Here is a 57671-nt window from a genome sequence, read left to right as displayed (position 1 = left end):
CTGCGGCAGCACCGGGGTCTCACCGGCACGGACGCGCACGGCCGCGTCGCGCACTTCGAGCACGTCCGTGCCGGCCGGCACGGCGTCGGTCACGAACACGTTCACAGTGTCGGAGCGCAGGCCCTTGGCGGTGGCGGTCACGCGGATCGGCTTGCCGGAGCCGTCCGAGGCCACGATGGCGAGCACCTTGCCGGAGTAGGCGGAGTGCACGGGGGACTGCAGCGGTTCGGTGTTGGCCTGGTAGCCGTTGTCGGTGCCGAGCAGGTGGCCATGTTCCACGTGGAACGTCAGCTCGTCGTTGGCGCGCGGCACGATCACGCCGGCGTCGTCGATCACGTCCGCCTCGATGAAGCTCAGGTCATGGCCGTCGCCATCGATGACGTGACGGTCCGGGATAAGCCTGATGCCGGCCGGGGCGCCCGCGGTGGTGATGGAGTCGCGGGCCACTTCCTTGCCGGCCTTGTCGTAGGCGACGACCTCGACCGTGCCCGGCTCGAACGGCACTTCCCACTGCAGGGTCAGCTGCTTGGGCTCGTTGCCGTCCTTCTGGTAGCGGTACTCGAACGGCTTGTCCGCGTACTTGTTGTTGAGGTGGAAGGTGGCCTGGTGCGATTCGAATTCGCGCTTGCCCAGCGAGCGGCCGTTGAGGAAGAGCTCGGCGGAGGCGGCGTTGGTGTACGCCCACACGGCCACGGATTCGCCCTCGTCCCAGTTCCAGTGCTGCAGCAGATGCACCATCGGGGCGTCGTCCGGGTCGGTCCACAGCGCCTTGTAGAGCCACCACGGGTTCTTCGGGAAGCCGGCGGTGTCGACCATGCCGTAGTAGGAGCGCAACGGGGCCAGCACGGTGCCGTCGGACTCGGGCATGTCCGGCTTGTTCCAGTAGAAGTTGGAGATGTACGGTGCCGGCTCGCCGATGTAGTCGAAGCCGGTCCATGCGAACTCGCCGACGTTGAACGGCAGGTTCACGAGACGGTCGAACGCGATGTCGAGCGGGTAGCCACGGTTCGTGGTGACGTTGTAGTCGGAGATCTCGTAGGTGTCCTCCTTCCACGGCTGGCGGCCCTTGGCGAACGGGTAGTCGCGGCCGCGCAGCTGCCACTCGTCCGTCAGGATCGTCGGATGCACGTAGAAGCCGCGGCACGGCGTGCAGTTGCCGGACTCGGAATTGAGAATCACGTCGTTCGGGTGCTTCTCGTGCACCTTCTCCATCTGATCGCGGTTGATGTAGGAGTAGCCGCGCACGTCCATCTTCTCGTGGATCTTGTTGCCGATGCCGTCGATGCCCTTGGACAGGTAGGAGGCATCGTTCACGGAGTTCGGTCGGGTCGGGTCGAGCAGGTGGCAGCGGCGGGTCAGATCCTCGGCGATCGGGATCTCCTTCTCCTGCCAGGCCACCTCGTTGCCCATGCCCCACATGAACACGGCCGGCTCGTTGCGGTCGCGCAGGATCATGGCGGCCAGGTCCTCGGGGTAGTCCTGGGCGAAGTAGTTGGAGTAGTCGTTGCGGTTCTTCGGGGCGGTCCACATGTCCGTGAGCTCCTCGAGCAGCAGGAAGCCCATGCGGCTGCACTCCTCGGCCCACACCTTGGAGCAGGGGTTGTGCGAGGTGCGGATGGCGTTCACGCCGGCGTCGCGCAGGATCTCCAGCTGACGGACCACGGCGCGGCGGTAGGTGGCGGCGCCCAGCGAACCTAGGTCATGGTGCATGCACATGCCCAGGGCGCGCATGTTCACACCGTTAAGAAACAGGCCGAGCTTCGGGTCGAGGGTGATCCAGCGCAGGCCAAATCGGGTCTCGGTGACGTCCACGGCCTCGCCGTCCACGAGCACGGTGGTGCGCAGCGTGTACTGGTACGGGTCGGCGGTGCTCCACAGGTGCGGGTCGGTCACGGACAGCGTGGTCTCGAAGCGGTTCGGGGCCTCGGCGGCGTCGTATGCGGCGGCGGCCTCGGTGGTGTCCGGGGTGCCGCCCGGCACGGTCACGCCGTCCTCGCCGGAGGCCACGACCGCGCCGTTGGCGTCGAGGATCTCTTGGCGCAGCTCGATGGCCTGGTCGGTGGCGATGCCGTTGGCCACGATGGTGGAGACGAGCACGTTGGCGTGGCCGTCCTTGACGTCCTGCTCCAGGCTCGGGGTGGTGATCTGCGTGCCGAAGCGGGCCACATGCACCGGCTCGGCCACGGTAAGGGTCACGTCGCGGTAGAGGCCGGCACCGGCGTACCAGCGTGAGCTCGGCTCCTCGTTGACGGTGCGCACGGTGAGCACGTTGGTCTCGCCGGGCTTGATCTTGCCGGTCAGATCGATGGCGAAGTTCGTGTAGCCGTAGTGATGCTCGGCCACCTTCTCGCCGTTGAGCCAGACCTCGGCGCGATCCATGGCGCCGTCGAAGTCGAGGGTCACGTACTTGCCGGCGAGCGATTCGGGGGCGGTGAAGGTCTTGCGGTACCAGCCCTCGCCCACCTTGAGGTAGCCCACGGTGGCACGGGCGTTGCGGGAGAAGCGGCCCTCGACGCCGTAGTCGTGGGGGAGGGTCACCTCACGCCAGTCGGAGTCGTCGTATTCGGGTCGTTCGGCGCCGTTCGGGGTGCCGCGGAAGAACCGCCAGCCTTGGTCGAAGTTGTTGTTGCGTGCGGTCAGGCCGGCGTTGCTGCCGGCTTCCGGGCGGTTGGATGTTGTCATCGTAAAGACCTCCGTGGCTTTTGATGATGTGGGGTTGTGTGGTGGGGTGCGACTGTTGGGCATTCCCGACGTCGGGAATGCGGTTGCCCCGCCTCTCTCGTTGTTCGGGAGGCCGGGGCGGTTCGTCCTTGACGATGACCAGCATAGCATCTCAACGATGAGATTGCGAATAATGCTTGTTTTTACGGGGATTCAAAACGCCGTATATGGCGCGTAAATCTTAACGATGATAGAGTTCTGAATCAGAACGAACGAACGGCGTGTCGCGACGACGCTGACAGGCCGTGAACCATCATCATGAGATATGCCGTCGGACGGGCGTGCTGCCGCGCGTCTCCGGCATCGGCCGGCGCAGGCCGAGGAAAGGACGAAGATGTCACAAGGGAACGGCAACCGAATCAAGCGCGCCAACGTGGCGTCCGAGGCGGTGGATGCCGCCCTGTCGTGGAAGGCCAAGCTCGGGTACGCCACCTTCTCCCTGTCCTACGTCATGCAGACCATGATCGTGACATGGCAGATGTTCTACTTCACCACGTTCCTGAACGTGTCGATGGCCGTCACCGCGGTGCTCATCGCCACCGGCAAGATCGTGGCCTCGGTCATCGGCCCGGTCTGGGGCTACATCTCCGACCGCATGTACCGCAACGCGCTCGGCCGCCGCTTCGGCCGCCGCCGCTCCATCCTGATCTTCGCGATTCCCGCGAACTTCGTCTTCTACCTGCTGCTGTGGATCCCGAACCTGCCGATCGCCGTCTACTTCTTTGCGAACCTGCTGTACTGGGCGTTCTTCGCAGGCATCACCACCGTGCAGTACGGCCTGCCCAGCGAGATGACCGAGAACCCCACGCAGCGCGCGCAGCTGGTCGGCGTCAACCAGATCGCCGGCGCCATCGGTGGCACTTTCCTCTCGGTGCTCAACGTCTACCTGTTCACCATCTGGGGCAAGGACAACTGGGAGTCGTACTTCAACATGGCGCTGCTGTACGGCATCATGGGCACCGCAGTGCTCATGCTCGGCTTCCTGTCGATCCAGGAGCGCCCGTTCAGCGCATCCACCGACGTCTCGGATGCGGACGCGGAGGAGTCCGGCGGCACCGGTGCGCGCGTCGGTGCGGGCAGGCGGCTCGTCTCGGTGGTGTGGAACTTCCTCTCGGTGTTGAAGGTCAGGGAATTCCGCAACTATCTCGGCCTGTACCTTTCGGAGGAGATGTTCCGCACGGTGCGCGGCACGCTCAACACGTATTTCGTGATCTTCGTGCTGCTGCTCGACCCGCAGACCGTCTCGCTGGCCACCGGCGTCAACCTGCTGTTCGGCATCGCGTGCGTCGGCTTCTTCATGTGGATCACCGCGAAGATCGGAGGCCCGCGCGCCTATCGCCTGGGCGGCATCGAGGTGATCTTCGTGTTCCTGGCGATGTTCATGCTGGCGATGGCCGCGAGTCACATACCGACCGGCACCCGCGCCGTGCTGTACATCGGCCTCGGCCTGTTCATGAACTTCGGCATCACCGGCGTGGTGAACGCCACGCAGTACACGTACACGTTCATTCCGGACGTGGATGAGATCATCACCTCGAAACGCCGCGAGGGCCAGTACGCTGCCATCAATTCGACCATCGACGACATCTTCTCCTCCGCCGAGACCATCGTGATCGGCCTGGTGCTGGAGGCGACCGGGTTCGTGGAGGGTGCGCAGTCGCAGCCGCCGCAGACCGTGCTCGCGTTGGCGTGCCTGTTCTCGTTCGTGCCGATCGTGATATGCATCGTGGGCATCGTCTTCACGTTCCGTCTGAGGCTCAACCGCGAGAACCACGAGCTGCTGCTCGCCGAGATAGACCGTCTGCGTTCCGGCGGTTCCATGGACGACGTGACGCCCGAGACGCGCACGCTGGTCGAAAGCCTCACCGGCATGCCCTATGAGCGCTGCTGGGGCCACAACAACGTCATCAACGTGAGTCATAAGGGCTGATTGCGCCATGGCTCCCCTCAAGGAGGGGAGCCTATTTTTATGCCGCTTCGAGCCTGATTTATCAGGCAAAACCGCCCTCCTTGTCCCTCTACGACACGCCCGAATCGCAAAATAATCTCATCGATGAGATTTGTGATATGGTTAGTTTCGCAAACATCAAGAAATGAAATCGAGCCCAGAAATCTCAACGATAAGGTTTCTGGGTAGGCGAATCGGACACCGGACGCAGCAGTCCGGCAATCCCAAGCAGCTCCAAGGTCTATGGCCCTGCGCCGTAGTTCGTCGCGTCGGTTTCAAAGGAGAACAGGAGAAATCCAATGTCCAACTCGGCATCGTCCGCAGCGGGCCGCAAGCTCTCTTGGGTGACGAAGCTCACCTACGCGCTGCTGCCGCTGTCCTTCACCATGACCACCATGGTGATGACCTGGCAGATAATCTACTACACCCAGCCGCTCGCCATCTCCATCGGCATCGTCACCACGATGCTCGCCGTCGGCAAGGCCATCGGCGGCTTCATCACTCCGGTCTGGGGCTACATTTCCGATCGTATGTACTCCACCTCGTTCGGCCGCAAGGTCGGACGTCGTAAGGGCACGCTGCTCATCGCCGCACCGCTGAACCTCATCTTCTACGTGCTGCTGTGGGTCCCGAACATGCCGGTGTGGTTCTACCTGCTCATCAACGTCATCTACTACGGCGTGTACCCGGGCATCAACACCGTGGTCTACTCGCTGCCCTCCGAGATGACCGATGATTCCAAGGATCGCGCCCAGCTCGTGGCCGTCCAGCAGATCGGTGGCGGCGTCGGCGGCTTCGCGTTGTCCATGTTCAACGCCTACCTGTTCAAGATCTGGGGTGCCGACAGCTGGCAGCCGTACTTCAAGATCGCCATGATCTACGCCGTGCTCGGCACCGTCCTGCTCGTGATCGGCGCCCTGTGCATCAAGGAACGTCCGTACGACGAGACCACCGATATCTCCTCCGCCGACAAGGGCGACGCCGAGAAGGTCGGCTTCTTCGGCCGCCTGGTCTCCGTGTTCTGGAACTTCCTGTCCGTGCTGCGCATCAAGACCTTCCGCAACTACCTCGGCATCTTCCTGTCCCAGATGACCTTCCGTACCGTCCGTGGCCAGATCAACGCCTACTTCATCATGTTCGTGCTGCTCCTGACCCCGGCCGAGGTCTCCCTCTCCACCGGCTTCAGCTTCCTGTTCGGCATGGTCTGCGTGGTCATCTGGGCCACGATCATCACCAAGATCGGCGGCATGCGCGCCTACCGTCTGGGCTCCTGGTTCACCATCATCCTGTTCATCGGCATCTTCATCCTGGGTCTGACCCACGGCTCCATGCCGAAGGCCACCGTCACCCTGGTGTTCACCGTTCTGATCACCCTGTTCACGCTCGGCAACTCCGGCATCGTGAACGCCCAGACCTACGTGCAGTCCTTCGTCCCGGACGTCGACGAGCTCGTCACCGGCAAGCGTCGTGAGGGCCAGTACGCCGGCATCCAGTCCACCCTTGAGGTCATCGTCAACACCGTGGTGACCATCCTCGTGGGCGTCATCCTGCAGGCCGTCGGCTTCCAGTCCGGTGCCGACGTCAAGACCCAGTCCCCGCTCGTGGTCAACGTGCTGCTCTACATGTACTGCGGCACCGTGGTCGTGCTCGCTCTCGTCGGCATCCTGCTGACCTACCGCATGCACCTCAACGAGAAGACCCACGACATCCTCGTCGGCGAGTCCGCCCGCCTGCGCAACGGCGGCTCCATGGCCGACGTCACCGACGAGACCCGCAAGGTCGTCGAGGACCTGGCCGGCATGCCGTACGAGCAGTGCTGGGGCCACAACAACGTGATCAACGCTTCCCACAAGGGCTGAGAGGTGATCGACTGACACAAACCAACATCGATTAACTGAACAGCTGACACCAACGTGCCGCAGGTCGGGCCAACAATCGACCAACCTCCCCGATCTGCGGCGCAACTCCTTTCCTTTTTTCTTTCTCTCTTTCGCTGCTTGGGGCGGGAATCCGATTCATGGATTCCCGCCCTTCGCAATAGTTGCGGGACCGCGACCGTTCGCCTCCATGGGCGGCGCGTCGGCGGAACCGGCGGACTGTATAATTCTCATCGTTAAGTATGGCGGATTCCCAAGTATGGGCCGCCCCTCGACATCGCATGAATCGCATATCACCAGCAGGGAGCGTGATATTCCATGGTGACGCTGAAGGACGTGGGCGAGCTCGCCGGCGTGACCGCCACCACCGCCTCGGCCGCGCTGCGCGGCAAGGACTACGTCAAGCCGGAGACCATGCAGCGCGTGCGCGACGCTGCCAAGAAGCTCGGATACAAGACCAATCTGTCCGGCAGATCGCTGAGGTCCGGCCGCAGCGACACCATCACCTTCCTCACCTCCGGCATCGAGGGCGACTACTTCTCGCACCTGGCCATGGCGGTCGCCGAGGAGGTGCACAAGCGCGGCTCGCACATGCTCATCGAGCTCTCGCGCTACCTGACCGACGACAACGACCTGTCCTATACGTTCTCCGACGGCATCATCGCCATCAACGCGCCGCGTGCGGTGGACATCCTGCGCCAGCACCCCTCGGTCATGCTGGAGAACTACGATGCCAGCCTGCCCATCGACACGGTGAACGCGCCCAGTGCCGAAGGCTCGCGCGCGGCGATTCGGCACCTGCTGGAGCGCGGCTGCACTCGCATCGGCATCGTGGGTGACAACCGCGATCCAAACAACCCGAACATCATCCCCGGTTCGCGCGATATCCGCATGCAGGCGGCCGCCACCGAAATCCGCACGGCCGGACTCGACTTCGACGACAAGCGAGACTTCATCCGCTGCGCATGGTCCATCGACGGCGGTATCGAGGCCGGCCGCGCGCTGGCCAAGAAATGGCGTAGAGCCAAGAAATACGACGGTTTCTACTGCCTCAACGACGGCATCGCCATCGGCCTGCTGCGAGGCCTTGCGGACGGTGGCGTACATGTGCCCGAGGATGTGCTGGTCATCGGTTTCGACGGCCTGAGCCAGGGCGCTTACACCGTGCCGACACTGACCACCGTGGCCACCGACTTCAAGGGCATGGCGAACACCGCCCTGACGCTGCTCATGCGGCGCATCGAGCACCCGGACGAGCAGTATTACCCCCAAACCGTGAGTGTGGGGTACAAGCTCATCGAGCGCGAATCGACCGCGCGGTAGTTTTCGACGGCTCAGCGGCGGTTTTGTGCTAGAAGAGCGTCGCTCCTAGCACAAAACCGCCTCAAAATGCCTGTTTAGTGATCGTTTCATGCTAGGAAGACGATGGTTCTAGCGGCAAACGATCTCAAATTGGCCTTATAGCGGTCGTTTCATGTCAGAAGGACAATACTTCTAGCACGAAACGACCGCTGAATGGGCATTTAGAGGTCTTTTGATGCTAGAAGCATTGTCCTTCTAGTACGAAAGGGACGCTAATTACCTTCTTGGCGGTCGTTTCGTGCCAGAAGATAGGCTTTTCTAGCGCGAAAAGACCGCTGATCAGTTTTCGGGTGCTTTTGAAGGCAATGCCGGTTGAACCGAATGAGCCCTGTTGCGCGGATGCCGAACATCATCGCGCAACAGGGCTCATTTGTCTTGAGAAAAAGGAACCCCGCTAGGCCGCGGGGTACTGTGCTGCGATGGTTTTTGCGTGCGCAAAGCTACTACGCAAAAACCATCGCTACGTTTTGGTCCGGTGAAGTCCACTGGACTTCACCGGCGGCGTTACGCGGCGCGAGCCGCGAACGCCGACCAAAACGTCAGCCCGTGTTCTGCAGGCCGGCGGCGACGCCCGAAACGGTGCAGAGGATGAGGTAGATGAACCCGGCCTGCTGGCTCTGGCTGAGTTCTTCCTTGTCCACCTTCTTGCGCAGCGACTTGAGGGCGAGCACCTGGGTGAGCGACAGCGCGTCCACGTATGGCGAGCGGATGCGGATGGCCTGGCCGAGCACGTGACGGTGCTGCAGCGGCCACTTGTCGCCGACGATGTCGAGCACCCACTTGCGGGTGAGCTCCATCTCGCTCAGCACCTTCTCGTTGAGATCCTCACGGTCGCCCAGGGCGAGGTACATCTTGGCGATGCGCTCGTCCGTCTTGGCGATGGACATCTCAATGTTGTCGATGAAGGTGGAGAACAGCGGCCATTCCTCATACGCCTCGCGCAGGGTCTTGAGGTCGCCGAACTTCTCGCACGCCGTGCCCAGGCCGTACCAGGCGGCCAGGTTGATGCGTGCCTGAGCCCAGGAGAAGATCCACGGGATCGTGCGCAGGTCGTCCAGGGACTTGGCGCCCAGACCGCGCTTGGCCGGGCGGGAGCCGATCGGCAGCAGACCGATCTCGGTCAGCGGCGTCACGGTGGAGAACCACTGGGCGAAGTCCGGCGTGTGCAGCAGGTCGAGGAAGCGCTCGTGAGCGGCCTCGTCCAGCGCGTGCGCCATGCCGGCGTACTTCTCGGTCATCTCGGTGTTGGTCTTCTCCACGCTCGGAGCGGACTGCAGCAGGGTCGCCGCGGCCACGGATTCCACGTGGCGGATGGCGAGCACCGGGTTGCCGTAGCGGGCGAAGATGACCTCGCCCTGCTCGGTGAGCTTGAAGCGGCACTTGACGGAACCGACCGGCTGGGCGAGCACCGCACGGTTGGCCGGGCCGCCGCCACGACCGACGGCGCCGCCGCGGCCATGGAACAGGGTCAGGTCGATGTTGTGCGATTCGGCCCACTTGGCGATGCGCTCCTGGGCGGAGTGCAGGGCCAGCGTGGCGGAGGTCGGACCGGCGTCCTTCGAGGAGTCGGAGTAGCCGAGCATGACCTCGAGCTTGTTGCCGGTGGCCTTCAGTCGAGCCTGGACCTCGGGGATCTTGATCATTTCCTCGAGCACGTCCACCGAGTTCTGCAGATCCTCAAGCTGCTCGAACAGCGGGATCACGTCGATGACCGGCACGTCCTCCGGATGGGCGAAGGCCAGACGGTTGAGCTCGTAGACGTCCTTGATGTTCTGGGCGCTCTTGGTGAAGGAGATGATGTAGCGGCGGGCGGCCTTCTGGCCGTTGCGCTTCTGGATGGAACCGAGGGCGCGGAAGGTGTCGAGCACCTCGTGGGTCATCGGCTGCAGTTCGCCGCGCTCGCCGTGCAGGCCGTGCTCGCGGATGTCCGCGAGGGCGCGGGAATGCACCACGGAGTGCTGGCGGAACTCCATCTCCACCATGTGGAAGCCGAAGGTCTCGGCCTGCCAGATGAGGTCCTGCAGCGGGCCGTAGGCGGAACGCTTGGCGCCCGCGTCGGCCAGGGACTTCTGCACGGTCTTCAGATCGGCGATGAAGTCGTCGCAGGTGTGGTACATCAGGTCGGCGTCACGCTCGATGGTGTAGTGCAGGCGATCGGCGATCACCAGCATCACGGCACGGTGCAGCTCCTTGGTGGAGATCAGGGCGGCCTTGTCGGTCAGTCGCTCGCTCATCTCCTTCTGGTGGCTCCACAGCACCTTGAGATCGGCGCTCGGCGGCGTGGTCTCGGCCTCCATCGTGAGGTTGCGGCCCACGGTGCGCGTGGCCTCCTCAAGGGCGGCCAGCACGTGGTCGGAGAACTTGCGCGCCACCTGACGGCTCACCTTGGCGGTGACGTTCGGGTTGCCGTCGCGGTCGGAGCCGATCCAGCTGCCCGGATGGAAGAACGCGGGGCAGACGGGCTCGACCAGACCGGCCTTGTCGCCCAGGACCCAGTCGTCGAAGCGACGGTAGACCTGGGGGATGGTGTGAAAGAGCGTGTTGTCGAAGATATCGAGAATCGTGTCCGCTTCCTCGACCGGGGTCGGCTTCTTCAGCGCGATCGGGGAGGTGCGGAACAGGGCGTCGATCTCGTTGTAGAGACGACGGCAGTTCTCCTTGCGATCCGAGCCGCCCAGGCTGTTGTGCACGGTGAGCAGTTCGGAGATGCGACGGATCTTGCCCTCCACGGCCTTACGACGGGCCTCGGTGGGGTGGGCGGTGAAGACGGGGTGGAACTCCAGGCGATCGAGCAGTTCCTTAGCCTTGGCCGGACCCATCTCGTTGATGAGCTGGTGGTAGGCCACGGTGAGCTCGTTGATCGGATCAACGGCGCTGTCCTCGGTCACCTCGTTCTCGCGCTGGTGAAGGACGGAAACGCGGTAGTTCTCCTCGGACAGGTTCGCCAGATGGAAGTAGGTGGCGAACGCGCGGGCGAGCAGCTGGGCGTCGTGCAGGGTCATGTTGTCGATGACCTCGACGGCGGCCTTCAGCCCGTCATGTCCGGGGTTCGGGTCCGTCATGCCGCCGAAGTGCTCGGCGCTGGCCTCCACCGCGTAGTTGCGCACGGTGTCGAACGTGGAGAGCAGTTCGGGGTTGTATTCGCCCAGCACGTCGCGCAGGATCCGCAGGCACAGATCCATGTCGTACTTGAGCTTTGCGGGAAGATCATGCTCCTCCGGGCCCTTTCGTCCGGTCCCGGTGGTGACGATGGCAGCGTCAGCCGGAGTGATCTGTTCTTCGGATGTTGCCATATAACCTCCTTTGCTGAATATCAGGTTGCTCGGTCTGCCGGTCGCCCGCGGCTCCTCCGCGGTTGTTGAGGCCGGTCGTTGCGAGCCCACAGCCTGTATTCAACGTGGTTGTTTACGCGCTACAGTGTATCGCCGCCCAATCACCACTTACGTTACGAAGTCCATTTTTCGCCGTTTTCCGGTCGATTGCGCGCGGTAGTAATGGAGAACGTGAGTGAGAGCCAACATCAAGAGGACCATAAGGAGCACGGCGCCATCGCCGTCTCGCACTTCCATACCCACTCCATTCCGCTGGACATGGAGGATATCGAGCGCGACTGGGACAAGCCCATCGCCGAGGCCGGCATCGCGGCCAAAGCCAGCGTGATCGTGCGCGTCGGCCTGCTGGACCTGTCCGCCGGCACCGGATCGTTCCGCGTGCGCGAGATGATGCACCGCATCGCCTACCCGCTCGGCGTGCACGTGCGCGCCGACGTGAACCTCACGGACATCGAGGCGGCCTGCACGGACGGCAAGGACCGTATCACCGAGGTCATCGATCTGCCGAGCACCGGCGTCAACACCGAACGCATCTGGCTGCTGGAGCACTTCGCCGACTGGTTCTCCGTGAACCTGGGCGAGGAGTCGATGTACCACGTGCAGCCCGAGGTCTCCCAGGGCCTGATGCAGCACCTCGACGCGAAGGACGCCTCGCAGGTCTCCGCCGACCTCTCCAAGCAGCTGCGCAAGGAGGAAAAGGAGGAGAAAGCCTCCTCCCGCCCTGGGCAGGACGCCGTGCTCGACGCCCTTGAGGACGCGAGCCGCCACGTCGATCCCGGCGACCCGCGCGCCCACCAGCTGCATGTGCACGAGACCGATTGGTCGCAGTCCGCGATGGCCCAGTCGCTCGCAGCCCGCGCCGCCGACGAGCAGGTCCGCGAGGCCGAACAGGCGGCGGAACAGTCGGCCGAGACGCGGCGCACACCGGCTTCGAACGCGATGGAATCGGACTTCCCCGACCACACCGCCGAATCCTCCGACAAGCCGTCGCGCCTTCGCGGCGCCAAGGCGACGAAGGCCACCAAGGCCGCAAACCGCAAGCCGCCGAAGGAGTACGCCGAGCACTTCGACCATCTCGACAACGCCTCCGGCGCGAATGGCAACGGAGGCCGCGGCATCACCGTGCGACAGGCCCATCAGCGCCTCGACATGATCGAGCACCGCAAGCCCCTGTACTCGCCGGCCTTCGCGGGCCTGGCCTCCGCCATCGCCTGCGCATCCTTCGTGTTCCTGCTCGGCGGCGGTCCGTACGACATGGTCGGTGCGTTCGTGGGCGCCGGCCTCGGCCACTGGCTGCGCCGTCTTCTGTTCAAGCGGCATCTCAACCAGTTCTTCGTCACCTTCGTGTGCGTCGCCCTGGCGGCGCTCGCCTGCACCGGCACGCTGCGACTCATCGGCCTGTTCGATCCGATAGCCCTGCAACACGACACCGCCTACATCGGCGCCATGCTGTTCGTCATCCCCGGCTTCCCGCTCATCACCAGCGGCCTGGACATGGCCAAGATCGACTTCCCGTCCGGCATCCAGCGATTGGCGTACTTCCTGTGCATCGTGCTCATGGCCACGCTCGCCGGCTGGATGGTGGCCTCGATCGTGCACCTCAACCCCACCGGATTCGAGCCGCTCGGCCTCAACGTGTGGGTGAACGGCGCGCTGCGCTTCGTGTTCGCATTCCTCGGGGTCTGGGGCTTCTCCATCATGTTCAACTCGCCGCAGCGCATGTGCCTCGTCGCCGCGACCATCGGCGCCATCACCGATACGCTGCGACTCGAGATCGTCGACCACGGCGTGCCCGCCGAGGCCGGCGCGTTCATCGGCGCGCTGCTCGCGGGCCTGCTTGCCACCGCATGGCGTTCGTCCGTGCGCAAGGGCTGGCTCGCGCCGCACTTCGGCTACCCGCGCATCTGCCTGACCGTGCCGTCCATCGTGATCATGGTGCCCGGCCTGTATATGTACCAGGCCATGTTCCACCTGGGGTCGTTCGATACGCTGACCGCGCTCGACTGGGCGTTCAAGGCGTTCATGGTCATCATCTGCCTGCCGATCGGCCTGGCCATGGCCCGCGTGATCACGGACAAGTCCTGGCGCTACGACATCTGACGTTGCGTGTGGCGTCGCTTCCGGCGCCACACCGCGCCTCCGTGTCGCACAGCCACACTCTGAGACATAATCGTTCCATTTGCGCCGCTTTGTCCTTGCGTTCCGGAAAGGTCGGCCACAAAGGAAGATTTCTGAAGGCTCTTCGATCGGGTCATGACGGCGGTTATCCCCGTGACCTGTCCCCCTGACTACCTGCAGTCAGCCGACACTGCACTGACGGTTCCCGTACAAAGGAATCCAAAGCGCGACGGGCGGAGCCATCCCATTGACGTAAGGCGGTTAGCGTGGCGAACGATTTCTGGATTCTGCTGGCCATGGTCATCTACTTCGCGGCCATGCTGTCCATCGGATTCGTGTATTCCAAGCGGTCCAACTCCTCCTCCAAGGAGTACTTCGCGGGTGGCCGCGGCGTGGGACCGTGGCTCACCGCCCTGTCCGCCGAGGCCTCGGACATGTCCGGCTGGCTGCTCATGGGCCTGCCCGGCCTGGCATACTTCACCGGTGCCGCCGACCCGATGTGGACCGCGCTGGGCCTGGCCATCGGCACCTACCTCAACTGGAAGATCGTGGCCCGGCGCCTGCGCCGCTACTCGGTGGTGGCCGGCGACTCCATCACCATCCCGGACTTCTTCGCCAAGCGCTTCCATGACACCAAGGGCGTGATCTCCACCATCGCCGCCATCATCATCCTCGTGTTCTTCAGCGTGTACGTGGGCAGCTGCTTCGTGACCGTGGGCAAGCTGTTCGCCGCGCTCTTCGGCTTCGACTACCACCTCATGATGATCCTCGGCGCGTTGGTGGTGTTCGTCTACACCGTGGTGGGCGGCTACCTGTCCGTGGTCATGACCGACTTCATCCAGGGCCTGCTCATGTTCTTCGCGCTCGCCGTGGTGTTCATCGGCACCGTGGCCAATGCGGGCGGCGTCGGCAACACCGTGGCCTTCCTCCAGTCCATCCCCGGATACCTGTCCGGCACGCAGGTGGCCTCCCCGCAGCTCGACCCGGAAACCGGACGACAGCTGGTCGAGGCCGGCCGTGCGGTGTTCGGCGAGCCGTCCGAGTACGGCATCATCACCATCGTCTCCATGCTCGCGTGGGGTCTGGGCTACTTCGGCATGCCGCAGGTGCTCGTGCGCTTCCTCTCCATCCGCAGCGTGGAGGAGGTGCGCAAGTCCCGCATCATCGCCACCCTGTGGTGCGTGCTCTCGCTGGCCAGCGCCGTGTGCATCGGTCTGGTGGGCCGCGCCATGATGCCCACCGAGCTGCTGACCGCCACGGACGCCGAAACCATCTTCATCGTGCTGGCCCAGACCCTGCTGCCGAGCTTCATGTGCGGCGTGGTGGTCTCCGGCATCTTCGCCGCCTCGATGAGCTCCAGCTCCTCGTACATGATCATCGGCGCCTCCGCCATGGGCGAGAACATCTTCCGCGGCCTGTTCCACCGGAAGGCCACGGACCGCCAGGTCATGATCGTGGCCCGTGTGACCCTCGTGGTGATGTTCATCTTCGGCTGCCTCGTGGCCTACGACCAGAACTCCTCCATCTTCCAGGTGGTCTCCTACGCATGGGCCGGCCTGGGCGCCTCGTTCGGCCCGCTCATGCTGTGCGCGCTCTACTGGCGCCGCGCCAACAAGGCCGGCGCGGTGGCCGGCATGATCTCCGGCACGGCCACGGTGCTCATCTGGCACAACGTCATGAAGCCGCTGGGCGGCATCTTCGCCATCTACGAGCTGCTGCCGGCGTTCCTCATCTCGCTGCTGTTCATCGTGGTGGTCTCGCTGGTCACCGAGGCGCCGAACGAACGCATGCTCTACGAGTTCGACCACTACATGGACGATCCGCTGCCCGGCTCCCTGCCCTCCGGCTCCGTGCTGGTGGACGGGCCGATGGAGGCCATGGAGGCCGAGGTCCGCGGCGAGAAGTGAGCGCGGCGGGCCTTCCGTCGACTTGGCGGTGGCATGATGGCAGGTATGAATAGCTTGGTGCGCATTGCCAATGCCGGTGTCCCCGGCTCCGAAGCCCGTGTCGATATCGTCCTGAAGGACGGAAAGGTCGCGTCCGTCAGTCCGGCCGGTTCGGCTGATGAGAGGCCGTCTGTGCCGGTCGATGCATCGGCCGCCGAAACCACCATCGACGCCGACGGTCTCTGGGCCATTCCCGGCCTGTGGGATTGCCACACGCATTTCACGCAATGGTCCAAGACGCTGGGGCGATTGGACCTGATCAACGCCCGCTCGGCGTCCGAGGCGATGGACATGTTGCGTGCCCATCTCGATGAGCGCCGCGCCGCCGGCACGCTCGATCCCGACGCCTTCGTGGTGGGCATGCGATTCCGCCACTCCCTCTGGTCCGACGACGAACAGCCCACGCTCGCCGCCATCGACGCGGTGACCGGTGATCAGCCGGTGGCGCTCTCCAGCGCGGACATGCACTGCGGCTGGGTGAATTCCGCGGCGGCACGGCGATTGGGCGTGCATGTGGACGAACGCACCGGGCTTGTGGGCGAACTCGAATGGTTTGACGCCTACACCCAGTTCGACAAGGCGCCCGGCGCCGCCGAGGAGACCGACCGACTGCTGCGCGAGGCCGAGCGGGATGCGGTCGCCAAAGGCATCGTCGGCATCCGCGATTACGAGATGGCCGAGAACATCGACACCTGGATCGGCCGTTTCACGGCCGGCATCAACAAGCTGCGGGTGGACGCCGGCGTATATCCCGAACGCATGCAGGCCGCCATCGACGCCGGATGGCATACCGGCAAGACCCTCCCAGGCAGCAACGGATTGGGCCGCGTCGGCGCCATGAAACTTATTTCGGACGGCTCGCTCAACACGCGCTCCGCCTACTGCTCCACCCCGTACTCGGGCATCGAACCCGCCACCTACGGCACCCTGAGCTACACGCCGCAGCAGATCGAGCAGTACATGCGGCTCGCCACCGAGCACGGCTTTGACATCGCCTGCCACGCCATCGGTGACGAGGCGAACACCATCGTGCTGAATGCCGCGGAGGCCACCCATGCGCACGGCTCCATCGAGCACGCGCAGATGCTCAAGCCCGTGGACATCCCACGATTCGCCCAGCTGGGGCTTACGGCAAGCATCCAGCCGCAGCACGCGATGGACGACCGTGACGTCATCACCCGCTTCTGGGCCAATCCGGCCGGCATCCCCTACCCGTTCCGCGCGCTCCATGACGCGGGGGCGAAACTGCGCATGGGCTCGGACGCGCCCGTCGCCCCGCTCGATCCGTGGCTGGCCATCTCCGCCGCGGTCTTCGGCACGGAAAGCTCGGATCGCGAGCCGTTCCAGCCCGAGCAGTGCCTGCCGGTCGAGGTCGCGTTGGCCGCATCCACGGCAGTGGGCCGCGATCGCCTCGAAGCCGGCGATCCCGCGGACGTCGTGCTCCTGGACGCCGACCCATACGCCCAGGCCACGCCGGAGGCCATGCGCGCCATGCCCGCCCACGTCACGATGACGTTCGTGGCCGGCACCCGCGTCTACTGAGCCATACCAAAGGCCATACAAAAAGGCTGTGCGCCGCACCTCCAAAAGGGATGCGGCGCACAGCCTTGCACGTACTTACACGCCCGCCCGAACGACCGGGCGAAAACTCAGTACTCTCAGTACTTCATGCCCATGGCCTCGCGCACCTGGTCGAGGGTCTCCTCGGCGATGGCGTTGGCACGCTTGTTGCCGTCCTCCAGCACGTCGCGGATGTAATCCATATCCTTGGCCAGCTCGGCGCGGCGCTCGCGGTGCGGGGCCAGGAAGCTGTTCACGGACTCGATCACGTACGCCTTCAGGGCGCCGGCGCCGGCATCGCCGATCTCCTCGGCGATCTCCTTCGGATCGCGGCCGGTCACGAGGCCCGCGGTGGTCAGCAGCGCGGAGACCTGCGGGCGGGCGATCGGGTCGAACGTGATCTTGCGCTCGGAATCGGTCGGGCTCTTCTTGATGAGCTTGGCGGTCTCCTCGGCGGTGGCGCCCAGCATGATGGAGTTGCCGTAGGACTTGCTCATCTTGCGGCCGTCGAGGCCCGGGATCTCCGGGGCGTCGGACAGGATGGCGGCCGGCTCCGGGAACACCGGGTGCTTCTTGGCGTAACGCTCGTTGAAGCGGCGGGCGATGGTGCGCGTGATCTCGATGTGCGGCAGGTTGTCCTTGCCGATCGGCACCACGTTGGCCTTGCAGAAGAGGATGTCGCACGCCTGGTGCACCGGGTAGGTGAGCAGCAGGCCAGTCAGCGCGTGGCCGGAGGCCTCCATCTCGGACTTCACGGTCGGGTTGCGGTGCAGCTCGGCCTCGGTCACGAGGGAGAGGAACGGCAGCAGCAGCTGGTTTTCGGCCGGTACGGCGGAGTGCGCGTAGATCATGGTCTTCTTCGGATCGATGCCGGCGGCCATGTAATCCAGCACGAGGTTCAGCACGTTCTCCTGGATGTGCTCGGTGGTGTCGCGGTCGGTGATCACCTGATAGTCCGCGATGATGATATTGGAGTGCACGCCCTTGTTCTGCATGGCCACACGCTCCTTGATGGAGCCGAAATAGTGGCCCAGGTGCAGGCGGCCGGTCGGGCGATCGCCGGTGAGCATCGTGAACTTGCCCGGCTCGGCTTCGAGCTTGGCGAGCGTCTCATCCGAACGCTTCTTCGCGGCGAGGAAGCTCGCGCTCATCTCATTGCCAGCCGCTGTCAATTGCTGCTCATCGGTCATGCGAAATCCTTTGAAATAGCCTCAAATAAACGCTTTTTATGGTAAAAGTGTGAGCCGACAACGAACAAGCCGCAAACAAGTGGTACTCTCATAAGTTGATGAATCGAACAGCACAGTAATCGCAGGGGGTCGCATGGGCCGCGGACGTCAGAAAGCCAAGCAGCAGAAAATAGCCCGTAAGCTCAAGTATCTGACTACCGATACCGATTATGACGAGCTGGCCAAGGAACTGAGCGAGCAGGAGCCGGGAGTGGGGTCTCCCGATCCGTTCGCCGACATCGAAGCCAAGTATGCTCACGATGTGGACGCTGATCATGAGACGTCCGCTGCGGATGCCGTTTCCGAACCGGCCGCTTCGGTCGCGGACGATGATCTTGATGAATACGCCAAGTGGGCCGCCGAGGCCGCCGCGAAGGCGACCAGCGGCGAGTTCCCGAAGACCACGGCCAAGCCGGCCGCGCCGCACAAGCCCATCCCGATGCCGAAGCCGCGCCCGATTCCGAGCGCCCTCAAGCCGAAGCAGTGATCGGGCTTATCGATCGGCGTTTGACGGCGGTCATAGAGCCGTCGTTCTTCATGCTTTTCAGGCGTCCGCTTAATGCGGGCGCCTTTTTCATTGCGTGCGACTCCGTCAGACCAGCGGCAGCAGGTCGCTCAGGTCGTCGCGTTCGCCGACGGCGCTGATATGCCCGGCGTCCTTCTCTTCCGTCCAATCCGTGATGCCGCAGGCCAGCCTCAGCCAGACCTCCGGGTCCAGTTCGATGACGTCCGGCGGGGTGAGATTGTGCGGATCCGATTCCGGGCCGTCCAGAATCTTGACCGCGCCCCATGGCGCCACGCGCACCTCCACGCCCGGTCCGGGCGCGCGGCGCTCCAGCAGGAACAGCGAGTAGCGCACGGCCATCGCCCATACGTTGCGCGGCAGTTCGGGCCGGACGGCGAGGCGGGCGGCGCTACTGCTGCCGGAATCGCCGGAATCGGCGGAATCACTGATGGCGGCGCCGGTGCCGCCGACGGCGTTCGCCGCCTCCCGTGCGGCCTCGGCCCAACGCTTGAATGCCTCGCGGCCGCGAGGCAGGTCCCTTTCCAAAATCACAGCCATGCCCCCATCTTCGCACGATGGCGTGCACGGCGGCTCTTCGATGACGCCAACGTGGAGGATGTCTCGGATACCGGAATGTCGCGCGCCCGGGCGAGGGGCATTCCGCAGGCCGCGGGGCGCGCACTGCAAACGATGACATCGATGACATACGCGGAGATGCGCAAACTACGTAGGCGTGCTATGCTCTCAATGAGAACGTATGCATAACGCTCTTTTCCAATGCTGTTACGGAGAGTTCATGCCTGCGTTTATGTGGCGATACCTATCTCGCGGCATAATGAAGTCGGGCAACTATCCCGGAAGGAAAGTCAGAATGACCGAAATCACCGCACCCAAGTCTCCTGTCACGGCGGCTCAGTTCGCCGACGAGATTCGCGAGCAACTCAAGTACACCCAGAACGTCACCCCTGAGCAGGCCGCCGCCGCCGACGTGTACGTCGCCGCCGCCAAGGCCGTGCGCAACCACCTCGCGGACGCCTGGTTCACCACCCAGGCCGACACCGTCAACGGCAACACCAAGGCCGTGGGCTACCTCTCCGCCGAGTTCCTCATGGGCAAGCAGCTGGAGAACGCACTGCTCAACGCCGGTCTGACCGAGCAGTTCGACGAGGCCGTCGAGGCCCTCGGCTTCCAGCCGAAGGACATCGTCGACGCCGAGTACGAGCCGGGCCTGGGCAACGGCGGCCTCGGCCGTCTCGCCGCCTGCTTCATCGACTCCCTCGCCTCCCTGGGCGTGCCGGCCTTCGGCTACGGTATCCAGTACAAGTACGGCATCTTCAAGCAGACGTTCGACGAGAACGGCAAGCAGGTGGAGACCCCGGACTACTGGCTGAGCAACGAGGAGCCGTGGGGCCACATCGACTACAACCGTGACCAGAAGGTCTCCTTCGGCGGCGAGGTCGTCGAGGAGAACGGCAAGAAGGTGTGGAAGCCGGCCTGGTCCGTGCGCGCCGTGCCGGTCGACTACCTGGTGCCCGGCTACAAGTCCCAGCGCGTGAACACCCTGCGCCTGTGGACCGCCAAGAGCTACGACGAGTTCGATCTGCTCGCCTTCAACCGCTCCGAGTACATGGAGGCCGTCAAGCCGCAGGTCAAGGCCGAGAACATCTCCAAGATCCTCTACCCGGAGGATTCCACCAAGGTCGGCAAGGAGCTGCGTCTCGAGCAGCAGTACTTCTTCGTGTCCGCCTCCCTGCATGACGCCATCCGCGTCTTCTACCCGGGCCAGGACAAGCCGGATCTGACCACCTTCCCGGACAAGATCACCTTCCAGCTCAACGACACCCACCCGGTGATCGGCATCCCGGAGCTCATGCGCATCCTCATCGATGAGTACGGCTACGACTGGGATACCGCCTGGACCGTGACCCAGAAGACCTTCAACTACACCTGCCACACCCTGCTGCCGGAGGCCCTCGAGGTCTGGCCGGCCAGCCTGATCGGCGAGCTGCTGCCGCGTCACCTCGAGATCATCGAGAAGATCAACGAGCAGTTCGAGGACGAGCTCAAGGGCAAGGGCGTCGCCGACGAGACCATCGAGGACATGCGCATCTACACCGGCGACTCGGTCCGCATGGCCTACCTGGCCACCTACGGCGGCTCCCACGTCAACGGCGTGGCCGAGCTGCACTCCCAGCTGCTCAAGGACGTCACCCTGAAGAACTTCTCCGACGCCTACCCGGACAAGTTCACCAACGTGACCAACGGCGTGACCCCGCGTCGCTTCGTCAAGCTGGCCAACCCCGGCCTGTCCGACCTCATCACCGAGGGCCTGGGCACCGACAAGTGGCTCTCCGACCTCGAGCTGCTGCAGGGCCTGGTCCCGCTGGCCCAGGACGACGAGTTCGTCAAGAAGTTCGCCGCCGTCAAGGCCGCCAACAAGCACTCCTTCGTGGGCTTCGCCAAGGATCGCTACGGCATCGACATCGACGAGAACACCATGTTCAACACGATGGTCAAGCGTCTGCACGAGTACAAGCGCCAGAGCCTGAAGATCCTGGCCGTCATCTCCAAGTACGCCGCCATCAAGAACGGCACCGTCTCCGCCGACGAGATCCTGCCGCGCACCGTGTTCTTCGGTGCCAAGGCCGCCCCGGGCTACTACCTGGCCAAGATGACCATCCAGCTCATCAACAACGTCTCCAAGGTCGTCAACAACGATCCGGACGTCAAGGGCAAGCTGGCCGTCCACATGCTGCCGAACTACAACATCGAGATGGCCCAGAACCTGATCCCCGCCACCGAGCTGGACGAGCAGATCTCCCAGGCCGGCAAGGAAGCCTCCGGCACCGGCAACATGAAGTTCGCCCTCAACGGCGCCCTGACCGTGGGTACCCTGGACGGCGCGAACGTCGAGATCCGCGAGAAGGTCGGCGCCGAGAACTTCTTCCTCTTCGGCATGACCGTCGATGAGGTCGAGAAGCTGTACGCCGACGGTTACGATCCGGCCAAGTACTACGAGGCCGATCCTCGCCTGAAGCAGGCCATCGATCTGGTCGCCAACGGCACCTTCTCCAACGGCGACCGCAACGCCTACGCCCCGCTCGTGGCCGATTGGCTGACCAAGGATTGGTTCATGACCTTGGCCGACTTCTCCGCCTACGCCGACATCCAGGCCGAGATCGAGAAGCTCTACCGCGACCCGCTCGAGTGGAACCGCAAGGCCCTGCTCAACGTGGCCAACTCCGGCTACTTCAGCTCCGACCGCTCGATGGAGGATTACCTCGAGCGCATTTGGCACACCGGTCCTCTCGCCTGATAATGGAGCGTCCTCGTCGTTGCAGAAGGTTCGACGTACCTTCGTACGCCTTCGCCTTCTGCGCCTAGAGGCCGCACGCATTATCAGTCCAGCAAGCTCGCCAACTGACGGCTCGGAACCGGCGCGCCAAATGCGCGCTGGTCCCTGCCTCGCGACTGTCGTCGCTCGGCGTCGCCTACAAACAGTCCACCGGACTGTTTGCTTAACGGCGCCGCACGTCAGTCGACTCGCTCCGCTCGCCTGAGTTTTTCCGGCTCCCCTTGTCAGGGGAGCTGGCGCCGGAGGCGACTGAGGGATAGTCAGTGTTAGAACTCCCCTCGGTCAGTCGGCTGATGCACGGACATAAAGGAAGCCCCCGCAACCAATCGGTTGCGGGGGCTTTCCGTTATAACGGCTGGGAATCAGGCTTCGGCCGGGGCGGCTTCGGGCTCCTCCTCATCGCCCTTGTCCGCGGCCTTGTTCAGGCCCAGATCCACCGGCGAGGAGCTGTTCTCCCACGGCTCCTCCCACGGATCGTAATCCGGGTTCTGCTGCTTGTAGATGTACAGACCCACCACCGCTGCGAGCAGCGCGCCGAACAGCAGTGCGAAGAACTTCCAACCGTTAGAAGACTTGTTCTCCATGACGGCTCCTTTCCCTAGGGATCGTCTGGTCGGTATGCCCATTCAGACCGACTCTGCTCCCTATTCTAAGTCGGTGTTTGTGTCGATTGGGTGGAATGACATGCGCTCCGATACAGTGGAGCCCATGCGTATGCCTACCAAACAGCAGATTCGATACCAATGGGAACGCGGCGGTCCGGTGGTCACCTGGGCGTTGATCATCGTCTGCGTGGCGGTGTGGCTGGTGGAGGTGCTCGCCGGATTCCTTTCGCCGGTGCTGCAGAACTGGCTGATCGTGCAGGGCATGGCGGCCCCGGCCACGATGGTGCGCGAGCCGTGGACCATCGTCACCTCGATGTTCCTGCATGCGCCGAACTCGATTCTGCACATCCTGTTCAACATGATCGCCCTGTATTCTGTGGGCCCCGAACTCGAACGGCTCATGGGCCACTGGCGGTTCCTGGGTCTGTACATGATCTCCGGTCTCGGCGGCGCGCTGGGCCTCATGGCATGGGGCGTGCTGGCCCCCGGCGGTCAGGGATGGCGGTACGCCGCATACGGTGCCTCGGGCGCGCTGTTCGGCCTGTTCGCCGCCCTGCTGGTGGTGTATCGGCGCATTGGTGCCGATATCCGCTCGATGCTGGTGTGGATGGCGGTGAACTTCGCCCTGCCGTTCGTGGTGGGCGGCGTGGCCTGGCAGGCGCATGTGGGCGGCTTCGTGGTCGGCGGGCTGCTCACCTGGCTGCTGGTGGCCGGCGTGAAGCCGTGGCGCGGCAAGAGCCTGAAATGGCGCATGCAGGTGTATGGCTGGGGTGTCACCGTGCTGGTGATCGCGCTGATTCTCGCCCTCAACACCGCCAACCCGTACGCCGGGCTGCTGTAAGGTCCTGCCCTCCCCGATCCACACCCGAGTTATGCACATCGACGATGCAAGGGATACCGCGGGGTGTGGAATCGAGTTGTGCACAGGTGTGGGGAAAAGTGTATAAGTCTGTGGATAACCCGGTGAATCGGTGGATATCAGGGCAGCCCGGTGTATAAGTCCTCTTCGCGCAACTGTGGATAACTTGCGTATCATGCCGATTTCCTGGCTTTTCATGCACCGGCCAACCGGCGGAAAATCGGCGTAAATCAGGGTTATACACGGGATATGCACCATGAAACGCACCTTATCCACCACTTATCCACTAGTTATCCACACCCTTTTCCACATTCGGTGGATAACTGGCCCGAAAAACTACAATCATGTAATTCATCCACATTGGGTGGATAACCGTGTGGATAACTCGTGGATAAGTGGTGGATAGCTGTGGGTAACTGGTGGACAAGACGTGCACAGCCGATACCGGCCCGCCAGAACGGAACGGATACGCAAAGGTTCTTAAACCAAGATTGGCATGAATTCCATTGGGCTACCCCTCAGTCGGCTTCGCCGACAGCTCTACCGTAATCAAGGACGAACTTCGTTCGCGTCCCGTTGGCTCGACCGTCGTCTCACACATTGCCTACAAACAGCTCCGCTGTTTGCCTTACGGCAATGTCCTTCAAGGGGAGCCAAGAATGGGGCCATGTCAATCTTGGTTGAACAGAGCCTACGCAAAAGGCCGGCTCCCGATCCGGAAGAATCGGAAAGCCGGCCTTGAAATACGTCAATCAGACGACGAAGGTAGCGGACTCAGCGCCAACCCATCGTCATCAGGAAGCCCACCATGATCAGCGCGAAGCCGATCGCCAGGTTCCAGGCGCCGATGTTCGGAATCGGCCAGGCGCCGGAGGGGGACAGGTAGTACACCACGCACCAGATCAAACCGATGATCATGAACGCGCAGAACACCGGCACGAACCAACGCGGGTTGGACTTGGTGCCCTTGATGGTCTCCTCCACGCGCTTGGTGTTCTCCTCCTGGCGGCTCATCATGCGCTGCATCTGCGGGGTCATCGTGGACTTGTCGGCGGTGGCGTTCAGGACGGCCTGAACCTGATCCATATCAACACCGTAGTTCTCGTCCTCGGCGGCAGCAGCGTCGTCAGCGGCCTTGGCGGAAGTCTCGTCCTGCCAGTCCTTCTGGTCGTTCGAGTCGGTTTCGTGCAGCTCTTCGTTAGCCATCAGCATAGTCTCCATTCAATAGGCTAAAAGTCATAATAGTGGTTACACTCGAAACCAGCGAACACGCCGAGGAAAAGACGGGTATTTATGGTCAAACACGTGGGTAAGCATGGCGTGAAGCGCTCTCTTGCGGCCGGTATCGCGGCGTTCGTGGTCATCGCGCTCACCGGATTCCTGCTCAGCACCAACGTGCGCGTGAACCGTACCACCACCGTGAACAATGATACCGCCGACCTCATCGAACACAGCGTGGACGAGGTGGCGGGCCTGCAAAAGGAGGTCACGGATCTAACCTCGCAGATCGACAGTCTCACCGACATCCTCAGCGCAGACGGCTCGCAAAGCTCATCCCAGTCCGGCGGCAACGATTCCAGCCTGATGTTGCCCGAACTGGAGGGTGCGGGCGTGACCGTGATCCTCGACGATTCGCCGCTGTGGGAGAACGCGGTGAACAACAACGGCTCGATCTCGAACATTGACGACTACGTGATCCACCAGCAGGACGTGGAGTCCGTGGTCAACGCGCTGTGGGCCGGCGGCGCCCAGGCCATGATGATCATGGACCAGCGCGTGCTGTTCAATTCCGCCGTGATCTGCTCGGGCAACGTGCTCTCGCTGCACGGCAAGAAATACGCGCCGCCGTTCACCATCTCCGCCATCGGCGATGCCTCGGCCATGCGCAAGGCACTCAACGACTCCAAGGCCATCACCATTCTGAAACAGTACGTCACCGCGTTCGGCATCGGGTACAAGGTGGAGAACAAGGACGACCTCCAGTTCCCGTCCACCGCGGCCCTGCTCCAGCAGCTCAAGTACGCCACGGTCGATTCGTCCAAGGTCAAGGACGAGGAGGCGGCGCAGTGAGCCGCGGCAGGCACACCGGCGGGGCCGGCGGCTCGCGCGGCCGATTCGGTAGCCGGGCCGAGGCGCGTGGGGCGCGTAGGGGAGCGGCGGGTGCGCAGGGCGACGGCGTCGTTGCGATGATTCCCGGCGGTTCCGGCCAGATTCCCGGTGGCTCGCGCAACGTAGGCATGCCCGGCACCCGCCGAGGCCCGCTGTGGCAGGCGCTCGGCGTCGTTGCGGAACTGCTCATCACCGTGGCCGCGATCTGCGCGCTGTACATCGTATGGCAGATGTGGTGGACCGGCGTGGAATCCGAGCAGACGCAGAACGAGACCCTGCAATCCGTCTCCTGGTCCGATCCGGCGGCAGGAAGCAACGACAGCGGCACCACGACCATCGCCAAGGCGCAGGAGGGCGACCCGCCCGCCGAACCCGAGAACCCGCAGTACGGCGACCTCATCGCCCAGGTGTACATCCCCCGCTTCGGCTCGGGCTGGCACCGCAACTTGGTGGAGGGTACCACGCTCGAACAGCTCAACCGCCACGGTCTCGGCCGGTACCAGACCAGCCAACTGCCCGGTCAGGTGGGCAACTTCGCGTTCGCCGGCCACCGCAACGGCTACGGACAGCCGCTCGGCGACGTGGACAAGCTCCAGACCGGCGACCCCATCATCATCCGCACCGAGCACTACTGGTACGTCTACCACTACACGCGCTACGAGATCGTGCTGCCCACCGACACGTATGTGATCTCGGCCAACCCCGAGAACCCGGGTGCCGAACCCACCAAACGCATGATCACGATGACCACCTGCGAGCCGAAATACTCCACACCCACGCATCGCTGGATCAGCTACGGCGAACTGGCCTACTGGGCCAAGGTGTCCGACGGGGTGCCGGCCGAGCTGGCCACCACCGATTCGTCCGGGGCGGTGAAGTTTGCGGTGACCGAGACGCCGTCCGTGGCCTCGCGCATCGGCTCGCTGGACCGTGTGATGGCATGGGCCCTGGTGGCGTGGGTGATTCTGTTCATCGCCGCCGCCGTGGCTTGGCGATGGCCGGTGATGCGTGCGATTCGTCTGGGGGAGCGTCGCCGTCCGGACGCGAGCCTGTATGGCGCTTTGGTGCGATTACAGCCCGGCGTGCTGCCGATCCGACTGCTGCTGGCCGCGCTGCTCCTGTTCGCGGCCTCCTGCGCGCTGTTCCAGTGGGGATTCCCCTGGGCCGCCGCGCACATCCCCTTCCTCCAGCAGATGTCCAATTACGTGGCCGTTCCGCAGTAGTGGGAATCGGCCTGCGGCCGATGCTGGGTTTTTCCGCAGACTTTCGTCTGCGTTGCTGCTCTCCCTCCGTCTCGGCTTACGCCGAGCCACCTCCCTCGCCAGAGGGAGGCAAGTCTATATCGTATAGTTCCTTGGCCCCCTCTGACGAGGGGGCTGTCAGCGAAGCTGACTGGGGGAGAGAAGAGGCAGGCGGAAGTCTGCGGGAAACACAGCATCGGCCGCACGCCGATTCCTCACGCCAATTCCTCCTTACTGGAATCAACCCGCATCGCCGCACCCGTACTGAGTAGTATGGCTTGCAGAACACGTCTTCCAAGGAGAGCAAGCATGACTGATTCCGCGCACATTCTGGTGGTGGATAACTACGATTCGTTCGTCTACACGATCGTCGGCTACCTGAAAACCCTCGGCGCCACCGTTGACGTGGTGCGCAACGACGCCATCGACCCGGCCGCGCCCGGCGTGCTGGACGGCTACGACGGCGTGCTGATCTCCCCCGGTCCCGGCGCCCCGGCCGAATCCGGTGCCAGCGAGGGCATGATCCGTCTGGCCGCCGAGACCGATACGCCCATGTTCGGCGTATGCCTTGGCCTGCAGGCGCTCGCCGAGGTCTACGGCTGCACGGTGGACCACGCGCCCACCATCATGCACGGCAAGACCAGCCAGGTGGAACATATCGACGATGAGATCTTCGAAGGCGTGGCCAACCCGATGACCGCCACCCGCTACCATTCGCTGGCCGTGGAACCCGATTCCGTGCCGGACACGCTCGTGGTGACCGCATGGACCGAGGGCGACCACATCATCCAGGGCCTGAAGGTCAAGGGCAAGCATATGTACGCGGTGCAGTTCCACCCCGAATCGGTGATGACGCAGGACGGCTACCGTCTGCTCGCCAACTGGCTCAAGGTCTGCGGCCAGGAGAACGCCGTGGCCAAGTCCGCCGGTCTGCAGCCGAAGGTGACGAAGTAAGGGCTTATATAGATAGTTGGGCTCGTCCTGCAATTAAGGACGAACTTCGTTCGCGTTTTGCCGGCTCGACTGTCGTCTCGCACATTGCCTACAAACAGCTCTGCTGTTTGCTTCACGGCAATGTCCCTGTTGAGGGGAGCTGTCAGCGGAGCTGGCTGGGGAATGTCCCGATGGACTCCCCTCAGTCTCACTCCGTTCGACAGCTCCCCTCAGAGAGGGGAGCCAGTTTGTTTCTATCGATGGTTACTCCGTGGGCGTGGTGGGCTTGGTCTCGCCGCCGTCGGTGGAGCCGCCGCCGTTGTCGGTGCTGCCTCCGTTGTTGCCGTTGCCGCCGCTACCGCTGCTGGTGGTGGTGAGCGTCACCGTGGAGCCCTTGTCCACCTGCGTGCCGGCACCCGGATTGATGCTCACCACGATGGCCGTGGAGTCGGTGGGGCCGCTGACCGAGACGTTCAGGCCCTCGGCCTGCAGCATGAGCTTGGCGGTCGTATAGGACGTGCCCGCGGCGATGGAAGGCACCGTGACCTGCTGCTTGCCGGTGGACACCCACAGCGTGATCGTGCCGTGCTGCTCGATGGCCACGCCCGAGCCGGGGCTCACGCGCGTGATCGAGCCGGCCGGCACCGTATCCGACTCCTCCTCCTGGAAGTTGAGGGTGAAGTCGTCGCCGTACTCGGCCACCACGGCTTCCTTGGTCTGGCCCACGAGGTTGCTCGGCACCACCGTCATGCCGGTGGACACGTAGATCGTGATGGTCGTGCCCTTGGGCTGCGAGGAACCGGCGGCCGGATCGGTGCGGGTCACCTTGTCCTTCTCGATGGAATCGCTGGGCTCGCTCTTGACCGAGCTGTTCACCTTGAATCCGGCCTTCTCCAGCTTGGTGCGGGCCTCGCTCTGGCTCAGATCCTTGACGTCGGGCACGGACGTGGACTGCGGGCCGTCGGAGAACCAGACCTCCACCTCGGAGCCCTTGGACACCTTGGAACCCGCCTCCGGGCTCATCTTGGTGCATGTGCCGGCCGGTTCGGTCGAGTCGGTGTCGTGTTTCTCCACCATGGTCAGGCCCAGCGCCTTGAGCTTGGCGTTGATGCCGTCCTTGGAGGTGTTGGCCGTGCATTCCGGCACGGTGACCGTGTCGGCCGTGGCGGAACCGGTGTCACGCAGGGCGTACACCACGCCGCAAACGATGGCGATTACCGCCACGATGCCGATGATCGTGCTGATGATGATGGTCCGGCGCTTCTTGGCCTTGGCCGCCGCCGCACGCTGCTTGGCGCGCGACTGCACCGAGGCGAAACTGCCGCTGGCCGGGACGATCTGCTCGAACTGGCCGGTGGCCGGGTTGTACGCGGTGGTGGGCTGGCGGTCCATCTGCACGGTGGGGCTGGCGGTCTCCGCGTTCTTGCGGGCCTGCACGTTGGTCATGTCCGTGAGCGGGTTGAACGCGGCCGCCACGGGCACGCCGCCGTTCATGAAGGTCAGGATGTCGTTGCGGAATTCCGCGGCCGTGGCATAGCGGTTCTGACGGTCCTTGGCCATGGCCTTGGCGCAGATGGAATCCCACATCTTCGGCAGGCCGGGCACCACGGCGGAAGGCGGCGTGGCCACCTCGGACACGTGCTGGTAGGCGATGGCCACGGCCGAATCACCGGTGAACGGCGGACGCCCGGTGAGCATCTCGTAGAGCACGCAGCCGGCCGAATACAGGTCAGAGCGCATGTCCACGGTCTCGCCGCGGGCCTGCTCCGGGGAGAGGTACTGCGCGGTGCCCACCACGCCCTGCGACTGGGTCATCGTGGCCGCGGAATCGTCCAGTGCGCGCGCGATGCCGAAGTCCATGACCTTGACCACGCCCTGCTCGGAGATCATGATGTTGCCGGGCTTGATGTCGCGGTGGATCACACCCATGCGGTGCGAGTAGTCGAGGGCGCTGAGCACGCCGAGCATCACCTGTTCGGCGTCGCGCTGGCTCAGGGAGCCGTTCACCTTGAGGATGTCGCGCAGGGTCTGGCCCTTGACGTACTCCATGACCAGGTACGGCAGCAGTTCGGTCTGGCCGTTCTCGCTGGAGACGGTCTCCTCGCCGGAATCGTAGATGTTGACGATGTTCGGGTTGTTCATCTGCGCCACGGCGTGCGCTTCACGGCGGAAGCGGGCCAGGAAGATGTCGTCGTTGGCCAGGTCGGCGCGCATGATCTTGATGGCCACGGTGCGGCCCAGACGGGTGTCGAGGGCCACGTGGACCTCGGCCATGCCGCCGCGGCCGATGAGCTGGCCAAGCTGGTATCGGCCGCCGGCCAACGCAGTAGGCATGCTGCTCATTGCTTCTTCCTTCCAATCCTTGAGACCGGGGTCTCCAATACGATGCGCGGCGTGCTCGTGACCCTGCGCGGCAGGCGTCCGCCGGACGCGATCGTGGCGGTCCGGTCGGTCATTTCGGTCTGCTGGTCAAGCAGGCGGCGTTCGATGCGGGCCAGCGTGCGGGAGACCACAAGCGCGTCCTTCGGGCGGTCCAGCGGGTCCTTGGCCAGCATGGACATGACGAACTCGCGCAACTGCACGTCCACCGAATCGGGCAGCGGCGGCACCGGGTCGTTCACGTGCGCGGCCGCGATGTCCACCGGCGTGGTGCCGGTGAACGGGCGATGGCCGGCCAGACCCTCGTAGGCCACCACGCCCAGCGAGTAGATGTCCGACTGGGGCGTGGCCTGCTGGCCCTGCGCCTGCTCGGGGGAGATGTACTGGGCGGTGCCCACCACCATGCCGTCCTGGGTGATCTGGCCCTGGCCGGTGGAGTAGCTCACGCCGAAGTCCGTGATCTTGACCTGGCCGGAGTCGGAGACCATGATGTTGGCCGGCTTGACGTCGCGGTGGATCACGCCGTGGCTGTGCGCCACGAACAGGCCGCGCGCGGTCTGGATGAGGATCGGCAGCAGCTCGGTGGCGTCCATCGCGCCCTTCTCGTGGAACAGGTCCGCCAGCGACTTGCTCGGCACGTACTCCATGATGAGGAAGCCGATGCCGTCGTGCTCGTAGTATTCGAACAGCGCGGCGATGTTCGGGTGCGCGAGGTTCGCGGAATTGTGGGCCTCGGCGCGCAGTCGGCGCAGCTTGGCCTCGGCGTTGGTCACGTCCGAACGCAGGGCCTTGATGGCCACCTCGCGGCCGAGCTGGATGTCGTAGCCCTTCCAGACCTCACCCATGCCGCCCTGCGCGAGGCGGGAATCCAAGCGATAACGTCGGTGAATCAGCTGACCTTCGATCAGTCTCATTGCTGCAGAGCCTCCTGAATCATCGCACGCATGATCGGGCCAGCGGCGAGCGAACCGTATACGTCAGTGTTGTGCACCAGCACGGCCACGGCGATCTGCGGATCGTCCGCCGGGGCGAAGCCGATCACCCAGCCGTCGATGCTGGTGTTGCCCACGCCGATCTGCGCGGTGCCGGTCTTGGCGGCCACCTGGATGCCGTCGATGGCCAGTTGCGGGTTGGCCTGGGTGACCACCTGCTCCATCATCTGGGTGAGCTTGTCTGCCGAATCCTTGCTGAAGACGTTCGCCATGACCTGCGCCTTGGTCTGCGAGAGCACGGTCAGGTCGGAGGCGCGCACGCGGTCCACGAGGGTGGGGCGCATAAGCTTGCCGTCGTTGGCGATGGCCTGGGCCACCATCGCCATCTGCAGCGGCGTGGCCGTGGTGTCGCCCTGGCCGATGGAGGCCAGCGCGAGCTTGTCGTCGGTCGGATCGGTGGGGAAGGTGGACGCGGTGGCCGTCATGGGGGTGCCGGTCGCATCCGAGCCGTCGATGGTGATGGTGCTGCCGAAGCCGAGCTTGGTGGCCATGTCGGAGACCTTCTCGGAGCCGAGCTTGACGCCCAACTGGGCGAATGCGGTGTTCGACGACCATGCGATGGCGTTCTGCAGGGTGATCTGACCGTTGGTGCCGTCCGCCTGCGATTCGGCGTTCGGCAGCTGGGTCACCGTGCCGGGCAGCGTGTAGGAGGAGCCGGCCGGAATCTGCGTGTCCGGCTCGTAGTCGCCGGTCTCCAGCGCGGTGGCGGCCACGATGGTCTTGAACGTGGATCCGGGCGGGTAGAGCTGCGAGGTGACGCGGTTGATGAGCGGGCTATCCTGGCCTGCGGACAGTTCCTGATACGCCTTGGCGGCGGCCTTGGTGTCGTGCGTGGCCAGTTGGTTCGGGTCGTAGCTCGGGGTGCTCACCATAGCCAGGATGCGGCCGGACTTGACCTCGATGGCCACGGCAGCGCCGTCGCGCGAGCCGAGCTGGTCGTAGGCCACCTGCTGCAGCTTCGGGTCGATGGACGTCTCGATGGAGGCGCCCTGGTTGGAGCCGCCGGTGAGCAGCGCCTTGGTGCGCTGCCACATCAGTGCGTCGGCCTCGCCGTTGAGCAGCATGCTGCGGGAGGCCTCGAGGCCGCGGTCGGCCGTCTGGGTGATGGAGAAGAAGCCGGTCACGGGCGCATACAGCGGGCCGTTGGAGTAGACGCGCTGGTACTTGAAGGCATCGTTGATCGGCTCGGATTTGGCCATTACCGTGCCGTCGGAGGCCAGGATGGCGCCGCGGTCGGCACCAAGCTGGTGGTAGAGCGAACGGGCGTTGCGCGAATCGTTGTTGAGCTCGTTCGCACGCACGGCCATGAGGATCGTGGAGGACAGGCCGAGCACCACGAACAGCGCCACCACGGCGGTGAAGAGCTGGCGCAGATACTTGTTCATACGCGGTCACCTCCGTTGACGGGTGGAATGGGCGGTAGGGAAGCGGTCCGGGTGGACGGCTCGGGGATGTCGAAGCGCGAAGGGTCCTGACGGGTGATGTCGATGATCGGATCGTCGTCATCGAGGTCGTCGGCGCCGTCCGAGCTGCCGAAGCCGGGGAAGCCGGAGAACGGGTTGTCCTCGGCGGCGTGCGCGGCGTGGGCTCCGTGGGCGGCATGCGAGGCATGGCCTGCGTGCGGAGCCGGGGGAGCGGGGATATCGGCGAACGATGCGGTCGGCGCGGGGGTCTGAGTGGACGTTGCCGTGTCCGGGGCGGCCGGCTGTGCGAATGATGCCGATGGTGCCGGCTGTGTCGGTTGCGCTGATTGCCCCGATCGCGTAGCCGCGGCGGCCTGACCGGCCTGCGCCGCATAGGCCACCTGCTGCGCCACGGCTTCGGTCCCGGTCGCGTCCGCGGATGCCGAAGCGGACGCGCTGCGCGGCTTGACGATCTCCTCGGTGGCGCGTGCGCGGGCCTTGAGCTCCTTGTCTCGCAGTACCGCCAGCGCCTCGTACTGGAACGTGTCCGAGGTCAGCTCCGGTTCCGGTGCGTTGGCCGCGTTGGAGATCACGATGAGCAGCGCCGCCAGGATGTAGTTGGCGATGAGGCTCGAGCCGCCCGCCGCCATATACGGCAGGGTCAGGCCGGTCAGCGGGATGACGAGCGTGATGCCGCCCACCACGGTGAACACCTGGAACGCCATGGTGAACACCAGGCCGGAGGCCAGCAGCTTGCCGAAGCCGTCCTTGACCTTCATGGACGTGATGAACCCGGAGGCCACGATGATCAGGTACATCATCAGGATGGCCAGCAGGCCCACCAGGCCGAGCTCCTCGCCGAGGGCCGCGTAGATGAAGTCCGAGTTGGCGAACGTGGTCAGGGCCGGGTGCCCCTGGCCCAGGCCGGTGCCGAGCAGGCCGCCGGAGGCCAAGCCGAAGATGCCGGTGACCAGCTGCCACGAGCCGCCGTATTCCTTGTTGTATTCCTCGGCGCTGAACGGGTGCAGCCAGGCGTCCACGCGCTGGCCCACATGGCTGAACATGCCCGCGGCGAGCACGGCACCTGCCGCGAAGGCGATCAGGCCGATGATGATCCAGCTCTTGCGGCCGGTGGCCACGTACAGCATGGCCACGAACATGGCGAAGAACATGAGCGAGGTACCCAGATCGTGCTGCATGATGAGCACGCCCATCGAGGCGAACCACACGATGATGATCGGGCCCAGGTCCTTGATGCGCGGCAGCTGCAGGCCAAGCACCTTCTTGCCGCCCACGGCCAGCTGGTCGCGGTGATCGAACAGGTAGGCGGCGAAGAAGAACGCCAGGAACAGCTTGGCGAACTCGCCGGGCTGGAACTGGCCGAGACCGGGGATCTTGACCCAGATGCGCGCGCCGTTGACCTCCTCGCCGATCACGGGCAGCATCGGGGAGAGCAGCAGTACCAGGCCCACCACCATGGACACGTACGAGAACCGCCGCAGCACGCGGTAGTCCCTGAGGAAGATGATGATCGGCGCCACGAGCACCAGCGCCAGGCACAGCCAGAGCAGCTGGCGCGTGCCCACGGACTTGCCCATGCTCTGGTCGATGCGGGCGATCATCGTCACGCCGGTGCTGGTCAGCAGCAGCACGCAGGGGATGATCGACTGGCTCGCGTACGGCTGGAATCGGATGGTCAGGCCCCATAGCACCAGGAAGAGCGCCACCACGACCGCCAGCATGATGAGGTACTGCTGCGGGAACTCGCCGGTGGTGCGCTGGAACATCTGGACCAGGCCGAGAGCGCTCACCGCCATCGCGAAGATGAGCAGCGAGATCTGGCGCAGGCGGGTTGCGATCATTGCGCACCCCCCGTGGCGGCGTCGTCCGCCGCGCCGATGTCCGGGTTGGACGAATCAGAGGAACTGGAATCACCGGACGAACCGGAGTCATTGGACTTGTCGGATGAAGACGAATCGGACGAATCGGCCTTGGCCTGCGCCTTCTCGGCGCTCTTGGTCACGGCCTCGGCCTTCTCCTCGGCCGCCTTCTCCTGCTGTTGCTGAAGTTTGATCATTTCACTGCGGATGATGTTCACATGCGACTGCGCCTCGGCCAGCGAATCCACCGTGATACCCTGCTTGAGCTGGTCACGCCAGGTAGTCGGCAGCTCGGAGGAGGTGATGTCCGTGCGCTCCACCGCATGCGAGAGCTCCAGGCCGAACACGTTGGTGGGGATGCCTTGGTAGATGGTCACCTTGCCGCTGCTGGTGCCCACGTAGTAACGGGTCTGGCTCCAGGCGTACCCGCCCCAGGCCACGCCGGCCAACGCCAGCAGCGCCAGCACGCAGCCGATCACCACGGCGATGGTGCCGCGGCGCTTCTTGACGCGCTTGGCCTTCTTCTGCTCCACATGCTCGGCATGGATGGCCTTGGCCACCTCCGGGTCGTTGGGGTCGGCGGACAGGCGTCCGTCGGTCTTGAGGACCACCGGGATCTCGCCGGTGTCCGGGTTGGCGCGCTCGCCGTTCTCCTCGCGCACGGTGGACGGCTGGGCCACGCGCACCGTGCCGGGTTCGGTGGCGGGCGCGTCGTCGGCGTCCTCGTGGGCGCTGGCCGGCTGGATGAGCGCGGCCGCGCGGGCGGCGGGGGAGTCGTCCTCGCGCAGGGCGGGGGCGGTGGCCACCGGTTCGTTGATGATGTCCGCGATGGGCTCCAGGTTACGGCTGGCCGCACCGCCGATGAGCGGCGTCTGGTGCGGCAGGTCGAAGGCGTCGGCGTCGAGGGCCAGCGTGGCGTCCGCGATCACGGCGGTCACGTTGTCCGTGCTGCCGGCGCGCAGGGCCATCTGCACGAGCCGTTGGGCGCACTCGCCCTGATCGGCCAGCGAGGTCATGGTCGCCTCGATGGTGGAGTCCTCCAGCACGCCGCACAGGCCGTCCGAGCACAGCAGCCAGCGGTCGGCGGGATGGGCCTTGCGGATGGAGATGTCCGGGTGCGGGTCGATGTCGAAGTCGCCGAGCACGCGCATCACCACGTTGCGCTGGGGGTGGTTCTTGGCCTCGGCGGGCGTGATGCGGCCGGTGTCGATGAGGTGCTGGACGTAGCTGTGGTCGCAGGTGATGCGGCCCAGATGACCGTCGCGCAGCAGATAGGCGCGTGAATCGCCGATGTGCGCGATCACCCAGTACCCGGCCACGAGGGCCACCGCGGTCACGGTGGTGCCCATGCCGGCCAGCTTGCGCTCGCGCTTGGCCTTGCCCACGATCGCGTCGTGCGCGGCCATGACGGAGGTCTCCATCATGCGAGAGATGGTTTCGATGTCGCCGCCGGTGTCGTCCTGTTCGATGTGCGCCAACGAGCGGATGGCGATGGAGGAGGCCGTGTCGCCGCCGGCGTGACCGCCCATGCCGTCGCAGATGGCGATGAGGTGCTCGCCCGCGAAGGATGAGTCCTGGTTGTTCGCGCGCACCGTGCCCACGTCGGACACGGTGGTGGAATACAGGAAGAGCGGTTGTGAAACGGCGGAATTGGGCATGCGGCTACCTCAGTTCGAAGGTGGTGGCGCCGATGCGCACGGGCACGCGGGCGGGCAGGATGGTCGGACGGTTGATGCGCTGCAGGTTCACGACCGTGCCGTTGGTGGAGTTCAGGTCCTCGATGGCCCACTGGCCGGCGCGGGGATCCTTGTAGACGCGCGCATGGTGGGAGGAGACGAACTCGTCGTCCAGGACCACGGTGTTCGAGGCGGCGCGTCCCAGCGTGATTTCGGAGCCGCTCAGCGGCACGGAGCTGCCCGCCAGCGGTCCGTCGATGATCACCAGGAGGGTAGGCTCCGCCCCCGACCCGGCGGTCGGTGTGCGGTGTGCGCGTACGGGGGACTGCGGCTGCGGGATCTCGGCGTTGGCCTTATGGGCTTCACGCTCGCGTTCACGGCGACGGCGTGCGCGCGAGGGACGGGGGCTGAACGTCTCGATGTCCCGATGCAGGGAACGCACGCACAGCCATACGAAGACCCACAGCAGGATCAGGAATCCGTACTTGAGTAGGGCGAATGTCAGTTCGGTCATGGATGCCGACTTTCGGGCGGGTGCGCTCGATTACTCCTGGGCTTGCGCCGAGGCCCAGTAGAGGATGCGCGTGCGGCCGATGGTGATGGTGTTGCCGTCCAGCAGCGTGGCGGCGGGCACCTGATGGCCCTCCACGTACGTGCCGTTCGTGGAGCCGAGGTCGCGGGCGATTACGCCGTTGTCCGTGATGTCGATCTCCAGGTGCTTGCGGGAGATGCCCGGATCGTCGATGACGATGTCGCAGCCGGAGCCGCGGCCGATCACGGTCTTGTCCTTGGTGAGCAGGTACTGGTTGCCGTTCACCTCGAGCACCGGGCTGTCCTCGGTCTGCGCGTCCGTGGTGACGGGCACGGCGTTGCCCTGCACGGATTCGGAGGTGAGGTTGAAGTTGCCCTTGGACAGATCCAGATCCTCTTCGAAGATCACGACCACCGGGCCCACGAAAGCGTAATGCTGGCTCTTGGCGTACTCGGTGAGGTTGTCCGCCAGCTCATTGGCCAAGGTCTCGCTTCCCCACGCTTCGATGCGGTCGAAGTCCGGCGTGCTGAGCTTGAAGCGGTATTCGTTCGGGGCCACGGTGCGGTCGCGGCCCACCGGCATGGCCTCGGCGTCGATCTCGCGCTCCAAGGCGCTGGAGAGGTCGACAGGCTGCAGATCCTTGGAGCCGAATTTGGCGAACACTCCGTTGACTGCACCCTCCACGCTTTTTTCAAAACGGTCGAGAACGCTCATAGTCATCCCTTTCTAATCTTCACCTATCCTACGCGGCAATGGGAATTTGGGGCAAAAAACCATCCCCCAGCGTGGTTATGGGTGCAAAATTTACAAAAATTAGGGCTTCCTATGGGCGCGGCGCACCACCCGGCACCACATCGCTTCGGGGGCTTCTCAGCGACGGCAGAGGGCCGGCGGTTGGCTATCAGACTGCACTGACGGGTCGTGGCGGCGGTGGAGAGCCAGGCTTTGGACTTTTGCCGTCGCTGAAAACGGTTTTGGCGACGTTTGCGGGCCAAGGTATGGCCGGATGCCGTCGCTGAGCGATTTCATCGGAGGCGGCGTGCCGGCCCTTGGCCCGTTGCCGTCACTGAAGGGCATCCGGCGACCGTTTGCGACGGCGAAGTGCCAGCTTCCGACCGTCCGGCATCTCCGCACAACGGCGTAGGTTGTAAGGCATGAGCGAAACGACTGATACCAACGATGCCATCAAGGATTTTCCCCGCCGCAAGGCCCGGACGTTGCGGTTCACCTGCGGCGCGCCGCGGTCCGCGAAGGTGATTGCGGATGGCTCCCGCGCGCTGTTCCTGCGCTCCGACGGTCCCGAGGATTTGGTCACCGCGCTGTGGCTGAGCTGGTTCGATGCCGACGGCGAACATCACGAGACCAAGCTCGCCGATCCGCGTGAACTGCTGGGTGGCAAGGCGGACAGCGAGGACGTGCCGGCCGAGGAGCGCGCCCGCCGCGAACGCGCGCGCGAGGGTGGTGCCGGCATCGTGGGCTATTCGGTCTCCGATGCGGGCGATCGTGTGGTGTTCACCATCAACGGCCGTCTGTTCATGACCGAGATCGGCGAAGCGGATGCCGACGGCAACGTGACCTGGCCGGACGAATACTTCGACGGGACGGACGGGAGCGAGACCGGTGCGACGACCACGCCCGTCGCTCGGACGCGCGAGCTGGCTGGTGCATGGCTGGACGAGGATCCGGACATGTACGCCCCGGTGCTTAATCCGCGCATCGCCCCGGACGGTACCCACGTGCTGTACACCACCGGTTCGTACCTGATGCTGGTGGACATCGGCGATTGGCCGGCCGAGGCGGCCGACGGCACTGTTGTCAACGAGTCCGGCGACGGCATTGCGGAGGTTCCGGCCGGCGAGCTGGCCGACGGCGTGGACGTCGAATCGGACGCCGTGGAGGAGGCCCTGAGCGAGGGGCTGTATGGCCAGGACGCTGACGATGAACCGGACGGTCTCGATGGCTCTGGCGTCGACGATGAGGACGGCCCGCTGGACGACCGCATCACCGCGATCTACGGCGTGAGCGTGGAGGACGAGGACGGCAATCCGGCCGAGAACACCTGGAAGATCGGCCTGGCCGAATTCGTGGCCGGCGAGGAGATGGACCGGTACGACGGCTTCTGGTGGTCCCCGGACTCGCAGCATGTGATGTTCGAATCCTTCGACACCGCCGACGAGCCGACCTGGTACATCAGCGACCCCGCCAATCCGGAGGTCCCCGCTGCCGGCCGCCGCTACCCGCGCGCGCTGACCCGCAACGCGGACGTGTACCTGACCGTGATCTCCTTGGCGTTCGACGCGGACGACCGGTACGTGGGCATCACCGCCAACGCGGATGTGGACTGGGATCGTGAGGCATACGAATACGTGGCTGCCGTGAATTGGAGCGAGGGCCACGACCCGCTACTGCTCGTGCAGAACCGCCGCCAGACCCGCGACCAGGTGCTTGAGGTGGCCGTGGCCGCCGCGGAGGAGCCGGAGACGCTGAGTGCCAAGGCCGTTGAAGACTGGCGTGCGGCGCTGTTGCAGGAGGATGCCGAAACCGGGGATGGCGTCGATGCCGAGTCCGAGATGCTCGTACCCGCCTTTGGCGCGACGCGCGTGCTGGAGGAGCATGCGAACGACCAGTGGATTGACCTGGTGGCCGGCACTCCCGCCACCACGCCGGACGGTCGTCTGGTCTGCGCTCTGAACGATATGGACACGGACACCAACCGTCTGACCGTGGACGGCCGCCCGTTCACGCCAGCCGGCTGGAACGTGCGCGAGGTGCTGCATGTGGATGACGCCGGGGTGATGGCCGTGGTCCAGCGCGAGCCGGATACGGCCGAACTGCCGTCCGTCTGGGCTGCGGCCGGCGGCGAACATGACGCCCGCAGCTTCGATGTGGTGCTGTTCGATTACGACGGTTCGCATGACGGCGACGCGGTGCCCGTCACCACGCGCCCTGGCGTCTGGACTGTTTCGGCCGGTCCGCGTGGCATGGTCATCTCCGGCCGTGACATGGAGCACGCCCACGCGCACACGACCCACTGCTTCACGCCGGATACTGCTTGCGCCGGTATCGATGATTCGTCGTTCTTCTCCGGCTCCCCTCTCCGAGGGGAGCTGTCGTCCGAAGGGCGACTGAGGGGAGCTGCGACGGAGGAACTCCCCTCAGTCAGCTCCGCTGACAGCTCCCCTCAGGGAGGGGAGCCCAAGAGCGGCCGCGGCTTCTCCGCGGACATCGCCAACTACGCGGCCGAACCCGGTTTCACACCGAACATTCGCTTCACGCGCCTCGGCGAGCATCGCCTCTACACGGCGATCATCGCGCCGAGCGCCGATAGCCCGTACGCGCGCGCCGAGAAACTGCCGGTGCTTATGAAGCCGTACGGCGGCCCCGGCCACCAGCAGGTCGTGGATTCGCAGTCCTTCTACTGGGATGCGCAGTGGTGGGCCGACCAGGGCTTCCTGGTGGTCACCGCGGATGGCCGTGGCACCACCGGCCGAGGCCCCAAGTGGGATCGTGCCATCTTCGAGAACATGAAGGACGTGACCCTGGCTGATCAGATTGAGGCCGTCCGCGCTCTGCCCGAAGCGGTCGCCGCGCTGGACGAGACGGAACCTGTCCCCGCGCCCGACCTTGACAAGGTATGCATGATCGGCTGGTCGTACGGCGGCTTCCTCTCGGCGCTCGCCGTGCTGGACGCGCCGGACGTGTTCAAGGCCGCGTGCGCCGGCGCCCCGCCCACCGACTGGACGCTGTACGACACGCATTACACCGAGCGCTATCTGGGCCTCGACCCCGAGGTGTACGCGCACAACGGCATCATCCAGGACGCCCCGAAGCTCGAACGCCCGCTCATGCTCATCCACGGCTTTGCTGATGACAACGTCACCATCACCCACAGCCTGCGGCTCTCCCGGGCGCTGATGGCGGCGGGCCGGCCGCACACGTTCCTGCCACTCACCGGCATCACCCACATGACCAACGACGAGACCGTGGCCGAGAACCTGCTCATCCTCCAGCGCGACTTCCTCAAGGACGCGCTGGCCTAACGGTCGGCCGAACGCCGGCCTATTCGGCTGCCGGGTGCCGTAGCGGTCTTTTGAGGACATGAGCACGGTCCTACTGAATCCAAAAGACCGCAAAACACGGTTTCAGCGGTCTTTTGAGTCCAGTTGTGTCCGTCTTCTGGATTCAAAGGACCGCGAAAGCCCCCTGTAGCGGTCTTTTGATGCTAGAAGCACTGGTCTTCTGGGCTGAAAGGACCGCGAAAGCCACACGGGATGGGCGGAACAGCTGTTGCACAGCCCGGAAGCACCCGTCACGCCACCCGAATCTGCCCGGTAATCGGCCGCCGCGGACCCTCTGCCCTAAGATAAGGGGCATGCAGGTGACGATGATCGACGAACGCACGTATGCCCAGACCATGACGGACATGGTGGTGCCCGCATTGGAGCAATGCCGCACCGAAGGCTGGTTCGACCCGGCCACCGCCGAACGTGCGGCCGGCCTCGAGCCACTGGTCGGTGACGTGATCGGCGACAACGGCAGCCACCCCGGCCAGCTGCACTACCTGTGCTACGACGTCGCCAAATTCGACGCCATCCGTGAGGAGGGGGCCACCGCCACCTTCCGCGGGGTCGTCGTGATCAGCCACGGCTTCACCGAGTTCGCCGAAAAGTACGACGAGCTGGTCTGGTACTTCCTGCTCGCCGGCTATTCGGTGTGCGTGCTCGACCATCGCGGCCACGGCAAATCCGCGCGCAACGTGGAGAACCGCTGCATGGTCTGGATCGACGACTGGCGTCGCTACGTGGTCGATCTCGCCGCGTTCGCCCAGACCATCGGCCAGCAGTACGCGGCCGGCATGCCCCTGAACCTGTTCTGCCATTCGATGGGCGGCGGCATCGGCGCGGCCGTGCTGGAGCAATACCCCACCCTGTTCGACAAGGCGGTGCTGTCCGCCCCGATGATCGCCCCCGCCACCGGCATGCCGCTGGGCGTGGCGCGCGTGCTCGTGGGCGTGCTGTGCAAGCTCGGCTTCAGCCACAAGCGCGTGTTCGGCCAGGGGGACTTCACGCCCGAATTCTCGATGAAGGGCAACGAAGGCGCCTCCGAGGCCCGCGAACGCTGGTACTTCAAGCTGCGGTGCGAGAACCCCGAATATCAGACCTACTGCGCGGCCTTCGAATGGGTGCGTCAGGCGCTCAAGATGAACCGCGCGGTGTTGAGCCCCTCGGCCTGCTCGGAGGTGGAGACGCCGATCCTGCTGTTCCAGTCCGGCCGGGACATCTGGGTGCTCAACAAGCCGCAGAACCGGTTCGTCGAACTGGTCAGGGACGGCGGCGGCGAGGCGACCATCGTGCGCTTCCCCGAATCGCGCCATGAGATCTTCTCGATGCCGAACAGCACGTTCCGCCCCTACCTTGAGCAGATCCTCAAGTTCTACGACGATCCGATGATCGCCAACGCCTCCTACTGAGGCTGTATCTCGACTCCCCTTGCCGGGGGGCTGTCTCGTTCTTGCGCTGTTCTTCCCATGCCGGTGCCTTGGCTCCCCTTGTCAGGGGAGCTGTCACCGCAGGTGACTGAGGGGTAGTCCCCAAGATACATTCCGGTTCGGCAAATCCGCCCTCTCCTGATTGAAGACTACATAACCGAATGTAGCTCTTCATCGAGAGTTCACCGTGCGGTCATCTTGCGGCCCGGCCCGCTTCAAATGGCGGGAGAACAATGGAAGCATGGACATCATGTCTTCCCTTCGCCGCCGCGCCGCCGCGGTCGTCGCCGTGATCGCCGCCGGCGCGTTGACGCTTGCCGGTTGCTCCCTGCTGCCCGATGGCGGCAACGGCAACGCGGACGCCGCATCCGATGCCAACACGCAGACCTTCACCCCGGCGGATGGCAAACCCACCGCCACGCTCAACGTGGCCTCCGGCTCCGAGAACAAGGAAGTCGCCACCGCCATCCAGAAGGCCGCCGACGCCTCCAACGTAGCCATCACCATGCACTACATGGGCTCGCTGGAGATCATGAACGCGCTCAAGGCCGGCGGACGGGACTACGACGCCGTCTGGCCCGCCTCCTCCATGTGGATCTCGATGGGAGACACCAAGCACGTGGTCAAGGACGCCGCCAGCACGTCCACCACGCCCATCGTCTTCGGCATCGCCAAATCCAAGGCCGTCGCCCTGGGCTGGGCGGACTCGACCGGCACCACCAAACCCGTGAGCACAGCGGACATCATCGAGGCCGTCAAGAAGGGCGACCTCAAGTTCTCGATGACCTCCGCCACCCAGTCGAACTCCGGCGCCTCCGCCTACCTGGCCTTCATGACCGCCCTGCGAGGCGGCGACGGGCCGCTCACCGACGCCGACCTCAAGAACGCCGACCTCAAGACCCAGGTCAAGACGCTGCTGTCCGGCGTGGACCGCTCCTCCGGCTCCTCCGACTGGCTCAAGGACATGGTGGTGGCCAATCCCGACCGCTTCGATTCGATGGTCAACTACGAATCGCTGGTCATCCAGGCCAACAAGATGCTCGAAAAGAACGGACACGACCCGCTGCTCGCCGTCTACCCGGCGGACGGCATCGCCATCTCCGACTCCCCGCTCGGCTACGTGGACCGCGGGCAGAATCTCAAGGACGCCTTCGACTCCTTCGCCAAGGCGCTCGCATCCAAGGACTCCAAGCTGGAGTTCGAACGCGCCGGCCGCCGCACCGGACTGGGCGGCGTGCTCGCCTACGCCTCGGACAGCAAGGTCAAGGAATCCTTCCGTGCGGACTGGGGCATCAACGCGGACGGCTCGGCCCTGAAGACCATCCCGCTGCCCGCCGCATCCGTCATCAACAGTGCGCTTAACGTCTACCAGACCGCCTTGCGCAAGCCCAGTTGGACCGTGTGGGTGGTGGATTATTCCGGCTCCATGTACGGCGACGGCAAGGACGGCGTGGTCAAGGGTCTCAATGCTGCACTTGACCCGGCTAAAGCCAAGGCCGCGTACATCGAACCCGCGGACGACGACGTGAACATCCTCATCCCCTTCGAATCCGAGGCGCACAGCCCCATCAAGGCCACCGGACAGAACACCGAGACCCTGCTGAACAAGGCCCAGACCACCGAGGCCAGCGGCGGAACCGACATCTACCTCGGCCTTGACGAGGCGCTGAAGCAGCTGCCGAGCGAATCCGAGGCCTCGAAGTACACCACCGCCATCGTGCTCATGACGGACGGACGGTCGGAGACGGGCCACCAGTCGTCCTTCGAAAGCGATTACAAGAGCGACGGCCGCGACCTGCCGATCTTCTCCATCATGTTCGGCGACGCCGATCCGAGCCAGCTCAAGTCCCTCGCCTCACTGAGCAACGCCAAGGTGTTCGACGGCCGTTCCGGCGATCTGGCCGCCGTATTCCGTCAGGTCAAGGGATTCAACTGATGGCTCGACTGATGGGCCGGTCGGCCGGTGAATCGATGGTCGCGGCCGGTGAAGCGCGCACGGTACTCGCGGAAAGGAGCGCACAGTGCTGCAGGTGATATGCGGATTCGTGGCCGGCGCGCTGCTCGCCGGGCTGGGCTTCTGGCTCGCCGGCGGCGGCGTGGTGGGCATGGGCGTGGCCGTGGTGCTGGCCGCGCTGGGCTACGTGGCCGCCTCCACGCTCACCGAGCCTGAACGCCGCATCGGCAAGATCCTCGTCTCCGCGCTGCCGAACGGGCAGAAGGCCGCCGACGCCATCGACGCCGCCAACACGCGGCTCAACGGCATCGGCATGCTGCTGCGGCAGGTGCGCGACCCCGTGGTGCGCAAGGAAGCGAACGATTTCATCGTGGCCACGCAGGACCTGGTGAAGTACGTGGCGCGGGATACGTCCGCCTACGCCATCCTGCGCCACTACATCACCGTGTACGGCGGCCAGACCGAGAAACTGCTGCGCTCGTACGTGGACGTGGAAAGCTCCGGCGCGCGCGACCAGGTGGCCAAGGCCCGGCAGGAGACCATCGAGGCGTTGCAGGTGCTGGAACAGACCGCGGCCGGCGAGCTGAGCCGTGCGGTGAGCGCCAAGACGCTCGGCATCGCGGCCGATTCCGATGCCATCCAGCGTTTGGCCCGCATGGACGGGTACGACACGGACACGGCGGCGGCCGGCGTGCCCGCGGGGCCGGCTGCGCATACCGCTGGCATCACACCGCCACTTAGCGGGCCGACCGCCCAGCAGGCCCCCGCACCGGACCACCCGGCGCCGTCGGAGCCGAGAACGGAGCAACAGCAATCATGAAACTCTCCAAATCCAAGATCATCGGCCTCATCGCCCTGCTCGCGGTGGTGGCCGTGGTGTGCGGCACGCTGGTCTGGCGGCAGTCCCAGCCCAAACCCGCCGCGCCGGTCGAGCAGGTGAAGGTGACCGGCTACCTCGGCGGCGAGAAGATCGGCCTGTTCGACGACGCCAAATTCAAGGCCGCCGCCGCCAAGCAGGGCCTTGACATCGACTACCGCAAGGCCGGCTCGCTGGCCATGATGGACGCCGACCGCTCCGGCATGGACTACCTGTTCCCCTCCTCGCGCGCGGCCGTGGAATACGGCAACGCCAAGGGCGTCAAGGCCCAGCAGAGCGACATCGTTTTCAACTCGCCCATCGTGCTGTACACGCACAAGGCCGTGGCGGACGGGCTGGTCGCAGGCGGGCTCATCACCAAGGACCAGAACGGCGTCTACCACATGGACATGGCCAAGGCCGTGGACGCAATGGAGAACAACAAGACCTGGGCGGACGTGGGGTACACGGCAGGCTACGGACAGTTCCGCATCGACTCCACCGACCCGGTCCAGTCGAACTCGGGCAACGAATACGCGGCGCTCATCGCCACGGTCCTCAACGGCGGGCAGCCGGCCACCGTGGATTCGGTCACGCGCGACGGCTCCAAGATCGCGGATATCTTCGCCAAATCGGGCTGGATGGAGACCTCCTCCGAGGACTCGTTCAACCAGTTCCTCACGCTCGGCGTGGGCTCCAAGCCGATGATGGTGGGCTACGAATCGCAGATCCTGGACCTGGCCGTGAACCAGCCGGACGCCTTCAAGCAGATCAAAGACGACGTGACCATCGTCTACCCCACGCCCACCGTCTGGAGCACGCACACCGTGATGGCACTGGACGACAAGGGCGTGAAACTGCTGAACCTGCTCAAGACGCCGGAAATCCAGAAACTTGCGTGGGAGCGTCACGGCTTCCGTGCGGCCAATTTCGTGGGCACGGACTCCATCAGCCGGTTCAAGGTGCCCGGCACGCTCGACCAGATCCCCGCCGTCTCCGAACTGCCCAACAACGACGCCATGCAGAAACTCATCGCCACCCTCCAGGGCGTCAAGCAGTAGCCGTCATCCCTTGTCGGCGCTGGTTTTCTCGGCTCCCTTATCAGGGGAGCTGGCTCGCACAGCGAGACTGAGGGGTAGTCAGCACGAATGTCATGTACGAAAGGATCCACACCATGCCCAACCAAATCACCCTCGCGGACCTCACCAAGGGCGCATCTCCCGTAACCAGCCCGTCGCTCGCCACCGCCGGCGCTGCGGGCGGGGAGCTCGTACCCAGCGCCGCCGAAGCGCAGGCCGCCGCGGCCCTGACCCCGGACCAGCAGATCGCCAAGCTGCCGGCCGCCGACCAGGCCACCGTCAACCAGCTCGCCGGCCAGATCGACTTCACGCGCGACGGCATCGAATCCAGCTACGGCAAGGACGCCCAGCGCGCTACCTCCACCTTCGCCGACGAGATTCTCTCCGACACCCGCTCCAAGGACACCGGTGAGGCCGGCGAACTGCTCAACACCATGCTGGTGACCATCGATGAGGCCGAGCTCGGCGGCTTCCGCAAGCTGCCCATCATCGGCCAGGTGGCCGTCTCCATCGACAAGCTGCGCCGCCGCTACCAGAAGGTGGACTCGCAGATCGACGAGATCATCACCAAGCTCGAGGCCGCGCAGGCCAAGCTCGTGGCGGACATCTCCATGTACGACACGATGTACCAGCAGAACGCTCAGCAGTACCGCGAGCTCAAGATGACCGTGCTGGCCGGCAAGAAGGCGCTCGCCGACTTCCGCGCCACCCAGCTGCCCGCGCTGGAGGCCGAGGCCGCCAAGAGCGGCGACGCCATGCAGGCCCAGGTCCTCAAGGACTTCAAGTCCAAGCTCGACCGCTTCGAGAAGCGACTGGACGACCTCGACCGCATCTCCGTCGTGACGCTGCAGACCGCGCCGCAGATCAAGATCATCCAGAACGCCGACCAGACCATCGTGGACAAGATCGACACCACCATCTCCACCACCATCCCGGTGTGGAAGAGCCAGATGGTGATCGCGCTGGGCCTGTCCAACCAGCGCAAGGCCCTCGACCTGCAGAACAAGGCCGATGACGTGACCAACAAGCTGCTCCAGCGCAACGCCGCCGCCCTGCACAAGGGCGCGGTGGATGCCGAGAAGGCCAACCAGCGTTCCGTGGTCGAGATCGACACGCTGGAGAAGATCAACTCCGAGCTCATCGCCACCCTCAAGGAGACCGTGCAGATCCAGAAGGAAGGCAAGGCCAACCGCGAGGCCGCGCAGGTCAAGATGCGCCAGATCGAGTCCGACCTCAAGCAGGCCCTCCTCGAAAACGCCCAGCAGATGTGACTTGGTAGAGTAGCCTCAGCGATTCCATGCATCGCGCCCGTCGTGTATGGCTCCCCTCGCTGAGGGGAGCTGGCCGCGTAGCGGACTGAGGGGAGTCACATCGAAGCAAGGGGAGTGAACGAGCGATGGCGTCGAACACGTCGGAACCGGAGAATCAGCACGGCAAGGCCAGCGCGGCCGGCAACCTCGCCGGCGGCCACGTCGTCTCCGCCAGAGCCACGGTGGTGGGCCTGGCGGCCATCGTGCTGTGGAGCTTCATGGCCGGCACCGTGCGCATCGTGGCCGAGGATTTCGGCGCCACGCTCGGTTCGGCCCTCATCTACACGTTCGGCGGCATCCTGCTGCTCATCTTCCGCCGCCCGGTACCGCTGCGCGAATTCCCCCGGAAATACCTTATCGCCGGCGGCCTGCTGTTCGTGTTCTACGAATCGTCCATCTCCCTCTCGCTGGGCCTGGCCTCGACTGCCGCGTCCTCGGTGGAGGTGAGTCTGGTCAACTACTTGTGGCCCACGATGATGGTGCTGCTCGCCGCCGCCGTCTCCCATCGTCACCACGCGGTGCTCAAGGTGCTGCCCGGCGCGGTAGTGGCCACCGCGGGCGTGGCCCTGGCCGTCGGCGGCAATTCCGGGCTTGACTGGCATGCGGCCGCGCAGCATATCGCGGAGAACCCGCTGCCGTACGTGCTGGCGTTCCTCGGCGCGTTCGCCTGGTCCATCTACGCGGTGTTCACCCCCGCATGGTCGCAGGGCGTGGACGGCACGTCGCTGTTCTTCCCGTGCGTGGCGGTGGCGCTGTGGATCATCCACTTCACTTCAGGCGAGGGACTGCCGGCCACGATGCCGGGACCGCTGGCATGGCTGTTCGTGCTGGTGGCCGCCGCGTCGATCGGCGGCGGATACGCCTGCTGGGGGTACGGTATCCTGCACGGTTCGATGGAGCGGCTGGCCATCGCCTCCTACGCCACCCCGGTGCTGTCCACCGCGGCCAGCGCCGTGCTGCTGGGTCTGGCGCTTGCGTTGCCGTTCTGGTGCGGCGTGGCGCTGGTCGTGGCCGGTTCGGTGCTCAACTACCTGGTCACCGCGCGGAAGTAGCGCTTGATTGCGGCAGGGAGGGGCTGTTTTGACTCCCTCTGTTAAGCCAGGATTGACAGGAGTTCGTCATTAATCACAGGATGAGCTGGCGGCGGAGCCGACTGAGGGGTAGTTCCGTCGAATTCGTGTCAATCTCGGTGCAACGAGCCTTTTAGCTTGGCTCTGTTAAACCAAGATTGACATGAATCCATGTCTGGCTACCCCTCAGTCGGCTTCGCCGGCAGCTCCCCTGACAAGGGGAGCCAAGAATAAGGGCCATGTCAATCTTGGTTTAACAGAGCCTTTAGCTTTCCCCTTACTTGCCCCGACGCTCGGACGGCCTGCGCAGCGGGTCGAGTAGCGTATCCGGGTTGGAGATGCCGAGCATGCTGCGGCCGCCGGTCGATTCCGGGTGCCGCGCCAGAATCGCCAACGAGATCGCGCCCGGAATCATGATGATCGCGGCGATCGCCGCCAGTCCCCAGCTCACGAAGATTCCGATGCTGACCAGTACGACCGCAACCACTGCGATTGCTCCGATGATGGTCGCTCGGGCCTGCTTCGGTCCCGATGCCTTGGTCCACGTGCCTTTCGCCGTCTTCGATACCTTTGATGACGGCCCGTCGCTCCGCTGCAATCGCTCTTCATTCGCATTCGTCATACCCATCAGCATATGCCACCCGGCCGGTGCCCATGGACGTTCCCCGCGGCGGCCGTTCGGCCCGTAGTAACGTGAATCCCATGAGCGAGCACAACGGTACTTCAACACAGATCGCATACTTCGCCGGCGGCTGTTTCTGGGGCCTCGAACGGTACTTCCAGAACGTCGACGGCGTCACGGACACCACGGTCGGCTACGCGCAGTCCAAGGTGGAATCGCCCACCTACGAGCAGGTCTGCTCGGGCGCGACGGACGCGGCCGAAACCGTGCAGGTCACGTTCGACCCGTCGCAGGTGAGTCTGCGTACGTTGGCACTGCTGTTCCTGGAGGTCATCGACCCGTTCTCCGTGGACCGTCAGGGCGAGGACACCGGCCGCCAGTACCGTACCGGCATGTTCTACACCGACGACGCGCAGAAGTCCGTGTACATCGCCGCGTTGGAACAGCTGGTGGACCGTCAGCCGCAGCGTCCGGCCGTGCTGGTCGAGCCGCTGCGCAACTTCTACCCGGCCGAGGCGCATCATCAGGACTACCTCATCAACAATCCCGGCGGCTACTGCCATGTGCCGATCGCGGCCATCGCGAACGTGAAGCACCGTCAGAAGTACGTGGAGCGCATCTGGGACCTGACGTTGGAGCAGTTCGCGGTCACGCAGAACGCCGCCACCGAGCGCCCGTTCGTCAACGAGTACGACGAGGAGTTCGAGCCGGGCATCTACGTGGACATCGTCAGCGGCGAGCCGCTGTTCTCCTCGCGTGACAAGTTCGATTCCGGCTGTGGTTGGCCGGCGTTCTCTCGCCCGATCGCCGCGTCTCTGCTGACCGAGCACGAGGACCACCGCATCCCCGGTCGCGATCGCATCGAGGTACGCACGGCGGAGACGCAGATTCATCTGGGCCACGTGTTCGAGGACGGCCCTGCCGACCGTGGCGGCCTGCGCTACTGCATGAACTCGGCGGCCTTGCGGTTCGTGCCGCGCTCGCGGATGGAGGCCGAGGGCTACGGCGACTGGATTCCCGCCGTGGATGGCACCGATGCGGGTGCCGCCAACGCCGCGAAGGGCGACGAGTCATGAGCATGGAGAATGTGCCGCCGACTGCTGAAACCGGCTCGGCACGTCCTGCGCATCCGCGGCCGCAAAAGCGGGAGAACGAGCACACGGTCGCGGGCGGGCATCGTCCGATGCGCCGCGCCGATCGCGAGGTGACCGACCCCGCACAGATCGCCGCGATTATCGACGGGTGCGACGTCGTGGAGATGGCGTACGTGGACGCCGAGGGACTGACCATCGTGCCGCTCAACTTCGGGTATGAGTACTCGGTTGGTGCGGTGGGTGCGGCCGGTGTGGTTGTCGTGAATGGTCCGGCTGGTCCGGTTGATTCAGCGGGTATGACTGATTCGACCGGCTTGACTGATTCGACTGACCTGGCTGATTCGACTGACCTGGCTGATTCGATTGGCACGAATGCCGCCGCAGCTGCTGATGATAGCGGCGATGCCAACGGCGCCCCCGGCCATCTGGCGCTCTGGTTCCACTCCGCCCCACGCGGCCGCAAACTCGACGCGATTCGAGCCGCCGGCAATCGCCTCCCGGTCGCCTTCACCATGCAGACCGACTGCGAGGTGGTGGCCGGCCGGACCGCGTGCAACTGGGGCGAGGCGTTCAAGTCGATTGTCGGCAACGGCACCGCCTCGCTGGTCGACAGCCTGGACGAGCGCCGTCGCGGCCTGCAGGCCCTCATGACCCAGCAGGCGCACATGCCCCACGTCGAATTCACCGACGCCCAGCTCATGAGCGTAGCCGTCTGGAAAATCGAGGCCGACTATTTCACCGTCAAGGTCCGCCCCAAGCCCGGTCCGGCGCACCGGGGCTAATCGTTCACATGGAGTCTATGGCGTCTACGATGGGGCGAAGTCGTGCCGTCAGCTCCGGTGCATCGTGCATGACAGTGTCGTAGAGTGATTCAACGTCGATTTCGTCGTAATCGTGAACCAGTACGTTGCGAAGCGCGCGGAGCTCGGCCCAAGGCAAGTTCGGCATTGATTGACGGCAGCTTCCGGAGAGCCTGCGAGCACATTCCTGGGCCTGCGTCATTTCCATGGCGACGGAATTGAAGCGCATGCGATCGGCGAACAGATCATCGGGCGATTGGGCGCCTTGCGCGTCTTCGATGGCATGGTCGAGATGCTCTAGCAGACGGATGAGCGTGGTTTGGTCGCGGAAGAGCTGGTCGCTGTGAATGATAGGCGTGGTGTTATCCCAATGGCCTGTCTGGCGTGGGGCGTTGTTCATGGGCGTCAGGCCACCTTAATCATGTCTTTGGCGATATATTCGAGGAATCGTTGGCTGGCCCGGCTTCGTTGCGCGTTGCGGAGCAGCGAGTCGTATGAAGTCAGCGACACCTTGCGGCCGGTCATCGATTCCAAGTCGTCAGTAAGCCGTTGCATTGTCATCATCGAATGCGAAGCGCCGGGTTTGAGCCGATACAGCAAATCCACGTCGGAATCCGGTCGTGCCTCACCTCGCGCCACGGAGCCGAAAACGTACATGTCCGCGATGTCGTATCGCTCGACGAGCTGGGAGATGATCAGTCGCAATGTGACGATTTCGAGTGTGCTGTCATGAGAAAGGCCGGGATTATCGGTGGGCGCTTGGCCTAGGAGGGGTTGGGCTGCGGCGCTGTTGCTGATACCTGTATCGCCTGTGATGATGCTGCGTAACGAGTTCTCATAGCGCTGCAGGAAGTCCTGTGTTGGGTTGCCGTCGCGCTCTGCGCGAGACACTGCCGACTGCGTGGTCCCCATCATCGCGGCCACGCTGGCTTGATTGATATGTGCGCGCAGTCGTTCTTCGCGCAGTTCCCCAATCGTCTTCATGCCACGAATATAGCATATGTGCTATACGACTGGTCTGTAGGTCCGTCTTTCGCGGTGTTTTCTGCATCAAATCACGCCAATATGAGGCAGAAAACCGTCCGATGATGCAGAAATGTAATTGGAGGTGCATGCGCGGGTTGACGTAATGGAAGTCGTACACCTATGACGCTGCAAACGCCTGACGGCGTCGCCGAAAGGCCGTGCTCTAGCTGTGTGCTGTCATTTACTTCATTTCATGCCGGTACGGCTCCGGAGCAATTGTCGGCAGCGTAGGCAGAGTCGCTTCTGTGCTGCCGACAGTGTCACCTTTCCTGATCGGTGATTAACGCGGGATTCGCGGCAGCTGCATTTCGGACGAAATCCAAATAAGACTCCTCCGTCATTATGTCTGTTGGTACATTGACTCCGTCGGGAGCGCCTTCCTGAATGATTTTCACGAGATCGCTCCACCGTGTAATGATATTTCCATCTTTTTTCTGGGCTTCCATTCGATACCATTTGTCGGCATCGTGATCTTCTCGAAAGCCTTTCCCAGATGAGTTTTCCGTATTGGATTTATTTTTAATTTGGATAAAACGTTCTTTCCCCATACTGCAGAAATCTACTGCAGTTAGGACTTCCCCTCGGCACCACATCCATCCATAATTGCAAACTTTGGTATAAATATACTCTTCGAGTAGATTCCCGCCGACATTTTCCGCAGACATGAATAAATTATGGTATGAGGCCCAATCACGAGCAATATAGATACTTCCAGCACGTGGCTCTACCATCTTTATTAATGCAGGATCTGTGGCAGCCCCTTTTGGTGAAGCGATGCGTTGCGAGGGGAGCACCTTCCAAGCGTTGAAATACTTCTTTGCCCAGGTTGTGAAATACATATCAAGAAAATCTGAACTGTCTAAGGGAAGGCAAGTTTCTTTTACCGGGATACCGGGTCGGTATCCGGAGAATTTGCTCAACATAAGCACAGGGAAGAGCGATTTCATTTCCTGATTGCGGGTCTTGTACGCCTGCGGGTCGATAATAATATCTACGCATCGGTTAAATCGTTGCTGTGCGCTGTCGCTATGAGCGTTACACCAATCTAAAGCTTCGCGTAACTTTGCATAGACGAGTTCCTTGCTTGCATTCTTCGTGCGTGCCATCGTTGCCTCGCCTCCCCTGTAGGTCTGCCTATAAAAGATAGTATACGACGGGTGGTGGGCGGCTAGTCTGCGCTCCAGGTTTTGTCGCTTGTATGAGTGTATCGCGAATATGGGAATTTGCTCCAGTCTCTATCCTGTTTGACTCCGTTCATATCGTCGATGAGTGTTTGTCCAATAGCAGAGCCGAGCTTGATCGGAACTGCGTTGCCAATTTGCCGGTACATATCTGCTAGTTCACCAGCTATCCACCAATCTTCGGGGAAACCTTGGATTGCTCGGTATTCTTCGATACTTAATGGGCGTAATTCTTCCGGATGGCATAAATCTGTCGCTTTCATAATCGGGCTTGTAACAAGCGTTGGTGCCGGTTTATCCCAACTTAATCTTCTATAAAAACCAGTTTTTCCTCCACCGAGGTCAAGAGCTTTCCCCATGGCTTCTCTTTGTATGTTCTTTGGCAAAGACGTCCAATATTGGCCTGCTTTGAGCATTTTAAAATACTTTATTCGTTTCTGTGGGAATTGTATGTAATGATGTGATTTAGGTTCAATATTTTCTGTTGCTTCACGAAACGTCTTCCATTGAGGAAGTCCCCATGAGGGTTGATTGCTGTTGGTGGGGGTTAGCCAGTTGGCTGCTTGGCCGTTGCGCTTGGCGATTATAACAACACGTTCCCGGATTTGTGCTGCTCCAAAATTGGCGGCATTATATAGATTAAAAGATACTTTATAACCCATATCATGTAATTTATTTAAAATGACGCGCATGGCTCCACCGCGCACGGGACGTCCACCATTCTCAATTGGGAAAGGAGTCGAAAGAAGACCTCGTACGTTTTCGATAACTAAATATCGTGGGCGAATATCTGCGGCGATTGCTAAGAAGCGGAGGAACACATTGCCGCGGGCATCGTCGAAAGCCCGGCGGGCTCCGGCGGTGCTAAAGGCTTGGCATGGCGGACCTCCGAACATTATATCTACTTCGTGAGATTCAGGAATCCCGGCCATACGGAGTACGTCTGCTGCGTCATACTCGTTGATGTCTCCAATCAAAGCAGCATTGGGGCGGTTCCTATCTATGGTCATGCGGCATTCTCGGTTGTTCTCGCAATACAACATACTGTGAATGCCGGTCTCCTCCATTCCGAGATCCAGCCCGCCGGCTCCAGTGAAGAAAGACAGTGCTACAATTTCGGGGATTCCTGAGTCCTTGCGTTCATGATCGACGGCTGCGCGTCTTTGGTTATGTTTTTCCAGATAGGTTTCGAGCGTATCTTGTGCAAATGCTCTGCGCGCCCCGACCATAGTGCAATTGAGGGTGCCGTCGTTGACGAGCCGCGTAATAACGGATGGGGATACGCCCATGTACTCTGCGGCTTGCCTACCTGTTAGAAGGGTATCAGTCATGTTGTAATTATGGGCGAGAGACTGGACTAGAAAAAAAGACATTTGTTTTCTTTTATAATCCAGTTACTTCCTTGATTGGTCTTCATCCTTTGCGCCTGATTAGTCTTCGCCCTTTGCGCCGTGATGAAAGATAATGCTGGATGGGATTGCCGCGCCGTAAGGTTAGTGGGCGTTAGCTAGTAGAAAAGTTAGTCAAAGGAGCCCCACGATGATTCTCGTCACCACCACGCCGTCCGTCGACGGATACACCATCACCAACTACCAGGGCATCGTGTTCGGCGAGGTCGTCTCGGGCGTGAACATGTTCAGGGACATCGGCGCGAGCTTCCGCAACGTGTTCGGCGGCCGCAGCCAGGGTTATGAGGAGGAGCTGCTGAACGCCCGCAACGAGGCCATCGCCGAGATGCAGCAGCGTGCCGAGGCGATGGGTGCGCACGCGGTGGTCGGCGTCGACATCGACTACGAGGTGCTCGGCACGGACGGCTCCATGCTCATGGTCACCGCCTCCGGCACTGCCGTGCAGCTCGCGCGCAAGGCCTAAGGCCGGTATCCGAACGCGAACGGGCACGACCCGCCGCGCGATTCATCGACTATTCATCCGATTCCGCGCGATTCCGGTCCGCAAGGCCCTCATAATCGGGTTATGAATGCGGATATGGGTGCCTGGTTCGAGGGGCGGGAAGACGTCGGCCGTGAGGCGTGGAATCGTTTGAAGCCGGTGGGCGGCCTCGCGATGGCGCTGCTTTTCTTCGGCTGCTGGGCGGTGGTGGCCATGATCGTCATGGTGATTCCGTATACGCGGGAGATATTCAACCATTTCGAAGACCATAAAGTCGAAGCGGCGATTCTTGTCGGTGCAACGTTCGTCGTTGCACGTAGCCTAGCGCAGGTGCAGGTGTTCTGGCATCGGGCGCATGTGCCGGAGGGATTGGTCGGCGTGCAGACGGCACTGTTCGAGCCGCAAGGCTACGAAATCGTCGGCGGCGACGACCATACGGATTCCAGCAATGACAGCATGGCGCCCTCGTGGCTGTCCAGGCCGGTGCGGACGCTGCTGTTCCGTCCGGTCTCCGGTGATCGCAGCATTACCGTGTTCGCGTATCCCGCAGGCAGCGAGGTCGGTGATCGAGGAGATGCGGCCCGCGTCACCTTGCTGATTTTCGGTGCTCGGGTTCGTCTGGTGGGGTTTGCCGCCGACCAATCCGGCTCGGATGCATCGCCTGCGCGCCCAGCGGCCAAATACTACGAACGAGGCGAGTATCTGCTGGTGCCGGATGCGGCGGACTCGGCGCAGTCCTCGTTCTGAGCACTGCAGATTCGTGCCGGCCGTCGTTACAACGCGCTGACGCCGCCGTCGACGTGGATGGTTTCGGCGTTCATGAACCCATTGCGCATCAGGAAAAGATAGGCGTCCGCGACCTCGTCGATTGTGCCGAGGCGTTTGAGCGGATTGGCGTCGGCCATCTGCTCGGCTTGGGCCGTGAGCTGTTCCGGCGTCATACCGCGCCACAGGCCGGTGGGCGTCCACCACGGGGCCACTGCGTTCACACGTACGCGCGGGGACGATTCGATGGCAAGTCCCTGTACCAGCGTCTCGATCGCCTGATTGCCCAGCACCGCGCCCGAAGCATTGTACGGTCGTCCGCCGGAGCCCGCGGTCAACGTCAGCGAGCCGCCATCCGAGATATGCGGCAGCACGACTCGTGCGATACGCAACGCAGTGAGGTACTTGCCGTCCACGGCCGCGCGGATGGCGTCATCGGTGTTGTTCAGAAACCCGCCGCCCATCGCGCCGCCCATCATCGAAACGACGTGGTCGAACGGACCGTGCTGTTCCACGAACTCCGCAAGCTGCTGCATGTCCGTCGCGTCCAGGGCGGCGATTTCCGCGTGTGCCGTGCGGTCGGCCGAGGAGACGGCCGTGTCCAGTGCGGTTTTCGCCGCTTCAAGATGTTCTGGCGAACGCCCGATTGCAATCACGTCGGCTCCCTCGCCGAGGGCCTGCCTCGCGATCTCCAGCCCGAACCCCGACGTCCCGCCAATGACGAGTACGTGCCTCCCGCTGAGTGATGCCATGATTCGCCGTCCTTTCGCGCCGTCGTGCCCCTGCGGCTCTGAATCATGATAAAGCAAAAGGGCCGGAACCTTTCGGTTCCAGCCCTTTCTTGCTGGTGCGAGTGGGGGAGTTGAACTCTGCCGACGTTGCTGGTTTGGGTCATGATAGCCGGCTTGGCCTGTGTTTGCCTGGCTTCTGTCCGGTGTTGAATCAAGCGTTTTCGGCTGGTTTGGGTTCGCTCGTCACTTTTTTGTTACGGCGGATCTGGGAGAGACGATCATGCGCCGGAGCCCCTGCCATAAAGAGTTAAGGGGTGTCGGATGTGAATCCGGCACCCCTTGCGGCTCTAATGGGGATGGGTTTGGAGCCACCCCGCCGGTTTCGACCCGTTCCCTAAAAGTCCTTCGTGCGCGCCTGAAGAGCGGGAGCGGCTAGCAGTGTTTCCGCCGGCACTCTCCAGCATAGTCGATATCATGATCGGTGTCGATGACGTTCTCTAGCAGGAATCGATTCGGCCGTCCGGCAATAGTCGGGCGACGTTGCCGCGTCCTACGCGGCGCGGCCCTGATGAAAGGCGCAATCATGCGCAGTTTGGATGAGGAGCCGCGCGGCGGCTCGATGCTCGGGTACATGACGGTGATGCTCATCGTCGTTTCGGCCAAGATCGATACGGTCACGGCCGACTGCATCTGCATGGCTCTGGCAGCCTATGCGATGTGGCAGTACCGCAAGGAAAGCCGTGAGTAGCGACACACTCAGCCCCGGCGGTGTGAACTAGCGGGGTCGATGCGGCCCGTGCGGTGCCCCGAGAGCATGGCCTGCACGGGTCTTTTTCCCAGGGCTATAGGAACAAAAGTGTTGTTTATGCTCCGGGTTCGGTCTTGTGGCAGTGGCAATAGGTGTGTCGTGGTGTTGTTTTCCGCGTGTGGGAATAGAGGGCGTTCCTTTGTTGGGCTGGGTGCCTTGAGAATGAGATCCAGCAAGACGAAGAAGTGTTTCCGTGTGTGGTTTGACAATGAAAAGGAACGGCAGGGCGAAGACGGGCGTGCGGCGTAACCGGATGTCGCAAACGACGACAGTTCCGCGGAATACGGCAACAGCATCGACTGGAACGACGGGTTATAGGAACCAAACGTGGTGTTTATGACCGGGGTTTGGCCTTGTAGCAGTAGGCGTGTCGGGGTGGTTTTAACGCGATGTCGTATTAAAGGCCGCCGGTCAGGCCGTCCGGTGCCTGTTCGA

The 57671-nt window shown here is 63.7% G+C and carries 42 protein-coding genes and 1 pseudogene (1 of these 43 running past the window's edge); 24 read left to right on the top strand and 19 right to left on the bottom strand.

All coding sequences use genetic code 11. The annotated features are described in order from the left end of the window. Positions 1-2682 carry the 5' portion of an Ig-like domain-containing protein gene (locus KIH81_RS06315; RefSeq protein WP_214304587.1) on the bottom strand. 2265 nt of this gene lie to the left of the window's left edge, so the window shows 2682 of its 4947 coding nt (coding positions 1-2682); the start codon lies at positions 2680-2682; the stop codon falls past the left edge of the window. Positions 2683-3055: 373 nt separating this feature from the next. Between KIH81_RS06315 and KIH81_RS06310 the strand changes: the two genes are divergently transcribed. From KIH81_RS06310 to KIH81_RS06300, 3 genes are all read left to right on the top strand, one after another. Beyond that, entirely contained in the window at positions 3056-4651 is a 1596-nt protein-coding gene (locus tag KIH81_RS06310; RefSeq protein WP_214304586.1) for an MFS transporter, read from the top strand. A 317-nt stretch (positions 4652-4968) separates the two neighbouring features. Continuing rightward, complete coding sequence (locus KIH81_RS06305; RefSeq protein ID WP_214304585.1) at positions 4969-6528, top strand: MFS transporter; 1560 nt, start codon at positions 4969-4971, stop codon at positions 6526-6528. Positions 6529-6864: 336 nt separating this feature from the next. Then, a complete protein-coding gene (locus KIH81_RS06300; RefSeq protein WP_214304584.1) occupies positions 6865-7869 on the top strand; it encodes a LacI family DNA-binding transcriptional regulator in 1005 nt (334 codons plus the stop codon). A gap of 578 nt (positions 7870-8447) precedes the next feature. Here KIH81_RS06300 and KIH81_RS06295 read toward each other — a convergent pair. Beyond that, positions 8448-11201 carry a phosphoenolpyruvate carboxylase gene (locus tag KIH81_RS06295; protein WP_214304583.1) on the bottom strand — a complete coding sequence of 918 codons (2754 nt, stop codon included), beginning with the start codon at positions 11199-11201 and terminating at the stop codon, positions 8448-8450. A 201-nt stretch (positions 11202-11402) separates the two neighbouring features. On the opposite strand from KIH81_RS06295, the gene KIH81_RS06290 reads away from it, so the two are divergent. From KIH81_RS06290 to KIH81_RS06280, 3 genes are all read left to right on the top strand, one after another. Next, on the top strand, positions 11403-13340 hold the full coding sequence (locus KIH81_RS06290; protein ID WP_214304582.1) for a threonine/serine exporter family protein: 1938 nt from the start codon (positions 11403-11405) through the stop codon (positions 13338-13340). 284 nt (positions 13341-13624) lie between these two features. Then, positions 13625-15265, top strand: coding sequence for a sodium/proline symporter (locus KIH81_RS06285; protein ID WP_214304581.1), 1641 nt, complete (start codon positions 13625-13627; stop codon positions 15263-15265). A 36-nt stretch (positions 15266-15301) separates the two neighbouring features. Then, entirely contained in the window at positions 15302-16846 is a 1545-nt protein-coding gene (locus KIH81_RS06280) for an amidohydrolase (RefSeq protein WP_214304628.1), read from the top strand. Positions 16847-16962: 116 nt separating this feature from the next. Here KIH81_RS06280 and trpS read toward each other — a convergent pair whose 3' ends face one another. Next, positions 16963-18054, bottom strand: coding sequence for a tryptophan--tRNA ligase (gene trpS / locus KIH81_RS06275; protein WP_214304580.1), 1092 nt, complete (start codon positions 18052-18054; stop codon positions 16963-16965). Positions 18055-18187: 133 nt separating this feature from the next. On the opposite strand from trpS, the gene KIH81_RS06270 reads away from it, so the two are divergent. After that, positions 18188-18580 (top strand): DUF3073 domain-containing protein, encoded by a 393-nt coding sequence (locus KIH81_RS06270; RefSeq protein ID WP_214304579.1) that lies wholly within the window; start codon positions 18188-18190, stop codon positions 18578-18580. 105 nt (positions 18581-18685) lie between these two features. On the opposite strand, the gene KIH81_RS06265 is transcribed toward KIH81_RS06270, so the two are convergent. After that, positions 18686-19156, bottom strand: coding sequence for a sterol carrier family protein (locus KIH81_RS06265; protein WP_214304578.1), 471 nt, complete (start codon positions 19154-19156; stop codon positions 18686-18688). 313 nt (positions 19157-19469) lie between these two features. Between KIH81_RS06265 and KIH81_RS06260 the strand changes: the two genes are divergently transcribed. Continuing rightward, positions 19470-21914, top strand: a complete 2445-nt coding sequence (locus KIH81_RS06260; protein ID WP_214304577.1) for a glycogen/starch/alpha-glucan phosphorylase — start codon at positions 19470-19472, stop codon at positions 21912-21914. A gap of 401 nt (positions 21915-22315) precedes the next feature. On the opposite strand, the gene KIH81_RS06255 is transcribed toward KIH81_RS06260, so the two are convergent. Beyond that, positions 22316-22537, bottom strand: a complete 222-nt coding sequence (locus KIH81_RS06255; RefSeq protein WP_170114947.1) for a hypothetical protein — start codon at positions 22535-22537, stop codon at positions 22316-22318. A 124-nt stretch (positions 22538-22661) separates the two neighbouring features. Between KIH81_RS06255 and KIH81_RS06250 the strand changes: the two genes are divergently transcribed. Next, positions 22662-23399, top strand: a complete 738-nt coding sequence (locus KIH81_RS06250; RefSeq protein WP_214304576.1) for a rhomboid family intramembrane serine protease — start codon at positions 22662-22664, stop codon at positions 23397-23399. Between the two features lie 792 nt (positions 23400-24191). On the opposite strand, the gene crgA is transcribed toward KIH81_RS06250, so the two are convergent. Beyond that, on the bottom strand, positions 24192-24629 hold the full coding sequence (crgA, locus tag KIH81_RS06245; protein ID WP_193852551.1) for a cell division protein CrgA: 438 nt from the start codon (positions 24627-24629) through the stop codon (positions 24192-24194). Between the two features lie 81 nt (positions 24630-24710). Here crgA and KIH81_RS06240 point away from each other — a divergent pair, with 81 nt between their 5' ends. From KIH81_RS06240 to KIH81_RS06230, 3 genes are all read left to right on the top strand, one after another. Then, positions 24711-25487: a DUF881 domain-containing protein gene (locus tag KIH81_RS06240; protein ID WP_214304575.1), complete on the top strand. Its 777-nt coding sequence runs from the start codon at positions 24711-24713 to the stop codon at positions 25485-25487. Positions 25488-25654: 167 nt separating this feature from the next. Further along, positions 25655-26749 carry a class E sortase gene (locus tag KIH81_RS06235; protein ID WP_236029375.1) on the top strand — a complete coding sequence of 365 codons (1095 nt, stop codon included), beginning with the start codon at positions 25655-25657 and terminating at the stop codon, positions 26747-26749. A 327-nt stretch (positions 26750-27076) separates the two neighbouring features. Next, entirely contained in the window at positions 27077-27721 is a 645-nt protein-coding gene (locus KIH81_RS06230; protein WP_214304574.1) for an anthranilate synthase component II, read from the top strand. Between the two features lie 243 nt (positions 27722-27964). Here KIH81_RS06230 and pknB read toward each other — a convergent pair whose 3' ends face one another. From pknB to KIH81_RS06195, 7 genes are read right to left on the bottom strand one after another with little or no spacing between them, the layout of a single operon-like run. Next, positions 27965-30043 carry a Stk1 family PASTA domain-containing Ser/Thr kinase gene (pknB, locus tag KIH81_RS06225; RefSeq protein WP_420829131.1) on the bottom strand — a complete coding sequence of 693 codons (2079 nt, stop codon included), beginning with the start codon at positions 30041-30043 and terminating at the stop codon, positions 27965-27967. Next, positions 30040-30993 (bottom strand): serine/threonine-protein kinase, encoded by a 954-nt coding sequence (locus tag KIH81_RS06220; RefSeq protein ID WP_109055962.1) that lies wholly within the window; start codon positions 30991-30993, stop codon positions 30040-30042. The genes pknB and KIH81_RS06220 overlap by 4 nt, the downstream gene beginning before the upstream one ends. After that, on the bottom strand, positions 30990-32456 hold the full coding sequence (locus tag KIH81_RS06215) for a peptidoglycan D,D-transpeptidase FtsI family protein (protein ID WP_214304573.1): 1467 nt from the start codon (positions 32454-32456) through the stop codon (positions 30990-30992). The genes KIH81_RS06220 and KIH81_RS06215 overlap by 4 nt, the downstream gene beginning before the upstream one ends. Beyond that, a complete protein-coding gene (locus KIH81_RS06210) occupies positions 32453-34336 on the bottom strand; it encodes an FtsW/RodA/SpoVE family cell cycle protein (protein ID WP_236029353.1) in 1884 nt (627 codons plus the stop codon). Before KIH81_RS06210 ends, KIH81_RS06215 begins: the two co-directional genes overlap by 4 nt. After that, positions 34333-36012, bottom strand: a complete 1680-nt coding sequence (locus tag KIH81_RS06205) for a PP2C family protein-serine/threonine phosphatase (protein WP_214304572.1) — start codon at positions 36010-36012, stop codon at positions 34333-34335. The genes KIH81_RS06210 and KIH81_RS06205 overlap by 4 nt, the downstream gene beginning before the upstream one ends. A gap of 4 nt (positions 36013-36016) precedes the next feature. After that, entirely contained in the window at positions 36017-36544 is a 528-nt protein-coding gene (locus tag KIH81_RS06200; protein ID WP_109055966.1) for an FHA domain-containing protein FhaB/FipA, read from the bottom strand. 30 nt (positions 36545-36574) lie between these two features. Continuing rightward, entirely contained in the window at positions 36575-37276 is a 702-nt protein-coding gene (locus tag KIH81_RS06195) for an FhaA domain-containing protein (RefSeq protein ID WP_094667912.1), read from the bottom strand. 440 nt (positions 37277-37716) lie between these two features. Here KIH81_RS06195 and KIH81_RS06190 point away from each other — a divergent pair, with 440 nt between their 5' ends. The 7 genes and pseudogenes from KIH81_RS06190 to yddG all read left to right on the top strand — a co-directional run bounded on the left by KIH81_RS06190 (position 37717) and on the right by yddG (position 48301). Beyond that, a complete protein-coding gene (locus tag KIH81_RS06190) occupies positions 37717-40602 on the top strand; it encodes a prolyl oligopeptidase family serine peptidase (RefSeq protein ID WP_214304571.1) in 2886 nt (961 codons plus the stop codon). A gap of 332 nt (positions 40603-40934) precedes the next feature. After that, the gene (locus KIH81_RS06185) at positions 40935-42032 is read left to right on the top strand and encodes an alpha/beta fold hydrolase (protein WP_214304570.1); all 1098 of its coding nucleotides are present in this window, start codon (positions 40935-40937) and stop codon (positions 42030-42032) included. 1354 nt (positions 42033-43386) lie between these two features. Beyond that, positions 43387-43986, top strand: a pseudogene (locus tag KIH81_RS12275) (vWA domain-containing protein); the annotation flags it as partial. An 85-nt stretch (positions 43987-44071) separates the two neighbouring features. After that, positions 44072-44824, top strand: coding sequence for a hypothetical protein (locus KIH81_RS06175; protein ID WP_338024743.1), 753 nt, complete (start codon positions 44072-44074; stop codon positions 44822-44824). Beyond that, positions 44821-45921, top strand: coding sequence for a substrate-binding domain-containing protein (locus tag KIH81_RS06170; RefSeq protein WP_214304568.1), 1101 nt, complete (start codon positions 44821-44823; stop codon positions 45919-45921). Before KIH81_RS06175 ends, KIH81_RS06170 begins: the two co-directional genes overlap by 4 nt. A 113-nt stretch (positions 45922-46034) precedes the next feature. Then, positions 46035-47210: a toxic anion resistance protein gene (locus KIH81_RS06165; protein WP_236029349.1), complete on the top strand. Its 1176-nt coding sequence runs from the start codon at positions 46035-46037 to the stop codon at positions 47208-47210. A gap of 125 nt (positions 47211-47335) precedes the next feature. Continuing rightward, positions 47336-48301, top strand: coding sequence for an aromatic amino acid DMT transporter YddG (gene yddG / locus KIH81_RS06160; RefSeq protein WP_214304567.1), 966 nt, complete (start codon positions 47336-47338; stop codon positions 48299-48301). A 295-nt stretch (positions 48302-48596) separates the two neighbouring features. Here the strand turns inward: yddG and KIH81_RS06155 are convergent, their stop codons facing one another. Then, a complete protein-coding gene (locus KIH81_RS06155) occupies positions 48597-48806 on the bottom strand; it encodes a hypothetical protein (RefSeq protein ID WP_236029379.1) in 210 nt (69 codons plus the stop codon). Positions 48807-49021: 215 nt separating this feature from the next. Here KIH81_RS06155 and msrA point away from each other — a divergent pair, with 215 nt between their 5' ends. Together msrA and KIH81_RS06145 are read left to right on the top strand one after the other, a co-directional pair. Beyond that, positions 49022-50017 carry a peptide-methionine (S)-S-oxide reductase MsrA gene (gene msrA / locus KIH81_RS06150; protein ID WP_236029348.1) on the top strand — a complete coding sequence of 332 codons (996 nt, stop codon included), beginning with the start codon at positions 49022-49024 and terminating at the stop codon, positions 50015-50017. A 107-nt stretch (positions 50018-50124) separates the two neighbouring features. Further along, positions 50125-50817, top strand: a complete 693-nt coding sequence (locus KIH81_RS06145) for a pyridoxamine 5'-phosphate oxidase family protein (RefSeq protein ID WP_420829133.1) — start codon at positions 50125-50127, stop codon at positions 50815-50817. A 4-nt stretch (positions 50818-50821) separates the two neighbouring features. Here the strand turns inward: KIH81_RS06145 and KIH81_RS06140 are convergent, their stop codons facing one another. The 4 genes from KIH81_RS06140 to KIH81_RS06125 form a co-directional block, all read right to left on the bottom strand. After that, a complete protein-coding gene (locus tag KIH81_RS06140) occupies positions 50822-51235 on the bottom strand; it encodes a HepT-like ribonuclease domain-containing protein (protein ID WP_214304564.1) in 414 nt (137 codons plus the stop codon). 5 nt (positions 51236-51240) lie between these two features. Next, on the bottom strand, positions 51241-51819 hold the full coding sequence (locus KIH81_RS06135) for a nucleotidyltransferase domain-containing protein (RefSeq protein WP_214304563.1): 579 nt from the start codon (positions 51817-51819) through the stop codon (positions 51241-51243). A 302-nt stretch (positions 51820-52121) separates the two neighbouring features. Next, positions 52122-52967 (bottom strand): SinI family restriction endonuclease, encoded by an 846-nt coding sequence (locus KIH81_RS06130; RefSeq protein WP_214304562.1) that lies wholly within the window; start codon positions 52965-52967, stop codon positions 52122-52124. Positions 52968-53029: 62 nt separating this feature from the next. Continuing rightward, positions 53030-54373: a DNA cytosine methyltransferase gene (locus KIH81_RS06125; protein ID WP_214304561.1), complete on the bottom strand. Its 1344-nt coding sequence runs from the start codon at positions 54371-54373 to the stop codon at positions 53030-53032. A 208-nt stretch (positions 54374-54581) separates the two neighbouring features. Between KIH81_RS06125 and KIH81_RS06120 the strand changes: the two genes are divergently transcribed. Next, the gene (locus KIH81_RS06120; RefSeq protein WP_109055977.1) at positions 54582-54914 is read left to right on the top strand and encodes a putative heavy metal-binding protein; all 333 of its coding nucleotides are present in this window, start codon (positions 54582-54584) and stop codon (positions 54912-54914) included. Between the two features lie 114 nt (positions 54915-55028). Further along, positions 55029-55679: a hypothetical protein gene (locus tag KIH81_RS06115; RefSeq protein WP_214304560.1), complete on the top strand. Its 651-nt coding sequence runs from the start codon at positions 55029-55031 to the stop codon at positions 55677-55679. A gap of 26 nt (positions 55680-55705) precedes the next feature. Here the strand turns inward: KIH81_RS06115 and KIH81_RS06110 are convergent, their stop codons facing one another. Then, complete coding sequence (locus KIH81_RS06110) at positions 55706-56449, bottom strand: SDR family oxidoreductase (RefSeq protein WP_214304559.1); 744 nt, start codon at positions 56447-56449, stop codon at positions 55706-55708. Between the two features lie 562 nt (positions 56450-57011). Between KIH81_RS06110 and KIH81_RS06105 the strand changes: the two genes are divergently transcribed. After that, positions 57012-57176 (top strand): hypothetical protein, encoded by a 165-nt coding sequence (locus KIH81_RS06105; protein WP_214304558.1) that lies wholly within the window; start codon positions 57012-57014, stop codon positions 57174-57176. Positions 57177-57671: the final 495 nt, after the last annotated feature.

This window comes from Bifidobacterium miconisargentati (assembly GCF_019331675.1).
Taxonomy (GTDB): domain Bacteria; phylum Actinomycetota; class Actinomycetes; order Actinomycetales; family Bifidobacteriaceae; genus Bifidobacterium; species Bifidobacterium miconisargentati.
The sequence above is the reverse complement of the archived record's forward strand: the minus strand, read 5'-3'. Positions and strand labels throughout refer to the sequence as shown.

Excerpts from the sequence above, each read along its gene's own strand:
- KIH81_RS06310 (WP_214304586.1), top strand. The coding sequence starts at position 3,056 with ATGTCACAAGGGAACGGCAACCGAATCAAGCGCGCCAACGTGGCGTCC.
- KIH81_RS06305 (WP_214304585.1), top strand. The coding sequence starts at position 4,969 with ATGTCCAACTCGGCATCGTCCGCAGCGGGCCGCAAGCTCTCTTGGGTG.
- KIH81_RS06300 (WP_214304584.1), top strand. The coding sequence starts at position 6,865 with ATGGTGACGCTGAAGGACGTGGGCGAGCTCGCCGGCGTGACCGCCACC.
- KIH81_RS06295 (WP_214304583.1), bottom strand. The coding sequence starts at position 11,201 with ATGGCAACATCCGAAGAACAGATCACTCCGGCTGACGCTGCCATCGTC.
- KIH81_RS06290 (WP_214304582.1), top strand. The coding sequence starts at position 11,403 with ATGGAGAACGTGAGTGAGAGCCAACATCAAGAGGACCATAAGGAGCAC.
- KIH81_RS06280 (WP_214304628.1), top strand. The coding sequence starts at position 15,302 with ATGGCAGGTATGAATAGCTTGGTGCGCATTGCCAATGCCGGTGTCCCC.
- trpS (WP_214304580.1), bottom strand. The coding sequence starts at position 18,054 with ATGACCGATGAGCAGCAATTGACAGCGGCTGGCAATGAGATGAGCGCG.
- KIH81_RS06270 (WP_214304579.1), top strand. The coding sequence starts at position 18,188 with ATGGGCCGCGGACGTCAGAAAGCCAAGCAGCAGAAAATAGCCCGTAAG.
- KIH81_RS06265 (WP_214304578.1), bottom strand. The coding sequence starts at position 19,156 with ATGGCTGTGATTTTGGAAAGGGACCTGCCTCGCGGCCGCGAGGCATTC.
- KIH81_RS06260 (WP_214304577.1), top strand. The coding sequence starts at position 19,470 with ATGACCGAAATCACCGCACCCAAGTCTCCTGTCACGGCGGCTCAGTTC.
- KIH81_RS06255 (WP_170114947.1), bottom strand. The coding sequence starts at position 22,537 with ATGGAGAACAAGTCTTCTAACGGTTGGAAGTTCTTCGCACTGCTGTTC.
- KIH81_RS06250 (WP_214304576.1), top strand. The coding sequence starts at position 22,662 with ATGCGTATGCCTACCAAACAGCAGATTCGATACCAATGGGAACGCGGC.
- crgA (WP_193852551.1), bottom strand. The coding sequence starts at position 24,629 with ATGCTGATGGCTAACGAAGAGCTGCACGAAACCGACTCGAACGACCAG.
- KIH81_RS06240 (WP_214304575.1), top strand. The coding sequence starts at position 24,711 with ATGGTCAAACACGTGGGTAAGCATGGCGTGAAGCGCTCTCTTGCGGCC.
- KIH81_RS06235 (WP_236029375.1), top strand. The coding sequence starts at position 25,655 with ATGCCCGGCACCCGCCGAGGCCCGCTGTGGCAGGCGCTCGGCGTCGTT.
- KIH81_RS06230 (WP_214304574.1), top strand. The coding sequence starts at position 27,077 with ATGACTGATTCCGCGCACATTCTGGTGGTGGATAACTACGATTCGTTC.
- pknB (WP_420829131.1), bottom strand. The coding sequence starts at position 30,043 with ATGAGCAGCATGCCTACTGCGTTGGCCGGCGGCCGATACCAGCTTGGC.
- KIH81_RS06220 (WP_109055962.1), bottom strand. The coding sequence starts at position 30,993 with ATGAGACTGATCGAAGGTCAGCTGATTCACCGACGTTATCGCTTGGAT.
- KIH81_RS06215 (WP_214304573.1), bottom strand. The coding sequence starts at position 32,456 with ATGAACAAGTATCTGCGCCAGCTCTTCACCGCCGTGGTGGCGCTGTTC.
- KIH81_RS06210 (WP_236029353.1), bottom strand. The coding sequence starts at position 34,336 with ATGATCGCAACCCGCCTGCGCCAGATCTCGCTGCTCATCTTCGCGATG.
- KIH81_RS06205 (WP_214304572.1), bottom strand. The coding sequence starts at position 36,012 with ATGCCCAATTCCGCCGTTTCACAACCGCTCTTCCTGTATTCCACCACC.
- KIH81_RS06200 (WP_109055966.1), bottom strand. The coding sequence starts at position 36,544 with ATGACCGAACTGACATTCGCCCTACTCAAGTACGGATTCCTGATCCTG.
- KIH81_RS06195 (WP_094667912.1), bottom strand. The coding sequence starts at position 37,276 with ATGAGCGTTCTCGACCGTTTTGAAAAAAGCGTGGAGGGTGCAGTCAAC.
- KIH81_RS06190 (WP_214304571.1), top strand. The coding sequence starts at position 37,717 with ATGAGCGAAACGACTGATACCAACGATGCCATCAAGGATTTTCCCCGC.
- KIH81_RS06185 (WP_214304570.1), top strand. The coding sequence starts at position 40,935 with ATGCAGGTGACGATGATCGACGAACGCACGTATGCCCAGACCATGACG.
- KIH81_RS06170 (WP_214304568.1), top strand. The coding sequence starts at position 44,821 with ATGAAACTCTCCAAATCCAAGATCATCGGCCTCATCGCCCTGCTCGCG.
- KIH81_RS06165 (WP_236029349.1), top strand. The coding sequence starts at position 46,035 with ATGCCCAACCAAATCACCCTCGCGGACCTCACCAAGGGCGCATCTCCC.
- yddG (WP_214304567.1), top strand. The coding sequence starts at position 47,336 with ATGGCGTCGAACACGTCGGAACCGGAGAATCAGCACGGCAAGGCCAGC.
- msrA (WP_236029348.1), top strand. The coding sequence starts at position 49,022 with ATGAGCGAGCACAACGGTACTTCAACACAGATCGCATACTTCGCCGGC.
- KIH81_RS06145 (WP_420829133.1), top strand. The coding sequence starts at position 50,125 with ATGCGCCGCGCCGATCGCGAGGTGACCGACCCCGCACAGATCGCCGCG.
- KIH81_RS06140 (WP_214304564.1), bottom strand. The coding sequence starts at position 51,235 with ATGAACAACGCCCCACGCCAGACAGGCCATTGGGATAACACCACGCCT.
- KIH81_RS06135 (WP_214304563.1), bottom strand. The coding sequence starts at position 51,819 with ATGAAGACGATTGGGGAACTGCGCGAAGAACGACTGCGCGCACATATC.
- KIH81_RS06130 (WP_214304562.1), bottom strand. The coding sequence starts at position 52,967 with ATGGCACGCACGAAGAATGCAAGCAAGGAACTCGTCTATGCAAAGTTA.
- KIH81_RS06125 (WP_214304561.1), bottom strand. The coding sequence starts at position 54,373 with ATGACTGATACCCTTCTAACAGGTAGGCAAGCCGCAGAGTACATGGGC.
- KIH81_RS06120 (WP_109055977.1), top strand. The coding sequence starts at position 54,582 with ATGATTCTCGTCACCACCACGCCGTCCGTCGACGGATACACCATCACC.
- KIH81_RS06115 (WP_214304560.1), top strand. The coding sequence starts at position 55,029 with ATGGGTGCCTGGTTCGAGGGGCGGGAAGACGTCGGCCGTGAGGCGTGG.
- KIH81_RS06110 (WP_214304559.1), bottom strand. The coding sequence starts at position 56,449 with ATGGCATCACTCAGCGGGAGGCACGTACTCGTCATTGGCGGGACGTCG.
- KIH81_RS06105 (WP_214304558.1), top strand. The coding sequence starts at position 57,012 with ATGCGCAGTTTGGATGAGGAGCCGCGCGGCGGCTCGATGCTCGGGTAC.